Genomic DNA, 57,671 nt, shown 5'->3' with positions numbered 1-57,671 from the left:
ACGTCAGACGGACCGCATTCGCTAAGACATCGTCCCCTGTATTGACGTACGGAATCAATTTCCCTTCGTCATCAATCAAGAAGACCGTTGCATCCTGTAGACTAAACGTTTCATAGAGCCCATCGAGATCCATCTCGACATAGGGTGTTTTGGAATCATGTAAAATCTCATGAATCGAAAGCTTTCGCAACGTCTCAAACGATTGATTCGCATCAATCAGTTTCTGGTAATACGACGTCAACGATTTTGTCGTCAACTCTTCACGTGGTCGATAGGAAATCGTTCCTGTCAGCTCCTGATAACTCACATCGTAACGAATGAAACGTTTCGGTGTTTCGACGAGCATCTCAAACGAGGCGTTCCTGAGATTCCCGCCCCGATCGAACATCAACTGACTTTGTTCCATCCGCAGCCCCTCTTCACCGACACGTCGTTCGATTTGAGAAAGGAAATTGTCGAATGAGTCATCCGTGATCGTCACGCGACCAATCTGTTGTGTCTCTTCCCGCAACATCCCACCATCAAACGGACCGAGAAATAGTTGGAACAGGAAGAATAAGAACCCAAAGAGTGCCATATACCGTTTATAACGCGAGTTCTTTTTCGGATGCAGGACAATCAGGAAAATGATGATGCCGAGCGGTAACTGAATATCATAGACTGGAAATGACACGGCCCCGAGACACGCATAAAAAACGAACTTCATGTACAAGTATTTTTCTTTTTCCGTCCGACGTTCGAGCAAAAAACCTAATCCGCTAGCAGCCAGTAAAAAGAGTGCCCATAGAATGAGAAAGTCCATCTTCTATCCTTTGACCGGGACGACCCGGTGATCAAACATAAGATGGCTGTTCGCGAATACTTCTCGTGCCTCTTGTTCCAGTACTTCTTCTTGATCGACATAACGAGCGGATACGTGCGTCAATAGAAGCTTTTTCGCCTGTGCCGTTTCTGCAATGACAGCTGCCTGTCGAGCGGTCGAGTGACCGAAGCGTCCCGCATGTTCGACTTCTCGATCGGCAAACGTTGCTTCATGGACTAATACATCGACGTCTCGCGCCAGTTCGACCGAGGCCGCGCACGGCATCGTATCACCAAGAACAGCTAGCTTAACACCCGGTTTTGGTGACTCTAAAAAGTCGGACGACGTATAGACTGTTCCTTCGAATTCAAAGGTTTCTTCCAGTGTGATTCGGCGATAGAGCGGACCGGATGGCACTCCAAGTGCCTTCAGTGCATCAACACGCAAGGCACCTCTTTCCTCAGGACCTTCGAGTCGATACCCGAACGCTAAGAAACGATGCTCAAGCGACCGCGCCGTCACGCGAAATCCGTCCTGTTCATAGGTTTGACCGTCTTCGACTTCAACGATCCGGAGTGGATAACGTAGATATGTTCCTGTGATGCGTAATGTCGCGTCCATCCATTCTTTGATCCCGGTCGGTCCATAGATCGTTAGCGGTGTCGTTCCTTCTAGCGCTGCTCTTGTGCTAATGAAGCCTGGTAAACCAAAGATATGATCCCCGTGTAAATGGGTAATGAAGATCGCGTTGACTTTTCGTGGTTTGATCGGGCTGTGTAAGATTTGATGTTGCGTCGCTTCTCCACAATCGAACAACCATGTCATTTTGGGGTGTAACAAGGCAATCGATGTGACGTTTCGTTGTTTCGACGGCATACCGGCTCCTGTCCCTAAAAAATAAAATTCCATCTTTTTCCCCTTTTCGTAAAATTAGCATTTTTTATACACAAAATACACCTTTCTTCTGTTGAAGCATGGTAAACTGTACCTATTCAGATTTGGAAGGTGGTTTTTTCCATGACTAAGATTGAACGGACCTATGCCCGAATCGTCCGGGAAGCCCGCAAACTGAACGAGAGTTATCGGCAAAAATACGGAAAGTCGATTCAAATCGATGAAATCGCTTCGACCTTATTATGTACAGAAGAACTCGTTCTAGAGTCTATGGAATATGTTGATCGTCCTCAAGTAGTTTAATCGTACAATGATAAAGAGTGTACCGCAATGTTGCGGTACACTCTTTTTTGTGTTTCATCAGCTTATTTGTTCGTGATGTAATCAACTAGCGTCACGCAAAGTTCCGCTGTTTTGACGAGTTCTTCGATTGGCATCTTCTCATTCGTCGTGTGGATATCTTCATATCCGACAGCCAAGTTGACCGTTGGGATACCAAAACCAGCAATGACGTTGGCATCTGATCCGCCACCAGAATGTAAGAGGCGTGGCGTGCGTCCGAGTTGTGTGATCGCTGCTTTCGCGACTTCGACGACTTGATCTCCATCCTCGAACTTGAAGCCCGGGTACATGACTTTGACTTCGACTTCAGCACGACCACCAAGCTCTGCTGCTGCTTCTTCGAACGCCGCTTTCATCTTCTCTGTCTGTGCCTCCATCTTCGGAGCGACGAGTGACCGTGCTTCCGCGAAGATTTCTACATAATCACAAACGATGTTCGTTGATGGACCACCACCGCTGAACCGTCCGATGTTCGCTGTCGTCTCTTCATCAATCCGACCGAGCGGCATTTTCGCGATTGCTTTTGACGCAATCGTAATCGCCGAGACACCTTTTTCCGGTGCGACACCAGCGTGAGCTGTTTTCCCGAAAATCTTCGCATTGACTTTTGCTTGCGTTGGAGCAGCTGTAATGATGTCTCCGACTTTTCCATCTGAATCGAGTGCAAAACCGTAATCGGCATCGATTTTTGATGGGTCAAGAACCATCGCACCGACAAGTCCAGATTCTTCACCGACTGTGATGACGAACTGAATTTTCCCGTGAGGTTGTTTCGTTTCATTCAATACATGCACGAGTTCGATCAGAGATGCGAGACCTGTTTTATCATCTGCCCCAAGAATCGTTGTGCCGTCCGTCTTGACGTAACCGTCCTCGATGATTGGTTTAATGCCTTGCCCCGGAAATACCGTGTCCATATGGGAAGTGAAATAAATTTTGTCGACCCCTTCTTTTGTTGCTGGAAGTGTGACGATCAAGTTATTTCCTTTATGTTCGGTCTTAGACGAAGCGTCATCCTCAAACACATCACATCCGAGATCCTCGAACGTTTTTTTCAAGTGAGCACAAATCCGTGCCTCCTCTTTTGATTCCGAATCAATCTGGACAAGTTCTAAAAACGTATCTAATACGCGTTGTTCATTGACCATGACAAAACCCTCCTCCTAATATGTTTCAATCCATTAGCGCTTTTTTAGTATACCATCCCCATCGTCATTTGCACTTCTGAAAGGTTGTTTGTACAATGGCATTAATCAGTTGATGTAAGAGAGGAGTAGTGGATATGGCAAAACCATCGAAACAACAACGCATCATTAAATGGACAACAATCGGGATTTTAGCAATCTTCCTGATCGGTACGTTCGCTTCGACGATGTTTTATTTCTTTTGATTAACGTAGCGTTGTTTTAAACGTAAATATTGCTCCGCTTCTTGTAGCATGTGCAGTAAGGCAGAGCGGACCTCGAATTCCTCCCGCGTGACGGGTAAGGCAGAGGCACGAAAACGTGTCAATAATGCCTCTAGTTCTGAAATGTACACCATTGCGTCGGCTTCAGGTCGGACATTGTCACCAATCGTCCGAAAGAAGTCGGCGACTTTTTTTCCTTCTTCGACGACGAGGACGAGTTCCTCGGCATGATGGACGATACCGCGTAGTAACTCGAATTGTTGTTCGCGCATCCGGAAGTAGGCATAATCTTCATCATCGTTCCGACGACCGATCGCGTTTCCCATTCGTTTTAAGGCGGCATCCTTCCCTTCACGTAACAGACGTTCTGTCTCGTCAAGCGTCAACGCATGATGATTGACCCGCCCTGTCTCGATCGCAGCGGCGACTTCGAAGAATAAGGCGGCGATTCGTTGGTCGATCTTTTCTCGCCGGTCGTCAATCAATAAATCAAGACTTGGCATGTACATGTTGACAAGTAATCCGACACCAACACCAATGCCAAGCAATAAGGATTCGTTCAATAAGATGTGCGCGTTAAGCTGACGTTCCGTATACAAATGGGTCAAAATGACGACACTCGTGATGAAACCGTCCTGAAGTCGGAGGCGTTGCACGGATGGAAGGAATAAAATGAAATAGATCAATAACGTCACCGGACGATAGCCGATGACTTCGAATAGAATAAATCCGAGCACGATGGCAAGTAATGATGCCATGATGCGCTCGTAAGAAGACCGGAACGTCTTCTTTCGTGTCGACTGGATGCTCAAGATGGCGATGATGGCAGCGAAGACGTAATAGTCGAGCTTGAGTTGTTCTGCGATCCACATCGCGAGCGCAGCAGCGACCGCTGTCTTCAGCGTACGATAACCGATTTGCAACAGGTTCACCCCCTTTTGTTTTTCTTTGTTAGACTACCTACGTTGGACAGGAATGTCCATTGCTTTTTAAAGGACGTGATTTACTTTGACGACACGCACTATCCGCCCCGGTCGTCCCGTGCGCCGGACCGGTTCGATAAAAGGATTACTTTTTTTCTTCCTCATCGGAGTTCTCTTGTTCTTTTGGCTCCGCGAGGAACCGAAGACTGTCTTAACCCCACCAGCGCCTTATACGGCTGAGCGCTATGAAAAAGGCAAAATCAACGAGCAAGACTTCCAGACGTTCGCCGAAGCGAAGCAGTACGCGGGACAGCGTGGTGCTGTCAAGCGTTCATCGGACGACCGCTACGTCTACCTCGGTGGACCAGGTACTGGGATCGTCGATGATCGTGGTATTCTATCGATTCATCGTGATCCTGAGTTAAAGAAACGGCTCACGTACGTCGCTTCCGGCACACGTGTCCAGTTGCTTGAGTTCGGTGAACAGACAAGTCGTGTCAGCATCGCCGGCGTGACGGGTCATGTCCCAACGGACCGCTTACGTCCGTTCCCGGCAGAACGAGTCTCGAATGCATCGTATTATCAGACGAAAGGAGATCGTCTCCTTCACTACATCGTCGCGGACAGCGGACTTGGTGGACTGATCGTTGCCGGTGAAGCGACGAAAACGACGCCTCGGACGACAAAATATGTTGAATCGAAGACATTAACACGTGATTTGACGAAGCCGACGCGCCTCAGTGCCAAACAACTCGATGCGTTCATCAAGGAGCAAGCACCGGACAGCCCCTTGATCGGTAAAGGAAAAGTCTTTAAGTCCGTTGAAAAGAAATACCGTGTCAACGCGGCCTATCTACTCGCACACGCCATCCACGAATCCGATTATGGACGGTCGGAGATTGCCCGCGAGAAAAATAACTTGTTCGGCGTCAATGCGACCGATTCCGCGCCGGGAGAAGATGCGACAGTCTATAAATCCTTGACGGACTCGATTCAGCAGACCGGTCGTTTCATTGCAAAGGATTATCTCGATCGGGACGGTCGCTATTACCGTGGCGCGTACCTCGGAAACAAACAAAAAGGGATGAACGTCTTTTACGCGTCAGACCCCTTCTGGAGTGAAAAAATCGCTGGTATCATGGTGAAAATGAACGCTTTCTAAATCCGAGATATGATACACTATAGGGCGAGACAACAATCATTGAGGAGTGAACACGTCATGGAAAAAGTTTTAGTATTTGGTCACAAGAATCCTGATACCGATACGATCACATCGGCAATCGCTTATGCAGAATTAAAGAAAGCACTCGGTGTCAATGCCGAAGCCATCCGCCTTGGTGAAATGAATGATGAAACGTTATTCGCACTCGATACGTTCAAAGTGACAGCACCACGTCTAGTGACAGAAGTCGCAACGGAAGCATCACACGTCATTTTAGTCGACCACAACGAACGTCAGCAAAGTGCGAACGATATCGATGCTGTGACTGTCACAGAAGTCATCGACCATCACCGAATCGCAAACTTTGAGACATCAGATCCTGTTTACTATCGGGCTGAACCGGTCGGCTGTACAGCAACGATCCTGAACAAGCTCTACAAAGAGCATGGTGTTGCAATCAAACCAGAAATCGCTGGTTTGATGCTGTCCGCAATCATTTCCGACTCGCTTCTGTTCAAATCACCGACTTGCACGGAGCAAGATATCATCGCAGCGCGTGAACTCGCAGAAATCGCTGGTGTCGATGCGAACGTCTACGGTCTTGAGATGCTCAAAGCTGGAGCTGATCTCTCGAAGAAATCGGTCCCTGAATTGATCTCACTTGATGCAAAAGAATTCACGATGGGAACACTCAAAGTCGAAATCGCTCAAGTCAACACGGTCGATACAGCAGAAGTCTTGCTTCGCCAAGAAGAACTCGAAACAGCAATCAACGAAGTCATCCTTGCAAAAGGTCTTGATCTATTCGTCTTCATCGTCACGGACATCTTGACGAACAACTCAGTCGGACTCGTCCTCGGGAAAGAAGCGAACCTCGTTGAACGTGCTTACGGTCTTGAAGCGACGAACAACCTTGTTTACCTCGAAGGTGTCGTTTCACGTAAGAAACAAGTCGTTCCTGTCTTAACAGATACAGCTCTTGCAACACAATAAGTTCAAAAAAGAAGGAGTTCGCTCCTTCTTTTTTGAATAAAGAATATGAATGGCTGTTCATTCATTACATAAAGGAGGAATCTATATGACACAAACGATCATGGTGACGGGTGGAACAAACGGAATGGGGAAAGCGATGGCGCTCGCCTTAAAGGAAGCCGGCTGGAACGTCGTCGTTACAGGACGCGACGCGGAACGCTTGCAACTGATGGATGAAGCATTGGATCAGATTCAAGGCGAACATCTGACGATTCAGATGGATGTCCGTGACGCAGACGCTTGTCTGGCTGCTGTCAATCAAGCACGCGAACGGTTCGGTCGTCTCGAAGCATTGATCAACAATGCTGCCGGGAACTTCATCTGTCCGACCGACGAGTTATCACCGAACGGCTGGAAAACGGTCATCGATATCGTCCTCAACGGGACATTCAACTGCTGTCACGCTCTGGTCAAAGGATGGCAGGAAGATCAAGTCGTTGGCGGACAAATCGTCAACATCGTTGCATCTTATGCGTGGCAAGCCGGCGCTGGTGTCGCTCCGAGCGCTGCTGCGAAAGCCGGTGTCCTGAACTTGACGCGAACGCTTGCCGTCGAGTGGGGTTATAAATATCAAGCCCGTGTCAACGCAATCAGTCCGGGACCGATTGAACGGACAGGTGGTGCTGATAAACTTGCTTTATCACCGGAACACGCGGAACGAATTCGTCGCAACGTCCCGCTCGGTCGATTCGGGACACCGGAAGAGATCGCAATACTTGCAACGTGGATGGTGTCAGATCAAGCCCGCTACTTGAACGGAGAATGTATCGCTCTTGACGGTGGTCATTGGTTAAATAAACAACCTTTCTAATGATTGAGATGGAATGACTCAAGAAGTCAGTCTCCACAAAGATAAGAATGACGCGTTTCACGTCACTCCTACAGGATCTTGTGTCTCGCCTGAGAAAAAGGCGTGAAAAGACGCGTCATTCTTTTTTGAGTCAGTCCCTTGCATGCGTCTCGAACTATTTTTCTTTCTTTTCGCTATGTTTATGAATTATCTAGAACAGGTAGAAAGGACAAGAAGGAGGCGATCGTATGTGGGAAGCGTTCGGTTGGGGAGCGTTAGCAGGTGGTGCCGTCGTCATCGGTGCCCTGTTTGGATTGTACTTACCCTTAAAACAACGACTGATCGGCTATATCATGTCGTTTGGGACCGGCATCTTGATTGGAGCAGCGACGTTTGAGTTACTCGATGAAGCATTAAAGAAGTCAACGACACTCGTTGTCGCGATTTCCTTCATCGTCGGAGCACTCGTCTTTACAGGATTCGACCTATTCGTTTCGTCACGCGGTGCGAGTAAACGAAAACGCTCATCTGGTGGGAACGAAGGCACGGGAACGGCGATTTTCTTCGGGACGATCCTTGATGCGATCCCTGAATCAATCATGATCGGTACCAGTCTGTTATCCGGAAATGTCAGCGCGGCACTCGTCGCGGCCATTTTCGTCAGTAACATTCCGGAAGGTTTATCGAGTACGACCGGTTTGCGAAAAGATGGCTTCTCGAAGAATAAAGTATTGCTGATGTGGGGAGTCGTCTGGTTGATTTCCGCTCTCGCTTCTCTCGCTGGCTACACGATTCTTGCAGAACTCCCGGACATGCAGTTTGCCATGATTGGTGGCTTCGCAAGCGGTGGGATCATCGCGATGCTCGCTTCGACGATGATGCCGGAAGCTCACGAGGAAGGTGGTGCGATCGTTGGTCTGTTCGCAGCACTTGGGTTGATTACAGCAATTATCCTCAGTTAATAACAAAAACAATGCGCATTTTCCGTAAGCTTAGTCGGAAACGCGCATTGTTTTTTAGTCATTTCGAAAATCGGTCTTCAGCTGTCTGTCGTACCGTCCCACTCTTGCTTGAACCGAGCAACAAACTCTTCCATATAGCGATGCCGCTCCTCTGCTAAATGAAGTGCTGCTTTCGTATTCATTAAATCTTTTAGTCGGAATAACTTTTCTTCAAAATGATTCAGGGCACTCGTCTCTCCCGTTCGGTCACCGGGCTCTCGTGGTGCTAGTCCAGGCACATGCATCGGCTCTCCGAACCGACCAGCGAACTGAAACGTTCGTGCAATTCCAATTGCACCAATCGCGTCGAGACGATCAGCATCCTGGACGATTTTCCCTTCGATTGTCCGCATTGGAGGGCGTGTCCCGTCTTTATAGGACAAGCTCGTGATGATGGCTAGAATCTGTTCCTGTTCTTCTTCCGTCACCTTTCCTTGCAAGAAGGTCGCGACCTTCTCTGCCGTTCCCCCGAGTTTGCTATCTGCTACGTCATGAAGTAAGGCAGATAGTTCGATGATTTTGACGTTTCCGCCTTCTTGTTTGGCAATATGTAACGCTAAACGACGAACCCGTTCGATATGGGCATAATCATGACCTGAAAAGTCCGTCGCGTGAAACGACCGGACGAAGATTTCTGTTTCTTGAATCATTGTCGATTCCTCCATTCTGGTTCGAGTAATCCATAAAGTAACATGTCATGCCGCTCTCCGTCTCGTCGTAAAAAGGCACGGTATCTTCCTTCCTGTACGAATCCAAGGCGTTCGTACAGCTTAACCGCACGTGTATCATACTCAAAGACCGTCAATTGAATCCGGTACAGGTTCAGCTCTAAGAAGGCGTATTCGAGGATTGTCTGTAGCGCATCCGTCGCATACCTTTGCCCTTCACAATCCGGATCGATTTCGATCATCAGCCATGCCGTTCCGTGTGTAAATAGAATATCTTCCAGTGCAACGACGCCAATCATCCGTTCATCTTCAAAATTGCGAATGGCAAAACGGAATGTTTCCGGTGCATCTGTCGCCATCATCTGTTCGACCTTGTCCATCGATAAATGGCGGTATGGCGTCGCACTAAAATGACGGGCAAACGTTACATCGTCAAGTAGACGTTGCATCACTTCGGTATCTTCCCGTTGAAAACGCGTCAGCCGGATGTGGTGACCTTCCAGTAGTTTTTTCAATTTTATCCCCCTCTATACTAAAAAACCGAAAAACGCTAACCCTTTTCAGAGTTAGCGTACTGTGATCATAAAACTTTTTCGAGGAATTTTTTCGCCCGGTCCGTCTTCGGATTGTCGAAAAGTTCAATCGGTGAACCTTCTTCCATCAAAATTCCTTCATCGAGGAACAGGACACGATCCGCAACTTCTTTCGCGAAGCCCATCTCGTGTGTGACGATGACCATCGTCATCCCACTCTCAGCCAGCTGCTTCATGACGTCAAGAACTTCGTTGACCATCTCCGGGTCAAGAGCGGACGTCGGTTCATCAAACAGCATGACGTTCGGTTCCATCGCAAGCGCACGGGCGATCGCGACCCGTTGTTTTTGCCCACCTGACAACTGGTTCGGATAATTATCGCGTTTTTCCGCTAGACCGACACGCTCAAGTAACGTCTCCGCCCGTTTAACTGCCTCATCCTTTGAGATACCAAGGACGTTAATCGGTGCGTACGTCAAGTTATCGAGAACGGACTTATGCGGGAACAAGTTGAACTGTTGGAACACCATCCCGATGTTCTGACGTGCTTTTGAGATATTTGCTTTTGGTTTCGTCAATTCGAAACCATCGACGATGATTGTTCCACTCGTTGGTTGCTCCAGTAAGTTGATACACCGCAGAAATGTTGATTTACCGGATCCCGACGGTCCGATGACAGCGACGACTTCACCGCGTGTAACCGTCGTCGAGATACCTTTTAATACTTCTAATTTTCCGAACTGCTTATGCAAATCGGTGACTTGGATCATAGGTTCCATCTGATTACCCACTCTTTCTCATAGCTTTTTCGACTTGTTGGCCTATCAAGCTCAATCCCATGACGAGAACAAAATATACGAATCCGGCAAACAATAACGGTTCGAAATAAATCGCCTTTTCTCCTCCGACGATTTGCGCACGACGCATGACATCAAGCACACCGACCGTCGAGACGAGTGCTGATTCCTTCGTCAACGTGATCAATTCGTTCATGATCGCAGGAAGGATATTTTTAAAGGCTTGCGGTAAAATGATCGAACGGAGTTGTTTGAAATACGAAATACCGAGCGCATCCGCCGCTTCCCACTGTCCACGATCAACAGCTTGAATCCCTGCCCGGATGATTTCCGAGATATACGCTCCGGAGTTTAGGGAGAAGGCAATGATTGCCGATTGATATCCTGTTGTGACATACCCTGTCAGTTGCGGTAATCCGAAGTGGACGATCGCCAGTTGCAAGATCAGTGGTGTTCCCCGGAAGATCGCCGTGTAGGCATGACCGATGAAACGGAGAACCCGGCTCTTCGTGATTTTCAGTGCCGCGACGACGATTCCGATCAGCATCCCGGCAATGGCCGCCACGATGACGACTTGGAACAGGACCGGAATCCCCTCGAGAATATATGGAATTGAATCTTGAATCTTTGTAAAGTCTATCATAATCAATCTCCTAACGTCGCACAAAAGGGATGAGGTTACCCCCACCCCCATGCACTTGACTTATTTTGCTTCTTTTTGGAACCATTCTTCTGCCAATTTATCGATTTCACCACTGTCGATCATCTTCTTCAACTCTTTGTTGAAATCGTCACGCATCTTGTCCCCTTTTTTGAAGGCGATCGCTGAACCAGCTGGACCATCTTCTTCAATCTGGTACGTTTTCAGGGATGCATCTTGATCCATGTATTTGACGGCAACTGCATCCTCGATGATGAGGGCATCAATCCGACCTGTATTTAATTCTTGAATGATTTCTGGGATTTTGTTTAAAGGAACCGCTTCGCTGTCTTTAAAGCGATCTTTTGCGAGTCCCTCTTGGATGGAACCAAGCTGGACACCGATTTTTTTGCCTTTGAGTTCGTCTTCCGAACTAATGGCTTTATCTTTCGTCATGACTAAGTTTTTTGATTCGAAGTAGATATCCGTGAAGTCAGCGTTTTTCTTCCGCTCTTCTGTTGGTGTCATGCCCGCCATGACGAAGTCGACACGACCTGAGCTGAGGGCACCAAGTAAGCTACCGAACTCCATGTCTTCGATTTTTAAGTCATACCCGAGATTTTTCGTGACTTCTTTGGCGATCGCAACGTCGAATCCGACGATGTCCTCTCCTTTTTTCGTATCGATGTATTCAAATGGGAAGTAATCCGCTGACGTTCCCATCGTCAATACTTTATCACTTTTACTTGATCCACCTGTTGATTCTTCCGACGCGCCACATGCTGCCATCGTGACTGCCAGAATGCCTGCCATTGCCGTTGCTAATAATTTTTTCATTCGAGTTTTCCCCTTCCAACGCTCAATTGTCAGAACTTTAACAATAGTATGACTTATGTGTATGTCCAATTCAATACCGAAAAGCCTGACCTGTTCTATTGCTTTTAGGATATACGAATATTTATTCACTGTAAAGCATAAATATATAAATTTTTTTAATTTTCTATTCATAAATCATGCATAAATGACTTTTTATACAATTTTGCAAACGCTTTCAATTTAAAAATTTATTATTTTAATCTCATGAATGCGCAAAAAAAAGACCCCTTTATCAGGAGTCTTCTTTGCTTATGCGTAGATTTCAATCAATGATTCAAGTTTCTCGACGACCTCTTCTGCCGTGAACGATTCGATGTCGAACCGCTCAACCATCGAGAGGATGTTTCCGTCTTGCATTAGTGCAAATGATGGAGATGAAGGTGGATAACCTTCGAAGTATTCACGTGCACGGTCTGTCGCTTCGCGATCTTGTCCAGCGAATACCGTGACGAAATGATCGGGCTTGATTCCCTCTTTCCGATTGACGTACGCTGCAGCAGGACGGGCGATCCCGCCAGCACATCCACAAACAGAATTGACAAGGACAAGTGTTAACCCTTCGCGTTTCATTGCTTCATCCACGCTCTCTGGCGTCGTTAATTCTTCAAATCCAGCAGCTTGCGCTTCTTTGCGGGCTGTTTGGACAACATCTTCAAAATACATTTGGAAATCCATCGTATTGCCTCCTTTGATTCGTTCTCCATCTTATTGTACGAGTTTCGGTGAAATCTGTCCAAGTCTGCCGCTTAATTCACTTTCTAAAAATGGACGGGCATGCAACAAATCACGGAACGCGATGTAGCGGTCGATTTTTTCTTCTGTTGGTCGTTTATTTTGTTTATAGGCGCGAATCAAGATGTTCTTCGGTGTGTGCTCGAGGTCGATGAATTCGAGGAGTTGCGCTTCATAACCGACGAGTGTCAATAACTCGGCACGAATCGAATCTGTCGCAAGTGATGCAAATTTTTCTTTAATCAGTCCGTGCTGGAGCATGACATCGAGTGGCGAACAGTCGAGTTGACGGTTCAATTCCTTTTGACAACACGGTACGCTCAGGATGACTGATGCATTCCAGTCGACAGCTCGCGCGAGTGCGACATCGGTTGCGACATCACAAGCATGGAGTGTCACCATCAGGTCGACTTCCGTCTCCCCTGTGTAATCATGAACGTCCCCGACGCGGAATGTTAGATCGGTATAATCCAGATCACGCGCAATTTGTGTACATTCTTCGATGACTTCTTTCTTTAAATCAAGACCTGTCACTTCGAGGTCAAATCCTTTGACGACTTTTAGATAATGATAGAGAGCGAACGTCAAATACGATTTTCCGCAACCGAAGTCTAGGATCCGAAGTTTTTTTCCTTTTGGCAAGGCAGCAATGCTATCCTCGACGAATTCAAGGAAGCGATTGATTTGTTTAAACTTATCGTACTTTTGCTTTTTGACCTGTCCCGCTTCCGTCATGACGCCGAGGCGAATCAGAAACGGAACCGGCACACCGTCTTCTAATAGATAGGTTTTTTTCGGTCATGCGACAAGAGAGCTTTCATCGGTTCCTTTTTGGATGTCTTGAGCGCGACTTTCATCTTTTTCGAGAGCTGGAACTGCCATTCTTCTTCTTCAAAACGGAATAAGAATTGGCGGAATTCCGTGAACCAGTCATCGAGTCGCCCGACGAAATCGTCCATTAAAATATTTTCATGCTTCATAACGCGTTCAAATTGAAACTCAACCTGCATCATCACCGTATCTCTTAATAGAATCGGTTTTACCTTGATTCGTCGGAGATCATTTGATTTTTGACGCGGATTACTTATCGTTGCATGGATCAGTGTTCCTTGCGTGATTTGCGAGGCAAGGCTCGCTTTTAATTCATGTAGTTCCACTAGTCGTCCCGTCCTTTTCTGATGTTCTTTCGAAACTGTAGCAAATTCGTACCTGTTCGACAAGTTTACACGCTTCATCATTCGCACATAATCAAAAGGAGGAATTCATCATGTTCAAAAAAATTCTCTCACAAATCGGAATCGGTGCCGCAACGGTCGACACACGGTTGACGGATGATCGCTGTGAACCAGGCGGTCAAATCCACGGTGTCGTCCATATCAAGGGCGGAAACGTCGATCAAGAAATTGACCGGATTTATCTTGAATTCAACACGCAGTACAAACAAGAAGTCAATGATAGCACGACATTTACGACCTTCACGCTCGACCGGTTTGCTTTAAATGAAGCAAAGTTCACGATCGAAGCGGGTGTCGAGCGGGAAATTCCCTTTACACTACGCGTGCCACTGAATACGCCACTCTCGGTCAGCCAATCGAAATCGTGGATCGAGACGGGTCTCGACATCGCTCAAGCCGTCGATCCATCGGACCGTGACGCCGTCATCGTCGAAGCAAACCGTTACCAAGCAACAGTCTTAGATGCCATGGAGTCACTTGGCTTCCGATTGAAAAAAGCCGACACGGAAAAATTACCTGGACGATTCCGGAAAGATTTACCGATTGCTCAGGAGCTTGAGTATTCAGCTCGCAATACACACTACGCTCATAAACTGGATGAGATCGAAATCATCATGCTTCAAGACGGATCTGGGATTGATTTAATCGTCCAAGTCGACCGTCGTGCGCACAGTCTCGGATCATTATTCAGTGAAATGGCTGGTGCGGATGAGTCGATGATCAAATTGCGTCTGTCCAATAGTGAATTGCAAGATCAATCGATTGTCGAACGTCAGCTGACAAACATCGTGGAACGCTATAGCTAATCAATCGATCGAATTTACTTGAAAGTGATTCCTCTTCAGGGGAATCACTTTTTTATTTAATTTTATTTCAATTTGAAATCGTTTACATATAAAATATTGTTTTAAAATAATCCCCTTGCTATACTGTCCGTATTGAAAAGAATTCCAGTCACGGTTTGACTAAAGGAGTACATACATCATGAAAAAAATCGGACAGTTCACGTTAACAGCAGGACTCGCAGCAGTACTTGTCTCAAGTAGTTTGCCTGTCATGGCAGAGGCAGGGTCTTCAGCCGATCGGATCAGTCAAAAAATCGACACGATGACACTCGAACAAAAAATCGGACAAATGATCATGCCCGACTTCCGGCAGTGGAATGGTAGCAATCATACATCGCTTGCCCCAGAAGTCGCGAACATCATCGACCGCTATGATTTAGGTGGCGTCACCTTGTTTGCTGAGAACGTCAGCGAAACCGAACAGACGACGAAACTCGTTCATGATCTGCAAGAAGTCGTCAAACAAGACGACAGTAACGATATTCCGCTCTTCGTCACGATCGACCAAGAAGGGGGCATCGTCACTCGGCTCGGAACAGGGACGAACTTACCTGGCAACATGGCGTTGGGAGCGACCCGCAGCAGTACATATGCGAGTGATGCCGGTCACATCATCGGTTCCGAACTGCGTGCGCTCGGCATCAATGTCAACTTCGGTCCGGATCTCGATGTCAACAGCAACCCTGGAAATCCCGTTATCGGTGTCCGCTCGTTCTCGAGTGATCCGGAGCTCGTCGGTACACTCGGTTCCGCTTTGATGAAGGGAATTCAGGATGAAGGCGTTGCGGCGACCGCCAAGCACTTCCCGGGTCACGGCGATACGGCAACTGATTCCCATTATGGCTTACCGGTCGTTGACCGCTCCCTGCAGGAGCTAGAACAAGTCGAGCTCGTTCCATTCAAACGAGCTATCGCTGAAGACATCGATATGATCATGACGGGACATATCGGAATGCCACAAATCGAACCTGAAGTCGTCACATCGAAAAACGGTACCTTCCCTTTACCTGCTACGTTGTCGGATGACGTCATCACAGGTGTGCTACGCGAAAAACTCGGTTACGATGGCATCGTCATTACGGACGCACTGAACATGCAGGCGATCGTCGATAACTTCACGGAATCAGAAGCCGTCTTAAAGACGTTTGACGCCGGTGTCGACATCGCGCTCATGCCGACGATTCTTCGTTCCGAACAAGATGTCGAAAAGCTCGACCAGATTTTCAAGGACGTGATTGCGGCGGTCAAAGACGGTCGCCTTTCAGAGGAACGGATCGATCAGTCGGTTGAACGGATTCTGACACTAAAGGCAGAGCGCGGAATATGGAACGGTACGACCAATACGACATCCCTAGCTGAAAAAATCGCACAAGCGAATCAAATCGTCGGTAGTCCCGAGCATAAAGCAAAAGAACGTACGATGACGGAAGCCGCCGTCACACTCGTGAAAAATGATCAGCGGACATTACCATTCAAACCGAAAAAGAATGCCAACGTCCTTGTGATCGCCCCTGCGGCGGATCAAACGGACAGCATGAAAAAGACGATTGCTTCCCTACCGAAGAATCGGAACTGGCATGTGACGACAGCGAATTACTCGGCTACTACGCTACCACTTGAACAAAATCCAACCCTCCGAGCGCAACTCGATGCAGCGGACTATATCATTGTCGGCTCAAACGTCAATACGAGTGCTAAACTACTGCCTACCGCACCAGAACAAGCGATTCCGGCTTCAATCTTCCGCTATGCGAAACAAACGGATACACCATCCGTCCTACTCAGTCTCCGTAACCCATACGATGTCGCCGTTCAACCAGATGCACCGGCGCACGTCCTCGTATATGGCTTCAAAGGCGACCCAAACGGTCCAGACTCCGAAGCAGGCAATCTGAAATCAGCGGGACCGAACCTGCCGGCAGGTATCCGAGCGATCTTCGGAACGTTCAAACCGCAAGGCACTTTACCCGTTGATGTACCGGTCTTTCAGAACGGTATCTTTACCGATCAACTGCATCTTAAATTCGGTGACGGCTTTAAAAACTGGAAGAAATGATGACGTGATACACCAAAAGACCGAAGCTCCTTAAAGGATGCCTCGGTCTTTTAATGATTGATACGGATATTCAGCTTCTTCTTTCGCACGCTGGTAGACGCGGTATAACCAATAAGTCAGTAGTGCATAGACGACGATGACAAGAACAGCAGAAATATAGCTCCCCATGCTATACGCTACCTTAAAGTTACGCGTCGAAGCGGATATACCGGACAACACGATTAGTATCGGAATGATATATCCAATAAATCTTACTTTGATTTTACCAAGCATTCGTTGTACAGCATATGCCGCACTGATCACAAGTGCGATCACGATGATTTCCATTCCAATCCCTACTTTCACTAGATGGTATTCCTAATTCTACCATTTAGCAATTCAAGAAGATACCGTCCGTGCTGGAATCGTTTCGTAAACCGACGTGAACGTCTCTTCCGTCCATCCCATATGCCAGAAAAGTAACTCATAGTAACAACTCGTCACGAAATGACGTTTCATCCGCTCGCGTTCCGTCGGACTCGCTTGCTCCGACAGCGCATCAAGCCGTGCAATCTGTTCAAGGACGACCTTTTCAAACCATTCCGAGCTATACGTGTCGATCCATTGCTGATAGATTTTTTCTTCCGGAGTATACGTCAGTAATTGTTGCCCGACTTCGTAATACAACCAGTAACATGGCAAAATGGCAGCAATCGTCTCACCGAGTGTCCCTTCGCTTGCATGATGCATGTGCGAGACGTACGCATATGCTGTCGGTGCCGGTTCGAATGCTTCAAGGTCTGCTTCCGTAATACCGAGCGGCTCAAAAAATGATTGATGTAAGCTCAACTCTGCCTCGTAAGTCGAAGTCGCATGCTCGGCAAGTGTTGCGATCGTTGCAAATTCGTCCGCTTTTGACGCTGCTCTCGCCTGTATCTTCGCAAAGTGTTTTAAGTAGTAGGCATCTTGCATGACGTAATGCCGAAATTTCGAGAGCGGTAACGTCCCCTCTCCGATTCCTTGAACGAATGGGTGCGTAAAACTACTATCCCAATACGCTTGCGCCGCTTGTTTGATTTCTTGTGTGAATGTCATGATCTCATCCTCCTCGTTTGGTATGAAACGAAAAAAACACCACCCCGAAACACACGGGCATGGCGCAAGAAGAACAAGACTTGACGCCACTTCCCTCCGTAAGTACGAACTTAATCAGGTTCAAAGGGTCCGAACGTCTTCGTTCGTCTCAGTCAGCCTACTGACTCCCCTAGTGGTCATTATTCGATTCCCATCCACTATAGCATGCTGAAAACGGAAGTCAAGTTGTCCTTTTTTCGCTATACTATGGAGTGTCAGAAGACGGATACCGTCTCCATCTGCAGACCGATTCCGAACAGACATCGTTACCGTACACTAAATTTAGTACCTGATACTATAATTCATTCTGTTACTTACAATTGGAGGATTTCATTATGCATACACCAACAAAAATCATGGCATCAGCCGTTATCGCTTCTGCTTTATTACTCCCAACAGCCGCATCCGCCGAACAAGTCGTCGATCAGACGATCGTCACACTCGGGGAGTCGCTCGGCGCAAAAGATAAAGCATGGGTGCTTTCACGTCTCAATGCACCGGAAGGGATCACACCGATCATCGCAACTTCTGCTGACGAGGAAAAATATCTCGGGAAAAACATCCCACAGTCGCAAAAAGGCGGCAACATGTATTCGTCGGCTAAAATCGAACTGACGGAAAAAGGAGATGGACTCTCCGTCTCAACGGAGAACATCACGTGGGTGACGAAGGATATGTATCTCAACGCTCTCGTCACGGCTGGGATCAAAGATGCCGATATTACGATTACTTCCCCTTACAAGGTCACCGGGACATCGGCACTGACAGGAATCATGAAGGCGTACGATCAAACTTCTGCCGAGACCGGAATTAAGTTAAGTGACGAACGCAAGGATCTAGCACAGCAAGAATTATCGGTCACATCAGACGTCGGGAAAACCGTCGGAACGGATAAGGTCGCTGACTTGATGAATGAGATCAAGGCTGAGATCGCCAATCAAAAACCAGAAACCAAAGTCGAGATCGAAAATTTGATCGTCCAAGTCATTCAAAACAACAATATCCAGTTGTCTGACACACAAATGGACCGGCTGACGAATCTGTTCAATCAAATGGAGCAAGCGAACATCAACTGGGGACAAATCGAGAGTGGATTGAAAAATGCGGGGCAAGACATCCACGCGTTCGCAACATCAGAAGAGACGAAAGGATTCTTCGCTAAACTATTCGATGGGTTAAGTGACTTCTTCAGTTCGATCGCTGGCGTGTTCAAATAATTCAGACTTCCGTAACTGAAAAAATAGTAGTAGACTAGATGTATCTGAAACGAAAGGTGGTGTGAAAAGATGGACTTTGCCGCGTGCAAACACTGGTTAATGGAACAATTGTATCTGTTGCGCGCGATTTTTCATGGAATGGCGTTCTAAGGCACCCGTCTGTCCTTTTTTAGAACTTCATGAATGAAAAATACAGCAAAGCGCATCTTTCACACGTTAGGGAGAGTGCTATTTGCGCTCTCCTTTTTTGATGCGCGCGAAAGGAACAATTGATGATGATTTGCGACATTCAACACCTGACTAAACAATTCGGAGGCGAGACGATCTTAGCGGACGTTTCCCTCTTCTTAAACGAACACGACCGCGTCGGTCTGATTGGACGAAACGGGAGTGGCAAAACGACATTACTCCGCTTGCTTGCTCGCCTCGAGCAACCGGACGGTGGTGTCATCTATCAAAAAAGCGGTTTGACGATCGGCTACTTGGAACAACTTCCTGTTTATAGTGAGACGATGACCGGACTCGACGTCCTTTGGACAGCGTTTGCAGACATTCTCGCGATTCGTTCTCGAATGCAACAGTTGGAGCAGATGATGGCGACAGCACCAGATGATCTCGATGCACTACTCGTGCGATATGCGGAAGCGACGAATGCGTTCGAACAAAAGGATGGCTACCTGCTCGACTCGAAGATTGAGCGCATGGTGAACGGATTACACTTACGTCCGTTACTCACGCGTCCTTTCCACCAGTTGAGCGGTGGTGAACAGACGAAGATTTGTCTCGGTCGCATGTTACTCATGGAACCAAATCTGCTCATTCTTGACGAACCGACGAATCATCTCGATTTAGCTGCCGTGGAATGGCTTGAGCAGTTCTTGCGGGACTACACAGGGACCATCCTGCTCGTCTCTCACGACCGGGTCTTCTTGGACGCCGTCGTCACTTCGATCGTTGAGCTCGAAGATGGTGAACTGACAGCCTATATAGGGAACTACAGCGCGTTCGTCGTCGAGAGAGAACGCCGTCTGCTCGAGCAGTTCCATGCGTATCAAGAGCAACAGAAAAAAATCAAAAAAATGAAGGAAGCGATTCGTCGTCTTCGGCAATGGGCAAACGAAGCGTCTCCACCGAGTGAGAAATTATTCCGTAAAGCGAAATCAATGGAGCGGGCACTCGAGCGGATCGAGCGGATTAAACGACCACAACTCGAAGCCAAAACCGCTGATGTCTCCTTCTCCTCCACCGATCACACGAGCCAAGTCGTCTTTCGCGCTGAAGAGCTCTCGTTTGCTTATGGAACCCGTCCTATTTTTGATGGCGTCTCGTTCGAAGTCATGGCACAGGATCGTATCGCGATCGTCGGAACGAATGGGAGCGGGAAATCGACGTTGCTCTCACTGTTGCTTGACGAATTATCACCGGACGCGGGCACACTCACGCGTGGACCATCAAATCATGTCGGTTACTTGTCCCAGCATGCCCATTTCGAGGAGGACGCGCGGTTAATCGACTGGTTTAGACAACGAATTGCCGTTCCGGAAGCAGAGGCACGCCATATCCTTGCCCGGTTCCTATTCTTTGGACCGACTGTCTTCCGGTCCATTTTGTCACTGAGCGGAGGCGAACGTGTGCGATTGCAACTCGCCGTCCTCGTCCATTCGTCGATCAATGTCTTAATTCTCGACGAGCCGACGAACCATCTCGATATTGAATCCAGAGAGACGCTTGAAGAAGCACTCGAGAATTTTTCTGGTACATTGATTGCCGTCTCACACGACCGCTATTTCTTGAATCGTCTTTTCTCGCAGATCCTGTGGCTCGAAAATGGTCTGACACGCTATCATGGTTCGTATACGTACGCCCAACAGAAGCGTACCGAGTTCGCTACGGCTTCCTCACTCCACGTACCCCCTCGAAAACCAAAGCGCTTGTCGCAACACGAGCTGGAAGTGCAGATTGAGCGACTTGAACGGAAATTAGCAAAACGTGAAAAACCAACTGATACCGTTTCTAAAAGCATCCAACAGCAACTCGATGACCTATACGAACAGTTGCTACAATATGGATGATTTAGCTTTCCTTGACTGTCACTCTCGATACCGAGAGCGACAGTTTTTTCGTTCACCTACAAAGTTTTTAACTCCTAACATTTAGCTAACTTTATTAAGTTTTAAAATTTTATTTTAATTTGTTGTTGATTGTTATCTGAAAATTCGTATAATTTAGCGTATAGCTTTTATTATTCTTTGGGAGGAATACACCATCATGAACGCCATTCAGCAAGTTATTCAAGGAAGTGTCGATTACGCCAATAACATTTTATGGTCGTATGTACTAATTGCCGTATTGATCGGCGGCGGGATCTACTTCACGATCCGAACTGGCTTCATCCAATTCACTTACTTAAAAGAGATGTTCCGCGTCACGCTCGATAAAAGTGAACAAACAACAGACGATAAAGGGGAAAGCATCACTTCTCTCCAGTCGTTCTTTATCGGTGCTGCGACACGGATTGGTACGGGTAACCTTGCCGGTGTCACCATTGCCGTCACACTCGGCGGACCAGGTGCCGTCTTCTGGATGTGGATGGTCGCTCTCTTAGGGGGCGCGACGGCTCTCATCGAAAGTACACTGGCTCAAGTCTATAAAGTACGCGATACGAAATCGAACGCGTACCGTGGTGGTCCTGCCTACTACATCGAAAAAGGCTTGAAGAACCGAGCTCTCGGAATCGTCTTTGCAATCTTGATTGCTGTGACGTTTGGTCTTATCTTCAACTCCGTTCAATCAAACACGATTGCCGCTGCCTTTGACAATGCGTTCGGTATCAACACAGCTGTCGTCGGTGCTGCACTCGTCGTCTTGACTGGACTCGTCATCTTTGGTGGTGTCCACCGTGTCGCGAAATTCTCTGCGATCATCGTTCCTATCATGGCAGGTCTCTACTTGATTGCTGCTCTTTATGTCGTCGTCACGAACCTGTCGGAACTTCCTGGTGTATTCGCAATGATCTTCAAAAGCGCCTTCGGAATCGAGCAAGCATTCGGTGGCTCGGTCGGTGCTGCGATCTCACTCGGTGTCAAACGTGGATTGTTCTCAAACGAAGCCGGGATGGGGTCTGCTCCGAACGCTGCTGCTGCTGCTGAAGTTTCGCACCCAGCAAAACAAGGTTTCTTGCAAACACTCGGCGTATTCCTTGATACATTGATCGTCTGTACAGCGACAGCAACGATCATTCTCCTCAGTGATAGTTACGCTGCTGGAAATGGCGAAGGAATCGGTATGTTACAAAACGCACTCTCTGAGGAATTCGGTGCGATTGCGCCACCATTCATCGCACTCAGCGTCTTCTTATTTGCTTTTAGTTCGATCGTTGGTAGCTACTACTACGGCGAAACGAACATCGAGTTCATCAAACAAAGTCCTGCAGCCGTCTTCGGTTTCCGGATTGCGACAATGGGCTTCGTCTTCATCGGATCCGTTCTTAGCCTCGGTATGGTATGGAGCTTTGCCGATCTCTTCATGGCAGGCATGACATTGATCAATATGACAGCGATTCTCCTCTTGAGCGGCATCGCCCTCAAAGTCATCAAAGATTATCAGGAACAACGGAAACAGGGACTCGATCCTGTCTTCTCAGCAAAAGCACTCGGGATCGAAAATACGGAGTGTTGGGATGTCGAAGAAGAAGCACGTCCTGCGGCTGGTGAAGTGCCTCCATCACAATAAATCACTTCTGAGTTCGAACTTTAGCACCGAGTAAGCCATACGCCTACTCGGTGTTTTTATTTGTCAAAAAGAATTTGGATTATGTTTTCATCGGACAGGGAAAAAGTCAACAGATTGTCCTGAAGGAGGAATTCATCTTGTCTCAAGTCATGCTCATCATCAACCCGTCTTCCGGTAAAGAACTCGGAAAAAAACACGCAACGCTTGCCGAAGAAACACTTGCTACTCGTTTTGAAACCGTCGACGTTCGGTTCACGGAAAAAGAACACGATGCGACGGAATTTGCACGTCATGCTGCCCAGTCTAATTACGACGCCGTCATCGCCATGGGAGGTGACGGAACGGTCAATGAAGTCATCACCGGAATCGCAGAACAACCACATCGCCCAACACTCGGGATCGTCCCACTCGGAACGGTCAATGACTTATCGCGCGCCCTACACATCCCAACGGATCCGGAAGAGGCGATTCAGATCTTAGCTGATGCCCCTACCCGACCGCTCGATATCGGTAAATATGATGACCATTACTTCATGAACGTCATCGCTGTTGGTCTGATTGCGGAAGCCGTCGAGGAAGTCAGTGTCGAACAAAAAACGTCACTCGGATCGGTTGCCTATTTCATAGAAGGTCTGAAAGCCTTTAAGGATCATAGCCCGTATCCGATCGAAATCGATTCCGCTGAAAAACAATTCGATGGGGAGGCACATTTGTTAATCATCGCTTTGACGAATTCAGTTGGCGGATTCGAATCGTTTGCGGAAGACGCAAAAGTCGATGATGGACTGTTGCACGGTTTCATCATTACGAAGCTCGGATTTTTTGATGCGCTTCAAGCATTACCTAAACTCATCACAGGTGGGTTATCAAAGGCCGATCAAATCGAACACTTCACGACGACACGTGTTGAAATTCGCTCGAAAGAGGAATTGCCGATCAATGCCGATGGAGATACAGCAGGTCACGTTCCCGTGACTGTCGAAGTACTCCCGCAACATTTGACTGTGTTTTCACCCTCTTCTGCTGAATAACAGTATAGGTTCATAGAAAAAAGAACTGACTCTCCGTCAGTTCTTTTTTACTTATTAATCCATTACAATATATGTTAACAAAGCGTAATTTTGAAACATATTTGAAATATTTTCGTGTTATTGACGATGCTATAATCATCTCAGGCGAAAAATCATTCTTTAAAATAAATAATTATACATAAAATCTTACAATTTTGTAATGATCAGTTCTGGCGCTTCAGATTTTTAAGGAGGAAATACACTCAATGAAACGTTTACTTACAACAATGACAATGACAGCTTTGGTAGTTTCAGGTTTTGCTACAACGAGTACTTCGAAAGTCGAGGCCGCAACAACATATAAAGTAAAGGTCATGGCAGACGGACTTCGTGTTCGTACAGGTCCATCAACGGCTTATAAAATCGTCGGTATCGTCAATACAGGACAGACATTCAATTATCTCGGTGTTTCCGGTTCATGGACAAAAATTTCTTACGGTGGCGCATCACGCTATGTTTCTTCTACATATGTTAAAAAATACAGTACGACGACTTCAACAAAAGCAACGACTGGTTTCTCTCGTCCAGCGAGTGGCCCGATCACACAAGGATATGGTGCTGCAAGTGGCGTTTACGGTTACACGTTCCACAACGGTATCGATATCGGTGCTCCAGCAGGTACACCTGTCTATGCATCAGCCGCTGGTAAAGTCATCACGTCTCGTTATTACGGCGCGTATGGCAATCATGTCATGATGACACATACTGTTAACGGCATCCAATATACGACGGTGTATGCACACTTGAACAGTCGCTCTGTCGCAGTCGGACAAACGATTGCAAAAGGATCGAAAATCGGTACGATTGGTGCAACAGGTAACGCGTTCGGTGCGCATCTTCACTTCGAAATGCATCGCGGTCCTTACGTCTACAGCGGAACATCTGCTGCAAACAGCGTTAATCCACTCAATTACTTCAACTAAGCTTGATTCACCGGACTTCTCCCCATGAGAAGTCCGGTTTTGTGTTTCAGATGAAATCTCCTGACAGGAGTGGTACGGTATGATTATGAGTCTAATCCACAACGGAGGCGAAACCCATGAAACGAACGATCCCTCTTCTTTTATCAGCGACGTTTGGTGTGGCGTTACTTGCCGGATGTCAAGATCAACCGACACCAGAAGAACGTCTTGATGCCTACATCAAACTTTGGGAAAAACAAGATTACGATAAGATGTATACGTACGCGAGTACGGCTACTAAAAAAGAATATGGTAAAAAAGAATTCATCGACCGGACAAAACAATTGTCGAAAACGCTTGATATCAAAAAGTTATCCATCGAACGGAAGAAAGCGAAGGAAGCAACGGATGAAGAAAAAGCGTCTCTTCCCGTGCGGATCTCTTTCGATACGGTTGCAGGAGCCGTTGCTTATGATAAACAAGTTCCGTTAACATTCGAGAAACAAGGAGAAACAGAAAACTGGTTCATTGACTGGGACTCTTCGTTTGTTCTAAAAGACTTTAAGAAAGAAGACAAGGTTCAGTTACAAACCGTTGAAGGGAAACGCGGTGATTTACTCGACGCGAACGATAAACCGCTCGCGACCTCCGGTAAAGGGTATGCTGTCGGCGCAACTGCAGGACAACTTAAAGATGTCGCACAAGTTGCCGAATTGCTCGACCGCCCGACCTCATCGGTTGAAGATTCCTTAAAAGCAAGTTGGGTTAAGGATGGACAATTCGTTCCGCTCAAAACACTGACCGATGAAACAACGGTATCGAAATTGCGTGACATTGCAGGGATCAGCGTCAAAGAGACGGAAGTCCGAACATATCCACTCGGAAAGGCCGCTTCACACTTGATCGGTTATATCGGTTCGGCGACAGCAGACGAGATTAAAGAATCAAAAAATAAAATCCAAGCTGGCGAACAGATCGGGAAACGGGGTCTCGAACAAGTCCTTGATGATCGCTTACGCGGTAAAGCCGGAGCTTCGATCATTCTACAAAAGAAAGACGGATCAAGCGTCACCGTCGCTGAAACAAAACCGACGGATGGTGAGGATATCCCGTTGACGATTGATGCTACGCTCCAGAAAAAAACATATGACACGATGAAAGAGGCTCCAGGAACGGCATCGGCAATCGATCCGCGGACTGGTGAGACGCGTGTCTTACTCAGCTCCCCAGGCTTTGATCCTTCTGAGTTCATGTCAGGGATCTCGCAAGCGCGACTCGATGAACTGACGCAGGATCCGGATCAACCGTTGTTGAACCGATTCACGAGTGCCTTCGCACCCGGTTCGACTCAAAAGCCTCTGACGGCCGCGGTTGGCTTAAAGAGTGGAACACTTGACCCGGAAAAAGCCTATACGATCAATGGACTGAAAAATAAGATCGATGGTTTTAACGTCACACGGATTCACGAAACGCCAGCACCCGTTAATCTGCACAATGCGCTCGTTTATTCCGATAACATCTACTTCGCCCGTTCCACACTCGAACAGGTTGGAACGAAGGCGTTCACGTCTGGACTTGAAGCGCTCGGTTACGGTGAGAAGTTACCGTTCACGTATCCGCTACGCGCTTCTCAAATCTCAAACGACGGGACGATTGCTTCAGATGGACAACTGATGGATACGTCGTATGGACAAGGACAGATGCTGACAAACATTCTCCACCTAGCGTCGATGTATGAAATTTTCCTAACTGACGGAACGATTTATCGTCCGACCCTTTTACAAGAGGAAAAAACGAAGCAAGTCTTCAAAAAAGATCTGCTGGATGCGAATGACGCGAAGATGATTCGCGATGATCTCTATGACGTCGTCCATAACGGCTACACACTCCCGGCTGACATCAAGGAAGTCGATGTTGCCGGTAAGACCGGCACGGCAGAATTGAAAAAGGCAGGCGAAACCGATGGAAAAGAGAACGGCTTCTTCGTCGGTTACGACAACGACAAAAAAGATCTTCTCGTTGCCATCATGATTGAATCGGTCGAAAAAGAAGATCGTGGCAGTCCGTATGTATCGGGTCTCGTCGCCGAAGTACTCAAACAAAATCGATGATCGGAGTGATTGCTTGATGATCCGCACGAGCCGTACTTCAGACCTCTCTGTCCTGCTTTCCTTGACGGCAGATACGTTCGAGCATCATAAGCGGTTATCACCACATTTTCATCCAGATGTTTTGACGCCTTATACGCTAGAGTCCTTAGGACAAATGCTCGATTCAGAACAACACCTCTGTCTGACGTCGCTCGACGGAGACGACATCACCGGTTACTTGTTCGGTAAATGGACGGCACCAGCACCTGACCGGTTCAAGCCCGTTCGGATCCTGAACGTCACCGACGTTGGTGTCACCTTTTCCCATCGTTCTTCGGGAACCGGTCGCCAGTTGATGCAGGCGGCGGAAGAACTAGCACTCGAGCGAAAGGTCGATGCGGTTCGCTTGAATGTCTGGGCGGTCAACGATCGTGCCGCAACGTTTTATGAGGAACTCGGATTCGAACCGCTGTATACCAACTTGCAGAAGTCGCTCGTTCAACAGTGACATCTATACGAAAAAGGGACTGACTTAAAAAGAATGACGCGTCTTTTCACGCCCTTTCCTCAGGCGAGACACAAGACTCGCTTTCCTGCTTCATTCAAGCAGAAATGCGGGCTTGTTCGTCTCTCAAGCGCATAAATGCGCTTTTTCCTGTAGGAGTGGCGTGTGACGCGTCATTTTTTTACGAGAAAAGGGTGGCAGATTATCATTCTGCCACCCTTTTCTTTATAGAGACTGACTTTTGAGTCAGCTCTTTTTTATTAATGTGACGGCGTCGCCGCAAGACGCGCTGCCATCAACTGTTGAATCGTTTCTCGATCATTCTGATGGAGTAAGTCGACGATCTTACTACCGACGATGACACCCGAGACTGGGTGACTCAATTGTTTGACATGTTCCGGTGTACTGATCCCGAATCCAGCAAGGACCGGTACTGGACTGTTTGCTGCGACGTTCGCTAAGTGGTCTTCGAGCGCCGTATCAAACGTCGTCTGTCCGCCTGTCGTTCCGTTGACCGTGACCGCATAGAGGAAGCCTTCACTTTTATCGGCAATCTTTTGGATCCGCTCCATCGGACTCGTCAAGGAGACGAGTTGAACGAGCGCGATGTCCGATTTGTCTTCTTGTTCGAAAAACTGTTCGCTCTGCTCAAGCGGCAAATCAGGAATGATCAGTCCGTCGACCCCGACTTCGCGGCATGTCGCTAGAAACGCTGTTAATCCGTAGCGGAAAATCGGATTCAGGTACGTCATCAAAACGACCGGAACATCGACGGTCTGACGGGCAACGCGAACTGCCTCAAGGACATCCTTCAGTCCGACGTTCGCTTCTAGCGCCCGGAGTCCCGCTTCTTGAATGACCGGACCGTCAGCGACGGGATCCGAAAACGGGACACCAACTTCAATCGCTGTCGCGCCGGATTCAGCGAGAAACGAAAGGATTTCCGGGAGTTGATCAATTCCTCCATCTCCGCCCATCACGTACGGGATGAAGGCTTTCTCCCCTTTGCTCGTAACGTTACGAATGGCTGTTTCTAATCGCATCATGCTTCCCCCTTTAGTGCGTTTCTGACAGTGACGACGTCTTTGTCGCCGCGTCCTGATAGACAGATGACGAGAATCTCTTCTTTGTCCATCTCTGCCGCGAGTTGAGTCGCGTAGGCAATGGCGTGTGCCGATTCGAGTGCCGGGATGATTCCCTCCTTACGGCTCAACAACTGAAGTGCTTCGAGAGCTTGTTCATCGGTCACCGCTTCATACTGAACACGACCGATATCTTTTAGCAGACTATGCTCCGGACCGACACCCGGATAATCGAGTCCAGCTGAGATTGAGTGCGCTTCTTGTACTTGACCATGTGCATCCTGTAAGAGATACATCATCGAGCCGTGCAAGACACCGACCTCTCCTTTTGTCATCGTCGCTGCGTGTTTCTCTGTGTCGATTCCGCTACCCGCTGCTTCGATTCCGTATAATTTTACATCTGTATCATCGATGAACGGATGGAACATGCCGATCGCGTTACTACCGCCGCCGACACAAGCGACGATCGCCTCCGGCAGACGTCCCTCTTTTTCGATGATTTGGCGTCGTGTCTCTTTTCCGATGACCGCTTGGAAATCACGGACGAGTTGCGGGAATGGGTGTGGTCCGAGAACAGAACCCATCAAGTAGTGCGTGTCCTCGACATGTTTGACCCAGTAACGAAGTGCTTCATTGACGGCATCTTTAAGTGTCCGACTCCCTTGGGTGACCGGGATGACGGTTGCTCCGAGTAACTCCATCCGGAAGACGTTCAACTCTTGACGACGGACGTCCTCTTCGCCCATGAAGATGACACATTCGAGGTCGAGTAAAGCACAGACCGTCGCTGTCGCGACGCCGTGTTGTCCTGCCCCTGTCTCAGCAACGATTTTCCGTTTCCCCATCCGTTCAGCCAGTAACGCTTGACCGATCGTATTGTTGATTTTATGGGCACCGGTATGGTTCAAGTCTTCTCGTTTTAAATAGATCTTTGCGCCACCAATCGTTTGCGTCAAATGTTCGGCAAAATAAAGTGGTGTTTCACGTCCGACGTATTCTTTCAGCAATTCGTCCATCCGTGCTTGAAACGCTGGATCCTCTTTTACGGTTGCGTATGCTTCTTCGAGTTCGATCACCGCGTGCATCAATGTTTCCGGGATGTAGCGTCCTCCGTATTTACCATATTGTCCGAGTGTATCCGGTTGTGCGTAGCTCATGCTTCTCTCTCCTTTACGGCATCAGCGAATGCCTGCATTTTGATGGAATCTTTCCGTCCATCCGTCTCGATGCCACTTGAGACATCGACGGCGAACGGTTGATATCGTTTGATTGCTTCTCCTACGTTGTCAGCTGTCAAGCCACCGGCAATGAACAGTGGACGTTCTGCTTGAATATCTCGTGACCAGTCGAATGTCTCGCCACTTCCAGCAACCGGTGCGTCGACGAGTAAATAATCCGTCTGTTGTTCTACTTTTGCGATATCCGTCACCGGAATCGCTTGAATGGTCGGAACCGGTATCTTGCCGTCCGGGATCGTCCCATGAATTTGAACGAGATCCAGTTCGACCTGTTCGACCGCATCAATCACCTGTTGATAGGTCGGGGAGACGAAGACACCGACGACCTGGACTGTACTTGGAATATCGCGTCTAAGACGTGCTGCCTCTTCCAGCGTGACCTGTCGTTTACTTTTAGCAAAGACGAAGCCGATGTAGTCCGCTAAGCGAACTGCTGCTTCGACATGTTCTCTTTCCCGGAGACCACAGAACTTAATCCGTGTCATACGCGCACGCCACTCACTTCTCGGATGAAGACTTGTGGATCGTCTGCCCGCATCAATGTCTCGCCGACGAGAATTCCGTCTGCACCGGCAGCATGTAATCGCTGTGCTTCCTCGACCGTCTTGATGCCACTCTCACTGATGTACCGGACGTCCGGTTGTTTCTGTTCGAGTAATCCGACCGATGTCTGTAAATCGACTTCGAACTTTTTCAAGTTGCGGTTGTTGATGCCGATGATTTGCGCACCGATCGCCTCTGCTCGGCGTAATTCCTCTTCGTCATGGACTTCGACTAAAACCTCAAGTCCTTCCGCGTAAGCATACGCATACAAGTCAGCAAGCGTCTCTTGTTCGAGAGCGGCGACGATCAAGAGAATCAACCGTGCTCCATGTGCTTTTGCGCGGTCAATCTGAATCCGGTCGATCATGAAATCCTTACAAAGCACCGGGATGTCGACTGCTGCAGCGACTGCCGCTAAATCATCCATCGATCCTTTGAAGTACGTCTCGTCCGTCAAGACGGAGATGACGGTCGCCCCACTCGCTTCATATTGTTTCGCTTGAGCGACGACGTCGACGTCAAGTGCGATTGCCCCTTTTGATGGCGACGCTCGTTTGATTTCCGCGATGACGGATAACTCCGCTCCCGATAGTCGTTGCTTAATCGACGGCTTCAATGCCTCCCGGTCGATCCGTTCGACACCAGTTAATTTCAATTGTAGGACTTCTGTCCGTTTCGTTTCGATGATGCGATCTAAGATATTCATCCGATTGCTTCCTCCCGAGTCATTTGTCGTAATTGATTCAATCGTTCCATCGCTCGTCCTGAGTCGATGCTATCTGCTGCTAAAGCGATTCCTTCTTGAATCGTCTTCGCACGGTTCGCTGCAAAGAGGGCAATTCCAGCATTGAGTAGGACCGTGTCACGATAAGCACCATGCTCACCACCAAGGACTTGCAGTAAAATGGCCGCATTTTCTTGTGCACTACCTCCGCGAATCGCTTCAAGCGGTGCGGTCTTCAGTCCGACTTCCTCCGGATGAAGACTGAAGCGAATCAGCTCGCCTGCGTCGAGTAAGACGAGTTGGTTCGTTCCGGCAAGGGACGCTTCATCCATTCCGTTCGCACCGTGCAAGACGATTGCCCGCTTCCGACCGAGTCGATGTAAAGTCAATGCCATCGTCTCCAGCATATCCTCGCGGTAAATTCCTAATAGTTGTGTCTTGAGCGGAACTGGGTTCGTCAATGGACCGATCAAGTTAAAGATTGTCGGAATCCGCAAATCGCGTCGGACCTTCATGATTTGCTTGACACGTGGATGCATCCGTTGCGCAAACAAGAAGGCGATTCCGTTTGACTCGAGCTGTTCTGCTAAACGTTCCGGTGTCGTATCGAGCGAAACCCCAAGTGCTTCGAGCACATCAGCGCTGCCCGTTTTACTCGAGACACTCCGGTTCCCGTGTTTTGCGACTTTCATACCAGCACCTGCTAGAACGAAGGCCGCTGTCGTACTGATGTTGAACGATTGTGAGCCATCGCCTCCTGTACCGCAGTTATCCATGAACTCACCCGTGACCGGAATGTCGAGGGCGACCTCGCGCATGATCGAAGCGAGACCAGCTAATTCTTCTGCAGTCTCCCCTTTTGCTTTCAATGCAACGAGAAAAGCGGCAATTTCGCTATCGGTAACGTCTTCCGCAAACAGTTCGCGTGCTGCTTGTTGCATCTCTTCATATCGTAAATGTTTCGCTTCTGCTAATTTCAATAACGTCTCTTTCATCGTTTGTCACTCCTTCGTCAATTCAATGAATCGTTTAATCATCTGCTGTCCTTGTGGTGTTCCGACGGATTCGGGATGGAACTGGATTCCGAAGGTCGGATGCGTCCGGTGTTCGAGCGCCATGATCGTCCGGTCATCCGTTTCTGCCGTGATGACGAGCTCCGTCGGTAAGTCGTTTCGAGCGACGATCAGCGAATGATAGCGCATGACCTCTAACGTTTCCGTCATTTCGGCGAAGAGTTGTCCCGATTGTCGAATCATCGATGTCTTCCCGTGCATGATGACCGGTGCTTCGACGACGCTTCCTCCGAATGCTTCGCCGATTGCCTGATGTCCGAGACAGACACCGAGAATCGGTACTTGACCCGATAATTGACGAATCAGATCGATGCAGATGCCAGCGTCAGCCGGGCGACCGGGACCGGGTGAGAGGATGATGCCGTCCGGCTTCATCTCGCGGAGTCCTTCTATGCTGACCGCATCGTTTCGAATGACGTGGACGTCCGTATAAACGGATGCGTATTGGTATAGGTTATAGGTAAAGGAATCATAGTTATCAATCAGGACGATCATTTCCAAACCTCCAGTAGTGATTTCGCTTTGTGTAACGTCTCCTGGTACTCGAGGCGTGGAATCGAGTCGTAGACGATGCCAGCACCTGCTTGAACAGAGGCGACACCATCTTTGATCACCATCGTCCGGATGGCGAGGGCAAAATCCATATTCCCCCGAACATCGAAATAGCCGACAGCCCCGGCATATACTTCTCGTTTCACCTGTTCGTACTGGTCAATCAACTGCATCGCTCGGATTTTCGGAGCTCCCGTGACCGTCCCAGCTGGTAGACAAGAGACGAGTGCGTCTGCTCCGGTCTTTCCGTCTGCTAACGTCCCTTCAACGACGGAGACGAGGTGCATGACGTTCTTGAAGCGCTCGATTTGCATGAATCGCGTCACCTCGACGGTACCGATCTGACAAATCCGACCGAGGTCGTTGCGTCCGAGATCGACAAGCATCCTGTGCTCGGCGCGTTCCTTCTCATCGTGAAGCAACTCCTCTGCCAGCCGTTCGTCCTCCTCTTTCGTCTTCCCCCGGCGGCGTGTGCCGGCAATCGGATTCGTCGTCACGCGATTCCCTTTGACTTGGACCAAACTTTCCGGGGAGGCACCGAGTACGATTGCTTCCCCTAAGTCGATATAGAAAAGATAAGGGCTTGGATTGTCCTTGCGGAGCTTCCGATAAAACTGGAACGGGTCACCTGAGAACGTCGCATCGAGGCGCTGTGAGAGTACGAGCTGGAAGACGTCGCCTTGGTGGATATGCCTCTTCGCTTGTTCGACGAGTCCTTCAAACGTCTCTTGATCCATCAATGGTTCGTAGACGACATCTCGGAGTGGACGCTCGATATCCGTTCGCTCTCGCGGTTGCTCAAGTTGTACTTTCCGCTCTGCTAGACGTTGACGTAATTCATCACGATCGGTGATGCCACCGAGCGACGTCTGAATCAAATGAACACGATGTTCGAGATGATCGAACAGGATGATTTGGTCGTATACGGCGAGTAGCGCGTCCGGTAGTTGTCTCGTTCGCTCTGGAATATCACCAAGCGTTTCATAGGCGCGCATCATGTCGTAACCGACATATCCGATCCCACCCGCTAAAAACGGAAGGTCTTCTTCAACGCCATCCCGGAGGATCATCTGTTGCATCAGTCGTACTGGATCACCCGTTTCCTGCGTCAATCGACCTGTCGTCAACTGTTCCCGCGTCACGGTCCGTCCATCTGCGCGAATCATCTCCACCGGATCAACACCGATGATCGAATACCGTCCTTGATCCGTATGCGCAGAACTTTCAAGCAAACATTTCTGTGTTCCGCTCAGTTGTTGAAAAATCATGATCGGCGTCATCTCGTCGCCGTTTAGTTCAAGTTGTTCGATGATAAGTGTGTCTGTCTGAACCATCCCTGTTCGCCTCCTGGAATATAAAAAAGTCCCCCACACAGCGTATGCTGCATGGAGGACGATGATCTCGCGGTGCCACCTCTCGATTGGAACGGTTCGACCGTTCCCACTCTGTCTGATGCGTCTAAATAAGAGACATCATAGCCTACGATAACGGGGGCATCCGTCGCGACCTACTTCTTCGTTCAGCCACGCTCTCATGAGACCATTCACGAAACCTCGGCGTACGGAAGTCGCACCATTCTTCCGCTCTCTGAAACGCCGATGTTGTCTCGCTACTTAACTCACTCTACGATTTGTTCGATTCGATTGTATACGAAAAGGGTCTTCTCGCCCATTCATGTAGAACATGAAGGACGGGAAGACCCGCGGTACCACCTTCGTTGACGATGCTGACACCGTCCCCTTTGAAACGAACCGGACCATTGTCCTGATTCGTCGACCCCGATAACGGGAGGAACCCGTCAGAGCCTACTACCCACTGAAGGGATTCGGTCTGAAGCTCAGAAGGCCATTCGCTTGTTACCCGATACTGATTCGCACCACCCATCAGCTCTCTTGAATCGTTTCACAAGTTACTTCTCTTCGTCTTTGCTATCGTGTGTTGAATTGATTCTTATATTACGATGCTTCTTCTTCCCTGTCAACTGGAAAATCTCAGTATAAGGAAAGTTGGTTCGGATCGATCGATTCGAGTGCTTGTTTGACGGTTTGCAGGAACTGTCCGGCCACTAGTCCGTCGAGTACTCGATGGTCGATCGACATACAGAGGTTGACCATGTCGCGTGCTGCGAACATGCCGTTCACCCAAACTGGACGCTTGACGATCGATTCAACAGATAGAATCGCAGCTTGCGGGAAGTTGAGGATCGGTGCCGATTGGATCGAACCAAACGATCCTGTATTGTTGACCGTAAACGTCCCGCCTTGCATCTCTGCAGACGACAACGTGCCTGCTTGTGCGCGTTTCCCGAAGTCATCAATCGCGCGTGCGATTCCCTTGATGCTTAGTTCATCCGCATTCTTGACGACTGGTACGAACAGAGCGTCCTGCGTCGCGACGGCAAGTGATAGGTTGATCGCTTTCTTTTGAATGATCTTATCTCCCGCCCATGTCGAGTTCATGATCGGATGTTTCTTCAATCCTTCGACCGTCGCCTTCATGAAGAACGGCAAGAACGTTAGTTTGACCCCTTCTTGTTTGAAGAACGCATCTTTATGACGATTACGTGCTTCGACCAAGTTCGTGACATCCACTTCGATCATCAACCAGGCATGTGGCGCTTCGTGTTTCGCACGAACCATGTTCGAAGCGATTGCTTGACGCACACCGGCAGTCGGAATCTCGATGTCGCCCGTTTCCGTCGGTTGTGGTGTACTGACCGGACGTTTCGGTGCGGATGGTGCTTCTGTTGGAGGCGCTACCGGATTCGCTTGCGCTTCCGGTTTTGGTTCAGTTGCTTGTGGTGTCGGAATAGAGCCAGACTCGATCAGTTTCAAGAGATCTTTCCGGGTAATCCGTCCGCCGGCTCCTGTCCCCGTCACTTGTTCGAGATCAATGCCGTGTTCACTCGATAGTTTCAAGACAGCTGGTGAATAACGTTTTTTCATCGATGTATCAGCCGTCGTCGTCTCTTCGACAGCAGGTACTTCTTGTTCTGTTGCAGCGACTTCTGTTGATCCGCCGCTGACTTGCATCGTGACGATCGCGTCACCGACTTGCAACGTATCACCTTCTTCAGCAAGCAGTTTTTCAATCACACCATCAAACGAAGATGGGACTTCTGCTGTTACCTTATCGGTAATGACTTCTGCAATCGGATCATATTTTTTGACAGTATCGCCCGGTTTGACGAGCCACATCGAAATCGTCCCTTCAGTGACGCTTTCCCCGAGTTGTGGCATCGTAAGTGTTTCAGTCTTCATCGGTCAGTTCCCCCTTAGTATGCGTGTAACGTCCGGATTTTATCTTCAATCTTCTCACTTGAGATGTTGAAGAACTTCTCCATCGTCGGAGCGTATGGCATCGCTGGTACGTCTGGACCACAGAGACGCTCGATTGGTGCATCGAGATCGAACAATGCTTCTTCTGCAATGATCGCCGACACTTCGCTCATGACGCTACCTTCTTTATTATCTTCCGTGACGAGCAAGACTTTCCCCGTCTTTTTCGCTGCTTCGACGACGGCTTCACGGTCGATCGGATAGACGGTCCGCAAGTCAAGGATGTGAACATCGATCCCGTCTTTTTCAAGGCGTGTCGCCGCCTCGAGTGCCATATGGACACATAGTCCGTAAGTGATGATCGTCACGTCTTCGCCCTCACGCTTGACGTCTGCTTTACCGATTTCAACCGTATAATCGCCTTCAGGGACATCCCCCTTCAACAGACGATAGCCCCGTTTATGTTCGAAGAACAAGACTGGGTCATTCGAACGAATCGCTGCCTTTAGCAATCCTTTCGCATCGTATGGATTCGATGGGATGACGATTTTCAAACCTGGCGTCGAGTTGAACATCGCCTCGACCGACTGAGAATGATAAAGTGCCCCGTGAATACCGCCGCCAAACGGTGCGCGGATGACAATCGGACATGTCCAGTCGTTGTTCGAACGATACCTAATCTTCGCCGCTTCACTAACGATTTGGTTGACTGCTGGCATGATGAAGTCAGCAAATTGCATTTCAGCAATCGGGCGCATGCCGTACATCGCAGCTCCTATTCCGACACCGGCAATCGCACTTTCAGCGAGCGGTGCATCGATGACACGTTCTTCTCCGAATTGTTCGAGCAATCCTTGTGTCGCCCGGAAGACACCACCACGGACACCGACATCTTCGCCGAGGATGAAGACGGACTCGTCGCGTTCCATCTCTTCTTTGATTGCACTGTTGATCGCTTCGATTAAACTTAACGTCGTCATTTCGTTTCCTCCTCGTCGTACACATAACGTAATGCATTTTCTGGCGCGTCGTAAGCCGCTGCTTCCGCATAAGCTGTTGCTTCGTCGACTTCTTTTTCCATCGTTTGTTCGATTGCGGTCGCTGATTCTTCCGTCAGGACACCCATTTCGATCAGACGCGCACGGAAGAGTTTGATCCCGTCACGTGCTTTTAAGGCATCGAGTTCTTCAGCAGAACGGTATGATTTATCGTCATCATCCGATGAGTGTGGTACGAGGCGTTCGACTTCAACTTCGATCAAGGTCGGACCTTCTCCCCGTAATCCGCGTTCGCGCGCTTCCTTGACGACTTTGAAGACAGCAAGTGGATCAATACCGTCCACTGTATAGCCAGGCATTCCGTAACCGATCGCCCGGTCAGCAACGTGTTTCGCAGATAACTGTTTCGAGAGTGGTGTCGAGATGGCGTATTTGTTGTTTTCACAGAACAAGATGACAGGAAGCTTGTGAATTCCGGCAAAGTTTGCCCCTTCGCAGAAGTCTCCCTGGTTTGAAGATCCCTCTCCGAACGAGACGTACGCGACGAGTGGCTCCTTACGCATCTTCGCAGCTAGTGCGATCCCGACAGCATGTGGTACTTGTGTCGTGACCGGACTTGAACCTGTGACGATGTTCAAGGCACGTGAACCATAGTGTCCTGGCATTTGGCGACCACCTGAGTTCGGATCTTCTGCCTTTGCGAATGCCGACAGCATGATATCGCGTGATGTTTGACCAAAGTGCAAGACGACGCCTAAATCACGATAATACGGCAAAATGTAGTCCGTTCCTTTTTCAAGGGCGAACGCCGCACCGACTTGAGCAGCTTCTTGTCCTTGACATGAGACGAGGAAAGGAATTTTACCAGCTCGGTTCAATTTCCACATCCGTTCGTCAATCTTCCGCGCACGGACCATCGTTTCGAACATGTGAATCGCGTCCTGTTCCGTTAATCCGAGTTCTACTAATTCTTTGAATTCTATTTTTTCCATCCGTAATTCCTCCTTAGGCGTGAACCGCAAGTCCGTCGACTGCAAGTGCTGCTTCTCCGAATGCTTCTGACAAGGCTGGGTGCGGATGCACGAGCTGTCCGACTTCCCATGCCGTTGCATTGAGTACGAGCGCTAATCCACCTTCACTGATCAGTTCCGTTGCTTTTGGTCCGACGATGTGGACGCCGACGAGATCATCCGTTTTCGCATCCGAGACGAGCTTGATGAAGCCTGCTGCCTCTCCTTCGATCCGCGCTTTTCCTAATCCGTTGAACGAGAAGCTCCCTACCTTGACGTCCATTCCGGCACGTTTTGCTTCGTCTTCCGTCAAACCGACCGATGCCGCTTCCGGTACGCTGTAAATACAACGAGGTACGAACGCATATTCAAGTGGTGTCGTCGTTCCGTTTACGATCGCTTCGACCGCTTTGACACCTTCTGCTGACGCGACGTGCGCTAGTTGTAAGCGACCGATGACGTCCCCGATCGCATAGATATGTTGATCCTTCGTCCGGAAATGGTCATCTACTTGGATGAAGCCATTTTCGACGACGATATTCGTGTTTTCGATTCCGATGCCTTCGACGTTTGCCATTCGACCGATCGCGACAAGTAACTTATCCGCTTCAAGCGTCGTCTGTTCTCCGTTACGGTCGATTGCGATCGAAACACCGTCTTCCGACATCCGGAACGTATCGCTTTGTGCAGCTGCACCCGTATGAATCTTGACGCCACGCTTTTTCAGTTGACGAGCGACTTCACGGCTGACTGCCGCATCTTCCGTCGGTAAGATCCGGTCGCTGAATTCGACGACCGTTACTGCGACGTCAAAATCCGTCAACATCGATGCCCATTCGACACCGATGACGCCACCGCCGATGATGACAATCGATTTTGGCAAATCTGCCATATCGAGTGCATCATCCGAACTGAGGACATACTCTGAATCAAAAGCAAGTCCATTCAATGGACGTGGACGCGACCCTGTCGCGACGATCAATTGACGTGGAAGAATCAACTCGCCTTCGCCTTCTTCCGGCTCGACGCTGATCGTACCCGGCATCGGTGAAAAGATACTTGGTCCAAGAATCGAACCCCGACCGTGAAAGACTTCAATCTTTCCTTTTTTCATCAGATGCTGAATGCCTGCCTCTAATCCATCTACGATCTCTTGTTTGCGTTGCTTGACCTGTTCGAATCGTAAAAACGATTCCGGTACGTCCACGCCATATGTAGCAGCGTGTTTGACCGTCTGATAGACTGCTGCTGATTTCAAAAAGGCTTTAGATGGGATGCAGCCACGATGTAAGCATGTCCCGCCTAATTTTCCTTGTTCCACGATTGCTACCGACTTCCCGGCTTGTGCCGCACGGATCGCGGCGACATATCCACCGGGTCCACCACCTAGGACAACGACGTCGAATTCTCTAGCCATGTTGGTTCGCCTCCATATTCCTTAACTTCTTCTTCCCCACGTAAGACACGCAACACTCCTTCTGCGAGCGCCTGCAACTCATCTTCACCAGGACTACGTACGACTTGACCGAGGTGGGCGATACGTTCTTCGATCGCACGCGTCAACCGATCACTATAGGCAAGTCCGCCTGTGAGAATGATCGCGTCGATCTGACCGAACAAGACAGCACTTTGACCAGCGATCTCTTTTGCAATCCGGTACGCCATCGCGTCATATAACAATGCCGCTTTTTCGTCGCCCTCTTCAATCCGCCGCTCAATCTCGATCGCGTCAAACGTTCCCAAGTGCGCGACAAGTCCGCCTGACCCAACGACCAGACGCTTCATCTCTTCAAGTTTATACTTGGTACTATAACATAGTTCTACTAGTTGACCAACAGGTAGCGATCCGCTACGTTCTGGCGAAAACGGTCCTTCTCCATCGAGTCCATTGTTGACGTCGATAACACGCCCCTCTTGATGCGCACCGACCGTAATCCCGCCGCCCATGTGTGCGATGATCAGACGCAGTTCCTCATACGGACGTCCGATTTCCTTCGCGTACCGTTTCGCGACAGCTTTTTGATTCAAGGCATGAAAAATACTCTTTCGTTCAAGTTCAGGTAAGCCTGTAATCCGCGCAATCGGCTCGAGCTCGTCAACGACGACCGGATCAACGATGAATGATGGGATGTCGAGTGTCCGAGCAATCTCATCTGCAAGAAGTCCACCGAGGTTTGAGGCATGGACGCCAAAAATACCGCTGAGTAAGTCTTCTCGCATTTCCCGATTGACTGCGTACGTACCGCTGACGAGCGGTCGGAGTAACCCTCCGCGCCCAACGACAGCAGTAAGCGCTTTCAAATCAATCTGCTCTTCAGCTAATACTTCGAGTAACACATGACGACGCATCTCCAGCTGTGCTGGAAGCGGTCCTCCGACCGCTTCCGCTGGATGGCGTAACGTCTTCGTGAACACCTGGTTCGCTGCTTCGAAGATACCGATCTTCGTCGACGTCGAACCAGGATTGATCGTTAAAATACGTTCGCTCATGGATATCCTCCTCTGATCAGCCGCGTGATCCTAGAATGTTTTTATCACGACGTAGGAACTGACTACGGGCACTACGCATCGTCGCGATACGCTCTTCTGCCATTTTTTCAGCCGCCCGGTACGTTGGTAGGTGGTCGCGTTTTGCGATTTCAAATACTTTCGTGACTGCATCGTAGACGAGTTCGACTTTTTTCATGGCACGGTCACGGTTGTATCCGTCGAGTTCGTCAGCAACATTGATGACACCGCCGGCATTGATGACGAAGTCTGGTACGTATAAAATGTCGCGTTCTTCGAGCATGTCACCGTGACGGTCTTCTTTGAGTTGGTTATTTGCCGCACCGGCGATGATCTTAACTTTCAATTGTGGAATCGTCTCGTCGTTTAATGTCGCACCGAGGGCACATGGAGCGAAGATATCTGCTTCGACACTGTAGATGTCTTCTGGTGCGACGATCAGTGCACCGAATGCTTCTTCTGCACGTTGAAGTGCTTCTTGGTTGATGTCCGTGACGATCAGTTTCGCCCCTTCTTCATGCAAATGACGGCATAGATTGAAGGCAACGTTACCGACACCTTGGATCGCAATCGTTTTTCCACCAAGTGAATCTGTTCCGTACACTTCTTTTGCCGCTGCTTTCATCCCACGGTAGACACCGTATGCTGTAACTGGTGACGGGTTACCACTTGATCCGAATGCTGGGCTGACACCAGTGACGAAATCTGTCTCCATATGGATGTAATCCATGTCTGCAACCGTCGTATTAACATCTTCTGCTGTGATGTAACGACCATTCAGTGACTGGACGTAACGTCCGAATGCCCGGAAGAGTGCTTCTGACTTTTGTGTCTTCGCATCTCCGATGATGACAGCTTTACCACCACCGAGGTTCAAACCAGCAGCTGCGTTCTTATACGTCATCCCTTTTGATAAACGGAGCGCATCAATCAATGCTTCTTCGTCTGATGCATAGTTCCACATACGAAGTCCACCGAGTGCCGGTCCGAGTGTCGTGTCATGAATCGCGATGATCGCTTTTAATCCCGATACTTTATCGTGGCAAAAAACGACTTGTTCGTAATCTTCCATCTCCATTGTTTCAAAGATGCTGAAGCGTGATTCTACGTTTGTTTCGACCATTTTAAGTTCCTCCTCAGATTGTTTGTTTTACTTTTTTCGTCTGTTGAGCATTTAAAAGCGCAAAGGCTAGTGAGTACATTTTTGCTTCTGCTGTATCGGCACGGCTTGTCAATACGACCGGAGCCCGTGCCCCGACGAGAATCGCCGCAACCGAAGCATGTGCGAAATACATGAGTGATTTGTAGATGACGTTCCCGACTTCGATTTGCGGAACGACGAGTAAATCCGCCTGACCTGCTACGTCTCCCGTTAACCCTTTTTGCTGGGCAGCGACGAGATTCACGGCATTGTCAAGCGCGAGTGGTCCGTCTACAAGGCAATCCTTGATTTGACCACGTCGGTTCATCTGTGTTAAAAGTGCGGCATCAATCGTCGCCTGCATCGTCGGATTGACGACTTCGACGGCTGCTAAGACTGCGACTTTCGGTAAGCCGTATCCGAGAGCACGTAAGGCGGAGACACCGTTTTCGATGATCTTCACCTTGTCTTCGAGTGACGGTTGGATATGAATCGCTGCGTCGGTTAATCCAATCGCTGATTCACGCCCTGGTACTTCGAACAACGCGACATGCGACAGGACATTTCCTGAACGCAGACCTGTTTCTTTGTTTAAGACGGCTTTCATGAACGTTGCTGTTGGAACAAGTCCTTTCATCAAGACGCTCGCATCCCCTTTGCGAACGGCATGAGCAGCACGTTCTGCCGCTTCTTGTGATGTAGAGGTATGGGTAATCACGAATTGTGACTCCCGTAATGCCCGTTTTTGAATCATCTGCTGAATCCGTGTCGCATCCCCGAACAAATGAAAACGCGCTAAATCGTTCTCAATTGCTAATGCGACAGCATCCATCACTTCTTCGTCATCCGCAGCTGCAATCGCAACGACGGAATCTTCGAGTCGAGCTGCCTGCTCGACCATTTCACTGAATCTCACCGTATTCCCCCCTCACCTGTCATACATAAATAGTAATAGCAATTTTCGTGCCAATTCAAAAGAGACGGTAGGATAAGCAAGAACGTCTTTAATTTTGCACGCTTTTGCATTTTTTGCAATATATTGCACGCAAAAATTTGCGCTTTACGAATAGATGTTAAATCGTTCCACTTTGTAATAAAGTGCCCGGAGAGAAATTCCGAGTTGTTTCGCCGCTTCTGTTTTGTTGCCATTAAAGGCAGTAAGCGCTTCCCGAATTAACCGTTCTTCGACGTGGGACATCTCGTCTGATAAATGTTTGATTTCCTTTTTCTGTCTTGTCGCAACTTTTGTTGTTTGTGGCACGACAAGCTGAAGATGACCTTTTCGTAAGACCGTTTCTGTTTTATCTGTAAAAATCAACGCGCGACCGATGACATTTTCAAGCTCGCGGACATTTCCTTTCCACGGTTGCTTCTTCATTGCTTCGAGTACATCATCCGATATCCGTCCGACCGATCGCCCATAACTTTGATTCAATTTACGGAGTAAGTGTAAGGTCAATGGCGCGATATCATCCGGACGCTCACGTAGTGCCGGTATGTGAATCGGTAAACGATTAATCCGGTAGTAGAGATCTTCTCGGAACTCATTCATGATGATCTTCTGCTCCAGATTCGCATTCGTCGCCGCGATGATCCGGACATCGACCGGAATGGCCTTCGTACCACCGACGCGAACGACTTCATTTTCCTGTAACACCCGTAACAGTTTGGCTTGGACGTCGAGTGGCAGTTCGCCGATCTCATCTAAGAACAGCGAACCCCCGTGTGCTTCTTCGAAGTATCCACGCTTACCACCACGTCGCGCTCCTGAGAACGCGCCTTCCTCGTACCCGAATAGTTCACTTTCGAGTAACGTCGGTGCGATTGCCGCACAATTGACGCGGACGAATTGTTCATATTTACGTTCGCTCGCTGCATGGATCGCATGCGCGAACAGTTCCTTGCCGGTTCCGGATTCACCGCGAATCAAGACATTGACTGGCATCGTTGCCGCAAGTTTCGCTTGATCGACGACGAAGCGCATCGCTTCACTCTCGGCGATGATATCATCGAATGTATATTTGGCTTCGAGCGTCCGGATTTTTTGTCGCGCTGCCTTCAATTCTTTGGCGAGTGCCTTCATTTCCGAGATATCCCGAATGACCCCAACGGAACCACGGACTTGTCCATCGACAATGACGGGTGCCGCGTTGACGATGATATCGCGTTGATCTTGCCCAATCTTCATGCGAACATCTCGAACGTTCTCGCCCGTATTCAAGACTTTCAAATGAACGGATTCCTGCATTCCGATATCGGCACTTGCCGGTTTTCCGACGACGTCTCGCTCCGTGAAACCGGTCATGCGCGTATAGGCTGGATTGATCAGCATCGTCTGTCCGTCTTGATCGGCGACGGAGATTGCTTCGCTCGTACAATGAATGATCGCTTCGAGCATTTTCTCTTTTTCAGTCAATCGCTCGAGCAACACTCTGACGAATTCCCCCGGTAAGACCGCCGCTCCCGGAAAATCATGAATCAATTGCTCAAGTACGCCATTTTCTCCTGTAGCGTCAATGATGAAATCGACATCCGCCCCTTCGAAAGCTGACCAGCTCGTTTCGATCCGAATGTCCGCACGCCGTGCAAGCGCCACCCCAGGCGCATCCATGTTTGGATCGACAAGACCAATGACCGTTAATAATGGTGAACGTTGAAACGCATGCAGGACTTCTGTTCCCCCTTGACCAGCCCCGACGACGAGTAGATGATGCATATGAATTCCCCCTTTGAAACTGCTTACATTTCTATCGTACTCGGAATAAAATAGGGAAGCAAACCCGATTCGCAGAACGATCGATTTTTTGATACAATACGCTTGGAAAGGAGTGGCGTCCTATGCGTATCATTGGTTTGCTCTCATTATTAATCCCCGGCATCATCGGCGCGATTGGTATTAAGCTCATGCGTGATAGTGTTTTTCTAATTGCACAAGTGCCGTTTAAATACTTAGGCGATGCGGCTTACGTATATGTATTGCAAGGTCTCGTTGGTTTGATTCTTGCGATGGGTGGCATTGGATTTGTCGCAGGATATGTTTTTTATCGCGATCGAAAACGTGGAAAAGTCTCCGACCGCTATCAAAAAAAATGAACACAGAAAAAGGTCCCCATCTCTTGAACTCATTTCAAGCGCGGGACCTTTTACTCATATAAAATTGGTTTCACTTACGGATGAACTCCTCTCATAGTTAGAACTATTCGTGTACTCCAAAACCTTAGGTGTTCCTCTTAATGAAGAGGTAGAAAGAAATCAGATCTGGCTATCGGGCTAACGATAGAATGGTGTTTCAGTTCCATCATCTGACTGTACTCGGGACCTAGGTGGAGCATAATGTCATCCGCTTGAAGCAGTCAAACATTCGGTTGCTAACAATCACTGCTAGACAACACTCCTTTTCACGAACTGTACTTTTCATTTTAGACGATCCGTTACCTTCCACTTTTCCCTAGCTTCGAAATCATGGAAGCTCCCATTCATTCGAGATTTCTCATCTAGAATGAACAAGATACCTTGGTACGACTTCTACCAAGAGAATGTCGTCCGGCATTCTTGAGCCATTTACAGTTGGCGTTCTGAGATGATGTTCGTCAACAGGATTTCCGGAGTCCTTATCGACTCGACGTTCATCTGACGTCTTGCCAAATCATTTGGTACCTTTATTATAACAAACATTTCAGTTTATGCAATATTTATTTGCAAGCGCTTTTATATATTTTTAGCTTTACGGTATGCTATAAGCAGATCGTAATCGAGAGGAGACCTTTCATGCGAAAAATCATCGTATTCGAACATCTATCGTTAGACGGTGTCATTCAAGCACCGAGCGGAAAGAATGAGGATGTGAGCAACGACTTCGAACAAGGGGGATGGACTGCTCCATTTCAACATCCTGAGATTGGTCAGGTCATCCGTGAATGGATGCAAGAGGATTGCTCCCTGTTACTCGGTCGCAAGACATACGAGCAATGGTCGAGTTACTGGCCACTCCACCCAGATATCTGGCCAGTTGCTGATCATGCCATGAAGTATGTTGCTACGCGTCATACACCACCTATTCTTTGGCAGCCGACGACTTATTTGAATCAACCAACTTCTGAACTAACACGCTTGAAACAACAGGACGGACCACCACTTCACGTCTGGGGGAGTAGTCAACTCGTTCATACGCTTTATCAAGCCGATCTGATCGATGAACTTCGATTGATCCTCTATCCCGTCATCATTGGTTCTGGTAAACGTCTATTTCCCGACAACGGAATGACGCCCATCACTTGGAATGTCACGAAACGACACACGTTTGATAACGGCGTATTGATCGCTTGCTATGAACGGGATAGGAACTAAAAACACACCGTCTATCATTCAGACGGTGTGTTTCCTTTAACCAGATTGTTCTTGATTCATATGACTCGAAACATACGAGATGAATTCTGAGTTCTTCGGACTTTTCTCTTGTTCGATTCGGCCATTGAAGAGCTCGTGCTGTTGCATCCCTTCGTTCCAGGCGGACTTGATGGCGTGACGCATCGCTCGTTCGACACGAGAAGCCGTCGTTTGGTGTTTCTTCGCGATCGTCGGATAGAGTTCCTTTGTGATCAATCCGAGTAAATCTTCCCGTTCAAGCACCATTAAGACAGCGTCCTTCAAATACGTGAAGCCTTTAATATGCGGAGCAATCCCCACTTCTCGAAGTGTCGTACCGACTTTTAAATCAATCGTTTCGACGATCGGTGCTTGTCCTTGATTCGTCACGAGACGAATTTTTTGAACGAGCTGATCCATGCTGAACGGTTTAAGTAAGAAGTACGATGCTCCGAGGGTGACCGCCTGTTGCGAGACCTCGTCTTTACCGAAGGCACTCTGGGCTAACCTAAAATTTTGAGACAATATAAAACACCTTCGGAGTGGTACACTTTTAAAAAGTACTAACATCGGAGGTGTTTTTGCATGGGCAAAAACGTATATTCAAGTGAAGTAAAATGGGCAGTAGTCAAAGAAAAGCTGAGTGGTAAGTTAACGACGAGAGAAATCATGGAGAAGTACGGAATCAAAAATGAATCTCAAATCAAAACATGGATGAGATGGTATCGCTCTAACGAACATTATCGATTTGATCAGCCAATCGGTAAACAATATACCTATGGACATGGTCCAGATTCTGCGAGTGAGGATGACAAGAGAGAACGACAAATGTCACATCTGAAGATGGAAAATGAGATCTTAAAAAAGTACATGGAAATCGAAAGAGAGTTGAGAAAGAAGTAGTCATAAAAATTGTAGAGTTTCTTCGGAGAAAGTATACAATCACCGCCATTCTTAGCGCTTTGAATGTACCAAGAGCAAGCTATTACCGTTGGATTAAGGAATCTGTGAAAGCACCTTCGGTGCTCGAAAAAACCGTCATTGAACTAAGTAAACAGACGAAGTATCGGAATGGACATCGAAAAATAAAGGCATTATTACAGCAAATCTATCAGTTAAAAGCCAATCGGAATACCGTACAGAAAATCATGCAAAAACACCATCTCCAATGTCGGATCAAGCCGAAGCGAAGATGGAAGTCTCAAGGTGAGCGCATCATAACGGCACCGGATCTCATCAAGCGCGATTTCACAGCAAGTAAACCGAATCAAAAGTGGGTGACGGATATCACCTATATCCAATACGGCAGCACGACGAAATATCTTTCCACCATCATGGATCTTTTTAATAACGAAATCGTCGCATACAAGTTATACGAGCATCAACAAACGTCTCTTGTGATTGATACGTTGAAGATAGCGCTTGAGAATCGAAACTATCCCGAAGGGGTCATCCTTCATTCGGACCAAGGAAGTGTCTATACGTCATACGCCTTTCAAGAATTCGTTAAAAGGAATCACCTAACAAGCAGCATGTCTCGTAGAGGAAACTGTTGGGACAACGCAGTTATCGAATCGTTCCACTCTAATTTAAAGTCCGAGGAATTCCAGTACGTCAAATTTAATTCACTAAGAGACCATGAGGTCTCTGAACGCGTTACTAATTACTTAAATTACTATAACGAAGAACGAATCCAAGAAAAATTAGGCTACCTGACACCGAAAAAATACGGTGTACAGGCAGCCTAATCAAGGTGTTTTATATGTGTCTCATATTGCTAGGTCAGTCTACTCAACATGATGACAGCAGGGTTCTTCTTTTTCTTCATCAATTCTTCGAGAACACCAAGCCCATCTAAATGAGGCATGATGATGTCGAGGAGCAATACATCCACTTCGTGTTCTTTCATGCGTTCGAGACAACTCTCGCCATTGTAGGCGACGCAAACGACTTCCATGTCTTCTTGCGCAGAGATATGCTGGCGAATCAGTTCGACCATTTCGCGATTATCATCTGCTATCCCGACTTTAATCAATCCTTACACCCCATTTTTAAGCGATTCTTTCATCGTCTTCGCCTGATCCATCAATTCCTCGGCATGGCGTAACGTCAAATCCGTCATATGTGCACCGGAAATCATCCGTCCAAGTTCGTTTCCTCGGTCTGACTGAGACAAGACATTGACCTGTGTCGTCGTACGATCCGTCTCTTCAATCTTCCGAATATAGAGATGTTGATCAGCCATCGAAGCGACTTGCGGTAAGTGCGTAATACAGAGTACTTGTCCGTCTACTGACAAACGATAGATTTTTTCAGCCATCGCTTGTGCGACACGACCCGATACTCCTGTATCGACTTCATCGAAAATGATCGAAGCGACTCCAACCGAGCGCGAGAAGATTGACTTCAATCCGAGCATGATACGAGATAACTCCCCGCCCGATGCGACTTTTCCGAGCGACTTGAATGGCTCTCCCGCATTCGTCATGATGAAGAACTCGACTTGGTCGATCCCGTTCTTGCGTAGCATCGGTGTCTTCCCGTCTTGAAGAAAACGAATTTCAAACCGTGCTTTCTCCATGTAGAGCTCACGCAATTCCAGATGAATCGCTTCGCTTAATTGAACTGCCGCTTTTCGACGCTGTTGCGAGAGTCGACCACCTATATCAAACAATTCGCCTTCGAGCTGTTCGACTTCAGCTTTTAATCGTTCAATCCGTTCATCTCGATTCGTCATCGTATCGAGTTCAACTCGAATCTTCTCCCCATACGCGATGACTTCCTCGATTGTCGCCCCGTATTTTCGTTTCAGCTGTTGAAAGACCGATAGACGTTGTTCGATCTCATCGAGTCGATTGGAATCAAACTCAAGTGTTTCGAGTTGATCTCGAATCGCATATCCGACTTCTTCCAGTCCATAAAAAGCGCTTGCGATCGCGTCACTCTGCTGCGAAAACTGTTCATCGATGCTTGATGCTTGCTGTAATTCACGCATCGCGTCTCCAACAGAGTCGATGCCGCGCATCTCATCATGCAAAGCATCATACGCTGTCTTTAACGATGCATATAACTTCTCGAAATTCGCGAGACGATTTCGTTCGACGAGCAACTCATCTTCCTCATGCGCTCGAAGTTTTGCGCCTTCAATCTCTTCTGTCTGAAACGATAGTAGATCGATCCGTTGAGCGAGTTCTTGCTCACTTTGCGCGAGCGATTGCAGCGCCGTCCGTTTTTCTTCATACGCTTGATAACCGGATTGATAGGCTTGAAGGAGCGGCGCAATCGTCTCTTGCGCGAAGTCATCGAGAATCGCTTGATGATACGTACTGTCCATTAAATGCTGATGTTCATGTTGCCCGTGCATGTCGACGAGGACACGCCCGAACTCACGTAAGATCGTCAGTGTGACCAGCTTATTGTTGACGCGACAGACACTTTTCCCGGTCGCGAACAGATCACGTCGTAAGATGATCAATCCATCTTCGATATCGATACCATACTCTTCTGCAAGACCATAGACGAGATGGTCGTCTTCAATCAGAAACAATCCTTCTAGTTCCGCCCGATCTTCCCCGTATCGAACGAATTCCGCGGATCCACGTCCACCAATCAATAAACCGATCGCGTCGAGAACGATCGATTTACCGGCACCTGTTTCCCCAGTCAAGACGGTCATTCCTTTTTTAAAGTCGATCTGTAGCTCGTCAATGATCGCAAATTGTTTGATCGATAATTCAGCTAGCATCCTGTCAACTCCTTACAGCATTTCTAAAATTCGTTCGGTCACTTCTTTCGCTTGTTCCTCACTTCGTGCGATCAATAGGATCGTATCGTCCCCACACACCGTGCCAAGCAGTTCGTTCCAGCTCAAATGGTCCAGTAAGACGGCGACTGCGTTCGCATTTCCCGGCAGGACATGCATGACAATCAGATTTTGAGCAGAATCAATCGAGATGAAGCTGTCACCGAGCAGACGCCGCAATTTCCTGAGTGGGTTGAAGCGTTGGTCAGCGGGTAAGCTGTATTTATAACGTCCATCATTCAACGGAACCTTAACGAGATGAAGTTCCTTGATATCTCGTGATACCGTTGCCTGTGTCACCTTATATCCTGCATTCCGTAATTCCTCTACCAATTCATCTTGGGTTTCTACTTCCGACTGGGTGATGATCTCCCGAATCTTAATCAACCGTTGCCCCTTTGTCATTCCTGCACCTCACAGTATTCTTCGATGTTACTATTGTAATCCAATAAATCATTAAAAGTCCACGTTTGCCATTTTATTATACGGTTTTCGTCGCTCCGAACAACAATGAGGACGGACCCATGAACCGGATCCGTCCTCGTTTTCATCTGTTCGTTTAAAGACTAGCATGTGCTTGCTTGACTGTCTCTGTCGCATGGACAGATGGATCAAGTCCTGGTTGACCAAGGCGCGCATGCAATAAGAACTCGATGTTCCCCTCTCCACCGGTAATCGGCGAATAGTCGAGCTGTTTCACATAGAACCCTTGTTGAATGAAGAATTCAACCATCTCATCGAGGACGCGGACATGAATCCGTTCATCCCGCACGATGCCTTTTTTACCGATATCATCACGCCCCGCTTCGAATTGCGGTTTGACGAGCGCCATGACATCTCCTCCTTCGACGAGGATCGTCTTCAGAGGTGGAAGCATCAACCGTAACGAGATGAATGAGACATCAATCGTCGCAAACTGTGGCGCAACAGGGAACATATCTGGTGTTGCGTGCCGAAAGTTCGTTTTCTCCATCACCGTCACACGATCATCCGAACGAAGCTTCCAGTCCAGCTGATTGGAACCGACATCAAGCGCATACATATGCGCTGCTCCATTTTGTAAGGAGCAATCGGTAAAGCCACCTGTTGACGATCCAATATCGAGACCTGTTTTACCAGCGACATCGAAATCGAATACTTGAAGTGCCTTTTCCATCTTGAAGCCTCCACGACCGACATAAGGCATCAACTGACCTTTAACATGCAGGTCGATGTCCGACTTGACCTTCTCACCAGCCTTCTCTAATCGTTCCGTTCCGCTAAAGACAAGTCCAGCCATGATCGATCGTTTCGCTTTTTCACGCGTTTCAAACAAACCGCGCTCGACGAGAAGAACGTCGAGGCGGATTTTTTTTACATTTTCCATGAATCGTCACACACTCTGTTTCTTTCCTTGATTGACGAAAGCGCGTATTTCTTCTGCGATTTGTCCAGGTAATAATCCGATTTCTTCAAGTAATTCGTTGACACCGCCGTGCTCGATATACCAATCCGGAATACCGAAGCGTTTGACGCGTGGGGATGCTTCCTGCTCGTTCGCATGCTCAAGGACAGCTGATCCGAATCCACCTTTTAAGACGGCTTCTTCGAGCGTCACGAGTGGAATGCCTTCTGCGTAAAGAGCATTCAGCATCTTCTCATCAAGCGGTTTGATCGTCCGAGCATTGATGACACGAACCGACAGTTCGTCTGCTAGGAGATCCGCGATTTTGAGTGCATCTTGTACTTGTGGTCCGAATGCAAGGATCGCGACGTCCGTTCCTTCGCGTTCGACTTCCCATGTATCGAGCGAAATTTCATGCAATGTCTCGTCCATTGGTACACCGATACCTTCTCCACGTGGGAAACGAACGGCGATTGGTCCTTCATATTTGACGGCTGAATAGAGCAAGTGTTGCAGTTCGTTCTCATCCTTCGCCATGACGATTCGAATGTTCGGTACGTGACGCATGAAAGCGATATCGAAGACCCCTTGATGTGTCTCACCATCTGCACCAACGAGACCTGACCGGTCAATCGTAAACGTCACATCTAGATTTTGACGAGCCACGTCGTGAACAAGCTGATCGTATGCACGTTGGAAGAAGGTCGAGTAGATCGATACGACAGGTTTCATGCCTTGCGTCGCTTGACCAGCTGCGAACGTCACTGCATGTTGTTCTGCAATCCCGACGTCAAACATCCGCTCTGGGAATTCTTTTTCAAAACAATCGAGTTTTGAACCGACGCTCATCGCTGGCGTGATCAACGTCAGCTTTTCATCATCGCGTGCCATCTTTGTTAAAGTATCCGCTACCGTAAAGGAGTAACTAGGTGCTTTTGATTTCCCTTTGATGACTTCGCCAGACTCCATCTTGTACGGTCCAAGACCATGCCATGTGCCGACACCATCGAACTCTGCCGGACGATAGCCTTTCCCTTTTTTCGTGATGACATGAAGCAGGACAGGACCTTCTTCTTTTTTCACGTAATTGAGCTGTTCGATTAAATCATCAAGATCGTGCCCATCGACTGGACCATAATAGTTGAAGCCGAGCTCTTCAAAGAACATGCCAGGAACAAGTGCGCCTTTAACAGCTTCCTTCAACTTCTCGCTTCCTTTTTCAAGACGTCCGCCAATGACCGGAATCTTTTTGATCAACGTTTCAAGCTCGTCTTGGGCAAAACGCACTTTACGCGATGAACGAATTCGTCCAAGCATTTGATGCATCGCCCCAACGTTTGGTGCAATCGACATCTCGTTATCGTTCAAGATGACGATGACGTTTTGTTGTTCTGCTCCAATATGATTCAATGCTTCGAGTGCCATACCACCTGTCAAAGCACCGTCACCAATGATCGCGACTGCACGATCACTCTTACCGCTCAGTTCGTTCGAAACAGCAATCCCCATTGCTGCTGACAAGGACGTCGAGCTGTGTCCTGTCTCCCAGACGTCATGCACACTCTCATTGCGTTTCGGGAACCCACAGAGTCCTTTGTGCTGACGGAGCGTATCAAACTGGCTCGCACGTCCTGTCAAAATCTTATGCACGTATGCTTGGTGCCCGACATCCCAGACGAACTTGTCATTCGGACTGTCGAATTCACGATGCAACGCAAGCGTCAACTCGACGACACCGAGGTTCGGTGCCAAGTGTCCACCTGTCGTCGCTAATTCTTCAATCAAAAAGCGTCGAATATCGCCTGCGAGTACTTCGAGTTCGGAGACCGACATACGCTTTAAAAATGACGGATCCTGTATTTCTGTCAATTTCATACCTTACCGCCTCTTTTCCTTACAATCTTATAGGGTTTGTACCCTACATTGTACTAGAACAATCTATCGAGCGCCATTGTCAGCATAGAAAAAGACGACGCAGATGCGTCGTCCTGCTTAATGGTCGCGCTTGACCACGAAGTCGAGCAGTTCCTTAAGTGTCGTCGCTTCGACTGATAATGCATCAATCGCTTGTTCCGCTGCTTCCACCTGAGCTGTCAGTGCGCGTTTCGCTCCTTCAAGACCCAGTAATTTTGGATACGTTGCTTTTTCGTTCCCTTCGTCGCTACCGACCGGTTTGCCGATTTTTTCAGCATCTCCCGTCACGTCCAAGATGTCATCTTGAATTTGGAATGCGATTCCGAGATGGCGACCGTATTGCTTCAAGTGATCAAGATCGCTCGAGCTGACCGAAGCAAGCAATCCACCCGCTTCGACTGCAAAGACGAGGAGTGCTCCTGTTTTCCGACGGTGAATCGACTCAAGCTCCGCTACGTCATTGATGCCGCCGCGCTCTCCGAGCATATCGTCGAGTTGACCTCCGACCATACCTGTAGCACCTGCTGCTGCTGACAACCGTTCGACAAGAGCAAGCTTCACTTCTGGCGAAGCCGGTGTCTCAAGAAGACAGCTGAAGGCGTTCGTGAGCAAGGCATCTCCTGCTAAAATCGCTGTCGCTTCATCAAAAGCGATATGATTCGTCGGACGCCCTCGACGCAGATCATCATCGTCCATTGCTGGAAGGTCATCATGAATCAGTGAGTATGTATGAATCATCTCGAGTGCCGCAGCAGTCGCGTCACCTTTTGCACGGTCGATCGAAAAAGCATCGAGTACCGCATAAATCAAGGCTGGGCGAATTCGTTTCCCACCCGCATCGAGTGAATACCGCATCGAATCGCGTAAACGATCCGGTGCGTCGAGTCGCTCCATGAACTCTTCCATTTTGTTTTCGACTTGTGTCTTCCACTCATTCAAAGCAATCATTGCGCTCCTCCTTTTTCCCGAAGCGTACCATCTTGCTCCAGGATTTGATCGAGTTTTTTCTCAGCAACGGATAACTTCCCTTGGCAAAGAGCCGTCAGTTTGACGCCTTCTTCATATAGAGCCATCGCTTGTTCAAGAGGAGCTTCGCCCTCTTCGAGTAACGTGACGATTTCTTCTAATCGTTCCAGTGCTTCTTCAAAAGATTGTTCCGTCTCCATTCTTACTCCCCATCCTCTCGTTTAGCACGAATCGTTCCATCATGGAATCGGATATCGAACGAAGACGCTGTCAATGCCTTCGCGGAACGGACGATTTGTCCATCCTGTTCGACATACGTATAGCCGCGCATCAGAACATGCGTCGGACTGACGGAGTCGAGTCGCGCGAGCACATGACGCACCTGTTGTTGCTTCGATTGCAAGAGTCGACGAACGATTTCGAGTCGACGTCGTGATTGTTCAATCGTCGCCCGTTGTTGCACGAAGCGATCCCGCATCGGCACACGCATTAAGCGTGTGTCAAGACGCTCCACCTGTTGCTGGTGTTGCGCTATTACTTGCTTGATCTCCTTTTGGAGTGACATTTCTGCTCGGTCCAATTGTTCCTGCTTCAGTCCGAGTAGGACGCGTGGTGATTTCAGACCGTAGCTCGCCGCAAGCCGTGTCACTTGCTCCTGTTTGCTTTTGAGAAGTTGTGCATAGGTTCGTTCTAAACGACGCTTCACATCCTGCACCCGTCGAGTGAGTGCCTCTGCTTCCGGAGTGACAAGTTCTGCCGCTGCCGTTGGTGTAGCAGCACGAACGTCGGCGACGAAATCACTGATTGTAAAATCCGTTTCGTGACCGACAGCAGAGACGATCGGAATGCGTGATTCAAACACGGCTGTCACGACAGACATCTCATTGAATGCCCACAGCTCCTCAATCGAACCACCACCACGACCAATGATCAACACATCACAGGCAGCATGCTCATTCATCAGCTGAATGGCACGGCTGATTTGTGGTGCCGCATCCGCTCCTTGTACAAGGACCGGGGCGAAGACGATGGCCGCTTGCGGATAACGGCGCCGGAGTGTCGTTGCGATGTCATGAAGCGCCGCTCCTTTTGGAGATGTAATGATTCCGATGCGTTCCGGAAAAGCTGGCAACGGCTGTTTGATTGCTGGATCAAACCAACCACGCTCTTCTAGATCCATCTTCAAGCGTGAGAACGCCTCATACAGCGCTCCTACACCGTCTTCCGTCATCCGTTCGACATAGAGTTGCATCTCTCCAGAAGAGACGTAGACGGATAAGCGTGCCGTAACGACAACACGCATCCCATCGCGAACGTCTGCTTTGACGCGACTCGCATCCCGGGCAAACATGACGGCTTTCATCCGTGATTGCTCATCCTTCAACGTAAAATAAAGGTGACCGGAAGAGTGTCGTTTAAAATTCGACACTTCTCCCACCACCTGGACTTGTTGCAGAAGGGCGTCGCCTTCTAGTTCACGTTTGACATAGTGGACTAAATCGGAAACGTGAAGAGGTTCGCTCATCGCGCAGCCTCAATCGTATTATGCAGTAGCATCGTGATCGTCATCGGACCAACGCCACCCGGAACAGGTGTGATCATCGATGCAACATCTTGTACTGTATCAAACTCGACATCACCGACGAGTTTGCCATCGACACGGTTGACACCAACATCAATGACGACAGCATCCGGTTTCACCATATCCGCAGTAATCAGCTTCGGTACACCGACTGCGACGATCAAGATATCCGCTTGACGCGTCATCGCACCGAGGTCTTTCGTTTTTGAATGACAATAGGAAACGGTAGCCGATTCATTCAAGAACAACATACCAACGGGTTTACCGACGATTTGGCTACGACCGACGACAACGACGTGTTGACCGGCAATCGGTACGTTCATCTCTTTGACAAGATGAAGAATGCCGTTTGGTGTACACGGTAAAAATGTCGGTTCACCAATCATCATTTTCCCGACAGAGACAGGATGAAATCCATCGACGTCCTTTTCAGGAGAAATCGCAAAAATGACTTTGCTCTCATCAATATGGTCAGGCAACGGCAATTGGACGAGAATCCCATGGACACTCGCATCAACATTCAGACGTTCGATCAAGTGAAGAAGCTCTGATTCCGTTGTTTCTGCCCGAAGTCGGATCAACTCCGAATCCATGCCGATTTCCTTCGCCGCCTTTTCTTTACCACGTACATAGGACTGACTAGCAGGATCTTCGCCAATCAGGATGACAGTCAATTGCGGTTGAATCCGCTGTTCTTTCAGACGTGCGACTTCTTCTTTCAGCTTCATACGATATGAATGGGCTACCTGTTTTCCATCGATTACTACTGCCATGATTTGTCCACTCCCCCAAAAAGTTCGATTCACTCTTCTGTCTGTTTGTCTCTATTCGGTTTTACAGGTTTATGAATTTTCTTTGACGACGCCTTGTGCGACTTTACCAAGAACACCGTTGACGATTTTCGTCGCTTCTTCATCTGCGAACGCTTTCGTCAATTCAATCGCTTCGTTGATCGTCACTCGAACAGGAATGTTCGTTTCGAACAATAATTCGTAGACGGCTAAGCGAAGAATAGTCCGCTCGATGTTTCCGAGTCGTTCGAATGACCAGTTGACGAGTGCTTCACGAATGTGCTGATCAATCGTTGCTTTGTTTGTTTCGACGCCATTCACCAATTGCTCGACGAATGTGTCATATTCCTTACCTTCTACCGCGAATTCAATGGCCTCTTGTGCAGTCAGATCCGAAAGCTCCATTTGGAACAAAGATTGGACTGCGAGTTCGCGTGCCATGTGTCGTTTCATCATGATTTTGCGTGCTCCTTTTTTTGTCGTTCTCAATCAGTTAGTTTAGCACATTCCTCTTTTAAAAAACATAGAGAACGCCAAAAAAAAGACGGGAGTTCGTCGCACAAACTCCCGTCCTGATTCAGTTAACGATCGTACCTTTTAGCTCACGCTCTGCGAATTTCGTCGTGAACGTACCACGTCGGAATACCGGGTGACTAAGAACACGTTCGTGGAACGGGATCGTCGTTTTGACACCTTCGATCCAAAATTCAGCCAGTGCACGTTCCATCTTCGCACATGCTTCTTCCCGTGTTTCCGCATGGACGATCAACTTCGCGACCATCGAGTCATAGTAAGGCGGAATCATGTACCCCGGATAGACCGCGCTATCGATACGTACGCCCATTCCGCCTGGTGTCACGTATTGTGTGACACGTCCAGCAGACGGACGGAAATCATGGTCTGGATCCTCGGCATTGATCCGGCATTCGATCGAATGACCGTGGAACTTGATATCCTTTTGTTTGACGGCAAGCGGATGATCAAGCGCCACTTGCAATTGCGCTTGAACGAGGTCGAACCCAGTGATCATTTCCGTTACCGGGTGTTCGACTTGAATGCGCGTATTCATCTCCATGAAGAAGAATTCTTCGGTCTCTTCGACAAAAATGAATTCGATCGTTCCTGCTCCCGTGTACTGAATCGCTTTTGCGGCTTTTGCGGCTTTTACGGCAGCCTCACCCATCTTCAATCGTGTCGCTTCACTGACCGCAGGTGACGGCGCTTCCTCGATCAGTTTTTGCATCCGACGCTGGACGGTACAATCCCGTTCACCAAGGTGAATGACATTCCCGTGTCGGTCAGCGAGGACTTGTACCTCGACATGGCGGAATTCTTCGATGAAGCGTTCTAAATAG

At 48.5% G+C, this 57,671-nt stretch carries 55 protein-coding genes, 2 pseudogenes, 1 riboswitch and 2 other annotated features (2 of these 60 only partly in view); of the genes and pseudogenes, 17 read left to right on the top strand and 40 right to left on the bottom strand.

What is annotated here, in order from left to right; translation table 11 throughout:
* On the bottom strand, positions 1 to 802 hold the 5' portion of the coding sequence (locus tag P401_RS0102910) for a hypothetical protein (RefSeq protein ID WP_029341141.1). 95 nt of this gene lie to the left of the window's left edge; only the first 802 of its 897 coding nucleotides appear in the window; its start codon is at positions 800 to 802; its stop codon lies beyond the left edge, outside the window.
* 3 nt (positions 803 to 805) lie between these two features.
* On the bottom strand, positions 806 to 1,711 hold the full coding sequence (gene rnz / locus P401_RS0102905; protein ID WP_029341140.1) for a ribonuclease Z: 906 nt from the start codon (positions 1,709 to 1,711) through the stop codon (positions 806 to 808).
* Between the two features lie 108 nt (positions 1,712 to 1,819).
* On the opposite strand from rnz, the gene P401_RS0102900 reads away from it, so the two are divergent.
* Positions 1,820 to 1,999 carry a hypothetical protein gene (locus P401_RS0102900; RefSeq protein ID WP_023467629.1) on the top strand — a complete coding sequence of 60 codons (180 nt, stop codon included), beginning with the start codon at positions 1,820 to 1,822 and terminating at the stop codon, positions 1,997 to 1,999.
* Between the two features lie 62 nt (positions 2,000 to 2,061).
* Here the strand turns inward: P401_RS0102900 and P401_RS0102895 are convergent, their stop codons facing one another.
* Together P401_RS0102895 and P401_RS0102885 are read right to left on the bottom strand one after the other, a co-directional pair.
* The gene (locus P401_RS0102895; protein ID WP_029341139.1) at positions 2,062 to 3,186 is read right to left on the bottom strand and encodes a M20/M25/M40 family metallo-hydrolase; all 1,125 of its coding nucleotides are present in this window, start codon (positions 3,184 to 3,186) and stop codon (positions 2,062 to 2,064) included.
* 229 nt (positions 3,187 to 3,415) lie between these two features.
* A complete protein-coding gene (locus P401_RS0102885) occupies positions 3,416 to 4,378 on the bottom strand; it encodes an aromatic acid exporter family protein (RefSeq protein WP_235147627.1) in 963 nt (320 codons plus the stop codon).
* A 76-nt stretch (positions 4,379 to 4,454) separates the two neighbouring features.
* Here P401_RS0102885 and P401_RS0102880 point away from each other — a divergent pair, with 76 nt between their 5' ends.
* The 4 genes from P401_RS0102880 to P401_RS0102865 all read left to right on the top strand — a co-directional run bounded on the left by P401_RS0102880 (position 4,455) and on the right by P401_RS0102865 (position 8,315).
* Complete coding sequence (locus tag P401_RS0102880; RefSeq protein WP_029341138.1) at positions 4,455 to 5,531, top strand: N-acetylglucosaminidase; 1,077 nt, start codon at positions 4,455 to 4,457, stop codon at positions 5,529 to 5,531.
* A 57-nt stretch (positions 5,532 to 5,588) separates the two neighbouring features.
* Complete coding sequence (locus P401_RS0102875; protein ID WP_029341137.1) at positions 5,589 to 6,524, top strand: manganese-dependent inorganic pyrophosphatase; 936 nt, start codon at positions 5,589 to 5,591, stop codon at positions 6,522 to 6,524.
* An 85-nt stretch (positions 6,525 to 6,609) separates the two neighbouring features.
* Positions 6,610 to 7,374, top strand: a complete 765-nt coding sequence (gene fadH, locus P401_RS0102870; RefSeq protein ID WP_029341136.1) for a 2,4-dienoyl-CoA reductase — start codon at positions 6,610 to 6,612, stop codon at positions 7,372 to 7,374.
* A gap of 227 nt (positions 7,375 to 7,601) precedes the next feature.
* Positions 7,602 to 8,315, top strand: a complete 714-nt coding sequence (locus P401_RS0102865) for a ZIP family metal transporter (protein WP_029341135.1) — start codon at positions 7,602 to 7,604, stop codon at positions 8,313 to 8,315.
* 77 nt (positions 8,316 to 8,392) lie between these two features.
* On the opposite strand, the gene P401_RS0102860 is transcribed toward P401_RS0102865, so the two are convergent.
* The 7 genes and pseudogenes from P401_RS0102860 to P401_RS17465 form a co-directional block, all read right to left on the bottom strand.
* Positions 8,393 to 9,019: an HD domain-containing protein gene (locus P401_RS0102860; protein WP_029341134.1), complete on the bottom strand. Its 627-nt coding sequence runs from the start codon at positions 9,017 to 9,019 to the stop codon at positions 8,393 to 8,395.
* Positions 9,001 to 9,537, bottom strand: coding sequence for a GNAT family N-acetyltransferase (locus P401_RS0102855; RefSeq protein ID WP_029341133.1), 537 nt, complete (start codon positions 9,535 to 9,537; stop codon positions 9,001 to 9,003). The genes P401_RS0102860 and P401_RS0102855 overlap by 19 nt, the downstream gene beginning before the upstream one ends.
* A gap of 65 nt (positions 9,538 to 9,602) precedes the next feature.
* Positions 9,603 to 10,325: an amino acid ABC transporter ATP-binding protein gene (locus tag P401_RS0102850; RefSeq protein WP_029341132.1), complete on the bottom strand. Its 723-nt coding sequence runs from the start codon at positions 10,323 to 10,325 to the stop codon at positions 9,603 to 9,605.
* Between the two features lie 13 nt (positions 10,326 to 10,338).
* Positions 10,339 to 10,998, bottom strand: a complete 660-nt coding sequence (locus P401_RS0102845) for an amino acid ABC transporter permease (protein ID WP_029341131.1) — start codon at positions 10,996 to 10,998, stop codon at positions 10,339 to 10,341.
* 57 nt (positions 10,999 to 11,055) lie between these two features.
* On the bottom strand, positions 11,056 to 11,829 hold the full coding sequence (locus P401_RS0102840) for a transporter substrate-binding domain-containing protein (protein ID WP_029341130.1): 774 nt from the start codon (positions 11,827 to 11,829) through the stop codon (positions 11,056 to 11,058).
* Positions 11,830 to 12,117: 288 nt separating this feature from the next.
* On the bottom strand, positions 12,118 to 12,543 hold the full coding sequence (locus P401_RS0102835; RefSeq protein ID WP_023467616.1) for a BrxA/BrxB family bacilliredoxin: 426 nt from the start codon (positions 12,541 to 12,543) through the stop codon (positions 12,118 to 12,120).
* A 30-nt stretch (positions 12,544 to 12,573) separates the two neighbouring features.
* Positions 12,574 to 13,757: pseudogene (locus P401_RS17465) on the bottom strand (class I SAM-dependent methyltransferase).
* A 110-nt stretch (positions 13,758 to 13,867) separates the two neighbouring features.
* Between P401_RS17465 and P401_RS0102825 the strand changes: the two are divergent.
* Positions 13,868 to 14,641 (top strand): sporulation protein, encoded by a 774-nt coding sequence (locus P401_RS0102825; protein ID WP_029341129.1) that lies wholly within the window; start codon positions 13,868 to 13,870, stop codon positions 14,639 to 14,641.
* A 178-nt stretch (positions 14,642 to 14,819) separates the two neighbouring features.
* Positions 14,820 to 16,736 (top strand): glycoside hydrolase family 3 protein, encoded by a 1,917-nt coding sequence (locus tag P401_RS0102820; protein ID WP_029341128.1) that lies wholly within the window; start codon positions 14,820 to 14,822, stop codon positions 16,734 to 16,736.
* Between the two features lie 30 nt (positions 16,737 to 16,766).
* Here the strand turns inward: P401_RS0102820 and P401_RS0102815 are convergent, their stop codons facing one another.
* Positions 16,767 to 17,063, bottom strand: a complete 297-nt coding sequence (locus tag P401_RS0102815; RefSeq protein ID WP_152548166.1) for a hypothetical protein — start codon at positions 17,061 to 17,063, stop codon at positions 16,767 to 16,769.
* Positions 17,064 to 17,114: 51 nt separating this feature from the next.
* Complete coding sequence (gene tenA / locus P401_RS0102810) at positions 17,115 to 17,810, bottom strand: thiaminase II (protein ID WP_034785925.1); 696 nt, start codon at positions 17,808 to 17,810, stop codon at positions 17,115 to 17,117.
* Positions 17,811 to 17,884: 74 nt separating this feature from the next.
* A riboswitch (TPP riboswitch) is annotated at positions 17,885 to 17,991 on the bottom strand.
* 193 nt (positions 17,992 to 18,184) lie between these two features.
* Between tenA and P401_RS0102805 the strand changes: the two genes are divergently transcribed.
* The 7 genes from P401_RS0102805 (at position 18,185) to P401_RS18000 (ending at position 27,368) form a co-directional block, all read left to right on the top strand.
* A complete protein-coding gene (locus P401_RS0102805; protein WP_029341125.1) occupies positions 18,185 to 19,066 on the top strand; it encodes a DUF1002 domain-containing protein in 882 nt (293 codons plus the stop codon).
* A 272-nt stretch (positions 19,067 to 19,338) separates the two neighbouring features.
* Positions 19,339 to 21,138, top strand: coding sequence for a ribosomal protection-like ABC-F family protein (gene abc-f / locus P401_RS0102800; protein ID WP_029341124.1), 1,800 nt, complete (start codon positions 19,339 to 19,341; stop codon positions 21,136 to 21,138).
* 196 nt (positions 21,139 to 21,334) lie between these two features.
* Complete coding sequence (locus P401_RS0102795; protein ID WP_029341123.1) at positions 21,335 to 22,798, top strand: alanine/glycine:cation symporter family protein; 1,464 nt, start codon at positions 21,335 to 21,337, stop codon at positions 22,796 to 22,798.
* Positions 22,799 to 22,935: 137 nt separating this feature from the next.
* Positions 22,936 to 23,829, top strand: coding sequence for a diacylglycerol/lipid kinase family protein (locus tag P401_RS0102790; protein WP_029341122.1), 894 nt, complete (start codon positions 22,936 to 22,938; stop codon positions 23,827 to 23,829).
* 245 nt (positions 23,830 to 24,074) lie between these two features.
* Entirely contained in the window at positions 24,075 to 24,791 is a 717-nt protein-coding gene (locus tag P401_RS0102785) for a peptidoglycan DD-metalloendopeptidase family protein (protein ID WP_029341121.1), read from the top strand.
* A gap of 116 nt (positions 24,792 to 24,907) precedes the next feature.
* Positions 24,908 to 26,881 carry a penicillin-binding transpeptidase domain-containing protein gene (locus P401_RS0102780; protein WP_029341120.1) on the top strand — a complete coding sequence of 658 codons (1,974 nt, stop codon included), beginning with the start codon at positions 24,908 to 24,910 and terminating at the stop codon, positions 26,879 to 26,881.
* 16 nt (positions 26,882 to 26,897) lie between these two features.
* The gene (locus P401_RS18000) at positions 26,898 to 27,368 is read left to right on the top strand and encodes a GNAT family N-acetyltransferase (protein WP_029341119.1); all 471 of its coding nucleotides are present in this window, start codon (positions 26,898 to 26,900) and stop codon (positions 27,366 to 27,368) included.
* A 257-nt stretch (positions 27,369 to 27,625) separates the two neighbouring features.
* Here P401_RS18000 and trpA read toward each other — a convergent pair whose 3' ends face one another.
* The 15 genes from trpA to P401_RS0102690 all read right to left on the bottom strand — a co-directional run bounded on the left by trpA (position 27,626) and on the right by P401_RS0102690 (position 44,228).
* The gene (gene trpA, locus P401_RS0102770) at positions 27,626 to 28,408 is read right to left on the bottom strand and encodes a tryptophan synthase subunit alpha (protein ID WP_029341118.1); all 783 of its coding nucleotides are present in this window, start codon (positions 28,406 to 28,408) and stop codon (positions 27,626 to 27,628) included.
* A complete protein-coding gene (trpB, locus tag P401_RS0102765; RefSeq protein ID WP_023467602.1) occupies positions 28,408 to 29,604 on the bottom strand; it encodes a tryptophan synthase subunit beta in 1,197 nt (398 codons plus the stop codon). Before trpB ends, trpA begins: the two co-directional genes overlap by 1 nt.
* Positions 29,601 to 30,170 (bottom strand): phosphoribosylanthranilate isomerase, encoded by a 570-nt coding sequence (locus P401_RS0102760; protein ID WP_029341117.1) that lies wholly within the window; start codon positions 30,168 to 30,170, stop codon positions 29,601 to 29,603. Before P401_RS0102760 ends, trpB begins: the two co-directional genes overlap by 4 nt.
* On the bottom strand, positions 30,167 to 30,934 hold the full coding sequence (gene trpC, locus P401_RS0102755) for an indole-3-glycerol phosphate synthase TrpC (protein ID WP_029341116.1): 768 nt from the start codon (positions 30,932 to 30,934) through the stop codon (positions 30,167 to 30,169). The genes P401_RS0102760 and trpC overlap by 4 nt, the downstream gene beginning before the upstream one ends.
* Complete coding sequence (gene trpD / locus P401_RS0102750; protein ID WP_029341115.1) at positions 30,931 to 31,947, bottom strand: anthranilate phosphoribosyltransferase; 1,017 nt, start codon at positions 31,945 to 31,947, stop codon at positions 30,931 to 30,933. Before trpD ends, trpC begins: the two co-directional genes overlap by 4 nt.
* Before the next feature lie 6 nt (positions 31,948 to 31,953).
* The gene (locus tag P401_RS0102745) at positions 31,954 to 32,520 is read right to left on the bottom strand and encodes an anthranilate synthase component II (RefSeq protein ID WP_029341114.1); all 567 of its coding nucleotides are present in this window, start codon (positions 32,518 to 32,520) and stop codon (positions 31,954 to 31,956) included.
* On the bottom strand, positions 32,517 to 33,911 hold the full coding sequence (gene trpE / locus P401_RS0102740; RefSeq protein WP_029341113.1) for an anthranilate synthase component I: 1,395 nt from the start codon (positions 33,909 to 33,911) through the stop codon (positions 32,517 to 32,519). The genes P401_RS0102745 and trpE overlap by 4 nt, the downstream gene beginning before the upstream one ends.
* A 51-nt stretch (positions 33,912 to 33,962) precedes the next feature.
* Positions 33,963 to 34,212 (bottom strand) — a binding site (T-box leader).
* 48 nt (positions 34,213 to 34,260) lie between these two features.
* Positions 34,261 to 34,512 (bottom strand) — a binding site (T-box leader).
* A gap of 56 nt (positions 34,513 to 34,568) precedes the next feature.
* A complete protein-coding gene (locus P401_RS0102730) occupies positions 34,569 to 35,837 on the bottom strand; it encodes a dihydrolipoamide acetyltransferase family protein (protein WP_029341111.1) in 1,269 nt (422 codons plus the stop codon).
* 14 nt (positions 35,838 to 35,851) lie between these two features.
* Positions 35,852 to 36,835: an alpha-ketoacid dehydrogenase subunit beta gene (locus P401_RS0102725; RefSeq protein WP_023467596.1), complete on the bottom strand. Its 984-nt coding sequence runs from the start codon at positions 36,833 to 36,835 to the stop codon at positions 35,852 to 35,854.
* On the bottom strand, positions 36,832 to 37,845 hold the full coding sequence (locus P401_RS0102720) for a thiamine pyrophosphate-dependent dehydrogenase E1 component subunit alpha (protein ID WP_029341110.1): 1,014 nt from the start codon (positions 37,843 to 37,845) through the stop codon (positions 36,832 to 36,834). The genes P401_RS0102725 and P401_RS0102720 overlap by 4 nt, the downstream gene beginning before the upstream one ends.
* 13 nt (positions 37,846 to 37,858) lie before the next feature.
* On the bottom strand, positions 37,859 to 39,280 hold the full coding sequence (lpdA, locus tag P401_RS0102715; RefSeq protein ID WP_029341109.1) for a dihydrolipoyl dehydrogenase: 1,422 nt from the start codon (positions 39,278 to 39,280) through the stop codon (positions 37,859 to 37,861).
* On the bottom strand, positions 39,250 to 40,353 hold the full coding sequence (gene buk, locus P401_RS0102710; protein WP_029343376.1) for a butyrate kinase: 1,104 nt from the start codon (positions 40,351 to 40,353) through the stop codon (positions 39,250 to 39,252). Before buk ends, lpdA begins: the two co-directional genes overlap by 31 nt.
* 16 nt (positions 40,354 to 40,369) lie before the next feature.
* Complete coding sequence (locus P401_RS0102700) at positions 40,370 to 41,494, bottom strand: Leu/Phe/Val dehydrogenase (RefSeq protein WP_023467593.1); 1,125 nt, start codon at positions 41,492 to 41,494, stop codon at positions 40,370 to 40,372.
* A gap of 13 nt (positions 41,495 to 41,507) precedes the next feature.
* A complete protein-coding gene (gene yqiS / locus P401_RS0102695) occupies positions 41,508 to 42,428 on the bottom strand; it encodes a phosphate butyryltransferase (protein WP_029341108.1) in 921 nt (306 codons plus the stop codon).
* A gap of 144 nt (positions 42,429 to 42,572) precedes the next feature.
* A complete protein-coding gene (locus P401_RS0102690; protein ID WP_029341107.1) occupies positions 42,573 to 44,228 on the bottom strand; it encodes a sigma-54-dependent Fis family transcriptional regulator in 1,656 nt (551 codons plus the stop codon).
* Between the two features lie 122 nt (positions 44,229 to 44,350).
* Between P401_RS0102690 and P401_RS0102685 the strand changes: the two genes are divergently transcribed.
* Positions 44,351 to 44,605, top strand: coding sequence for a DUF2627 family protein (locus P401_RS0102685; RefSeq protein ID WP_023467590.1), 255 nt, complete (start codon positions 44,351 to 44,353; stop codon positions 44,603 to 44,605).
* A gap of 675 nt (positions 44,606 to 45,280) precedes the next feature.
* Positions 45,281 to 45,859: a dihydrofolate reductase family protein gene (locus tag P401_RS0102680; protein WP_029341106.1), complete on the top strand. Its 579-nt coding sequence runs from the start codon at positions 45,281 to 45,283 to the stop codon at positions 45,857 to 45,859.
* Positions 45,860 to 45,895: 36 nt separating this feature from the next.
* Here P401_RS0102680 and P401_RS0102675 read toward each other — a convergent pair whose 3' ends face one another.
* Positions 45,896 to 46,402 (bottom strand): sporulation initiation factor Spo0A C-terminal domain-containing protein, encoded by a 507-nt coding sequence (locus tag P401_RS0102675; RefSeq protein WP_236627061.1) that lies wholly within the window; start codon positions 46,400 to 46,402, stop codon positions 45,896 to 45,898.
* A 60-nt stretch (positions 46,403 to 46,462) separates the two neighbouring features.
* Here P401_RS0102675 and P401_RS0102665 point away from each other — a divergent pair.
* Positions 46,463 to 47,625 (top strand): IS3 family transposase gene (locus tag P401_RS0102665; RefSeq protein ID WP_152548164.1). Its coding sequence is split into 2 segments (ribosomal slippage): positions 46,463 to 46,739 and positions 46,739 to 47,625, totalling 1,164 coding nucleotides; the frame shifts between segments, so codons are not numbered across the junction.
* A gap of 41 nt (positions 47,626 to 47,666) precedes the next feature.
* Here P401_RS0102665 and P401_RS0102660 read toward each other — a convergent pair.
* The 11 genes and pseudogenes from P401_RS0102660 to accC all read right to left on the bottom strand — a co-directional run.
* Positions 47,667 to 47,912 (bottom strand): annotated as a pseudogene (locus tag P401_RS0102660) (response regulator); the annotation flags it as partial.
* A 3-nt stretch (positions 47,913 to 47,915) separates the two neighbouring features.
* Positions 47,916 to 49,622, bottom strand: a complete 1,707-nt coding sequence (gene recN, locus P401_RS0102655) for a DNA repair protein RecN (protein WP_029341101.1) — start codon at positions 49,620 to 49,622, stop codon at positions 47,916 to 47,918.
* A 12-nt stretch (positions 49,623 to 49,634) separates the two neighbouring features.
* The gene (gene ahrC, locus P401_RS0102650; protein WP_029341100.1) at positions 49,635 to 50,084 is read right to left on the bottom strand and encodes a transcriptional regulator AhrC/ArgR; all 450 of its coding nucleotides are present in this window, start codon (positions 50,082 to 50,084) and stop codon (positions 49,635 to 49,637) included.
* Between the two features lie 154 nt (positions 50,085 to 50,238).
* Complete coding sequence (locus tag P401_RS0102645) at positions 50,239 to 51,045, bottom strand: TlyA family RNA methyltransferase (protein ID WP_029341099.1); 807 nt, start codon at positions 51,043 to 51,045, stop codon at positions 50,239 to 50,241.
* A gap of 6 nt (positions 51,046 to 51,051) precedes the next feature.
* Positions 51,052 to 52,938, bottom strand: coding sequence for a 1-deoxy-D-xylulose-5-phosphate synthase (gene dxs / locus P401_RS0102640; protein WP_029341098.1), 1,887 nt, complete (start codon positions 52,936 to 52,938; stop codon positions 51,052 to 51,054).
* A 117-nt stretch (positions 52,939 to 53,055) separates the two neighbouring features.
* The gene (locus P401_RS0102635) at positions 53,056 to 53,925 is read right to left on the bottom strand and encodes a polyprenyl synthetase family protein (RefSeq protein WP_029341097.1); all 870 of its coding nucleotides are present in this window, start codon (positions 53,923 to 53,925) and stop codon (positions 53,056 to 53,058) included.
* Positions 53,922 to 54,143, bottom strand: a complete 222-nt coding sequence (gene xseB, locus P401_RS0102630; RefSeq protein WP_023467583.1) for an exodeoxyribonuclease VII small subunit — start codon at positions 54,141 to 54,143, stop codon at positions 53,922 to 53,924. Before xseB ends, P401_RS0102635 begins: the two co-directional genes overlap by 4 nt.
* Before the next feature lie 2 nt (positions 54,144 to 54,145).
* The gene (xseA, locus tag P401_RS0102625) at positions 54,146 to 55,468 is read right to left on the bottom strand and encodes an exodeoxyribonuclease VII large subunit (protein ID WP_029341096.1); all 1,323 of its coding nucleotides are present in this window, start codon (positions 55,466 to 55,468) and stop codon (positions 54,146 to 54,148) included.
* Positions 55,465 to 56,298, bottom strand: a complete 834-nt coding sequence (gene folD, locus P401_RS0102620; RefSeq protein WP_081834682.1) for a bifunctional methylenetetrahydrofolate dehydrogenase/methenyltetrahydrofolate cyclohydrolase FolD — start codon at positions 56,296 to 56,298, stop codon at positions 55,465 to 55,467. The genes xseA and folD overlap by 4 nt, the downstream gene beginning before the upstream one ends.
* A 69-nt stretch (positions 56,299 to 56,367) precedes the next feature.
* A complete protein-coding gene (gene nusB, locus P401_RS0102615; protein ID WP_023467580.1) occupies positions 56,368 to 56,772 on the bottom strand; it encodes a transcription antitermination factor NusB in 405 nt (134 codons plus the stop codon).
* A gap of 121 nt (positions 56,773 to 56,893) precedes the next feature.
* Positions 56,894 to 57,671, bottom strand: partial view of an acetyl-CoA carboxylase biotin carboxylase subunit gene (accC, locus tag P401_RS0102610; RefSeq protein WP_029341093.1) — the 3' portion only. The gene runs 584 nt beyond the window's last position; only the last 778 of its 1,362 coding nucleotides appear in the window; its start codon lies beyond the right edge, outside the window; its stop codon occupies positions 56,894 to 56,896.

Origin of the sequence: Exiguobacterium acetylicum DSM 20416 (assembly GCF_000702605.1) — a bacterium.
Classification (GTDB): domain Bacteria; phylum Bacillota; class Bacilli; order Exiguobacteriales; family Exiguobacteriaceae; genus Exiguobacterium_A; species Exiguobacterium_A acetylicum.
The sequence above is the reverse complement of the archived record's forward strand: the minus strand, read 5'-3'. Positions and strand labels throughout refer to the sequence as shown.

Coding starts and splice junctions, on each gene's coding strand:
- P401_RS0102805 (WP_029341125.1), top strand. CDS start 18,185: ATGCATACACCAACAAAAATCATGGCATCAGCCGTTATCGCTTCTGCT.
- dxs (WP_029341098.1), bottom strand. CDS start 52,938: ATGAAATTGACAGAAATACAGGATCCGTCATTTTTAAAGCGTATGTCG.
- P401_RS0102875 (WP_029341137.1), top strand. CDS start 5,589: ATGGAAAAAGTTTTAGTATTTGGTCACAAGAATCCTGATACCGATACG.
- P401_RS0102840 (WP_029341130.1), bottom strand. CDS start 11,829: ATGAAAAAATTATTAGCAACGGCAATGGCAGGCATTCTGGCAGTCACG.
- trpB (WP_023467602.1), bottom strand. CDS start 29,604: ATGAGCTACGCACAACCGGATACACTCGGACAATATGGTAAATACGGA.
- P401_RS0102820 (WP_029341128.1), top strand. CDS start 14,820: ATGAAAAAAATCGGACAGTTCACGTTAACAGCAGGACTCGCAGCAGTA.
- P401_RS0102760 (WP_029341117.1), bottom strand. CDS start 30,170: ATGACACGGATTAAGTTCTGTGGTCTCCGGGAAAGAGAACATGTCGAA.
- P401_RS0102785 (WP_029341121.1), top strand. CDS start 24,075: ATGAAACGTTTACTTACAACAATGACAATGACAGCTTTGGTAGTTTCA.
- P401_RS0102730 (WP_029341111.1), bottom strand. CDS start 35,837: ATGAAGACTGAAACACTTACGATGCCACAACTCGGGGAAAGCGTCACT.
- P401_RS0102720 (WP_029341110.1), bottom strand. CDS start 37,845: ATGGAAAAAATAGAATTCAAAGAATTAGTAGAACTCGGATTAACGGAA.
- trpC (WP_029341116.1), bottom strand. CDS start 30,934: ATGAATATCTTAGATCGCATCATCGAAACGAAACGGACAGAAGTCCTA.
- ahrC (WP_029341100.1), bottom strand. CDS start 50,084: ATGACAAAGGGGCAACGGTTGATTAAGATTCGGGAGATCATCACCCAG.
- xseB (WP_023467583.1), bottom strand. CDS start 54,143: ATGGAGACGGAACAATCTTTTGAAGAAGCACTGGAACGATTAGAAGAA.
- P401_RS18000 (WP_029341119.1), top strand. CDS start 26,898: ATGATCCGCACGAGCCGTACTTCAGACCTCTCTGTCCTGCTTTCCTTG.
- fadH (WP_029341136.1), top strand. CDS start 6,610: ATGACACAAACGATCATGGTGACGGGTGGAACAAACGGAATGGGGAAA.
- buk (WP_029343376.1), bottom strand. CDS start 40,353: ATGAGCGAACGTATTTTAACGATCAATCCTGGTTCGACGTCGACGAAG.
- tenA (WP_034785925.1), bottom strand. CDS start 17,810: ATGACATTCACACAAGAAATCAAACAAGCGGCGCAAGCGTATTGGGAT.
- P401_RS0102835 (WP_023467616.1), bottom strand. CDS start 12,543: ATGGATTTCCAAATGTATTTTGAAGATGTTGTCCAAACAGCCCGCAAA.
- P401_RS0102645 (WP_029341099.1), bottom strand. CDS start 51,045: ATGGAAAATGTAAAAAAAATCCGCCTCGACGTTCTTCTCGTCGAGCGC.
- P401_RS0102815 (WP_152548166.1), bottom strand. CDS start 17,063: ATGGAAATCATCGTGATCGCACTTGTGATCAGTGCGGCATATGCTGTA.
- P401_RS0102795 (WP_029341123.1), top strand. CDS start 21,335: ATGAACGCCATTCAGCAAGTTATTCAAGGAAGTGTCGATTACGCCAAT.
- P401_RS0102685 (WP_023467590.1), top strand. CDS start 44,351: ATGCGTATCATTGGTTTGCTCTCATTATTAATCCCCGGCATCATCGGC.
- P401_RS0102635 (WP_029341097.1), bottom strand. CDS start 53,925: ATGATTGCTTTGAATGAGTGGAAGACACAAGTCGAAAACAAAATGGAA.
- P401_RS0102865 (WP_029341135.1), top strand. CDS start 7,602: ATGTGGGAAGCGTTCGGTTGGGGAGCGTTAGCAGGTGGTGCCGTCGTC.
- trpE (WP_029341113.1), bottom strand. CDS start 33,911: ATGGTTCAGACAGACACACTTATCATCGAACAACTTGAACTAAACGGC.
- P401_RS0102690 (WP_029341107.1), bottom strand. CDS start 44,228: ATGCATCATCTACTCGTCGTCGGGGCTGGTCAAGGGGGAACAGAAGTC.
- P401_RS0102825 (WP_029341129.1), top strand. CDS start 13,868: ATGTTCAAAAAAATTCTCTCACAAATCGGAATCGGTGCCGCAACGGTC.
- rnz (WP_029341140.1), bottom strand. CDS start 1,711: ATGGAATTTTATTTTTTAGGGACAGGAGCCGGTATGCCGTCGAAACAA.
- trpA (WP_029341118.1), bottom strand. CDS start 28,408: ATGCGATTAGAAACAGCCATTCGTAACGTTACGAGCAAAGGGGAGAAA.
- lpdA (WP_029341109.1), bottom strand. CDS start 39,280: ATGGCTAGAGAATTCGACGTCGTTGTCCTAGGTGGTGGACCCGGTGGA.
- P401_RS0102700 (WP_023467593.1), bottom strand. CDS start 41,494: ATGGTCGAAACAAACGTAGAATCACGCTTCAGCATCTTTGAAACAATG.
- xseA (WP_029341096.1), bottom strand. CDS start 55,468: ATGAGCGAACCTCTTCACGTTTCCGATTTAGTCCACTATGTCAAACGT.
- trpD (WP_029341115.1), bottom strand. CDS start 31,947: ATGAAAGAGACGTTATTGAAATTAGCAGAAGCGAAACATTTACGATAT.
- folD (WP_081834682.1), bottom strand. CDS start 56,298: ATGGCAGTAGTAATCGATGGAAAACAGGTAGCCCATTCATATCGTATG.
- P401_RS0102680 (WP_029341106.1), top strand. CDS start 45,281: ATGCGAAAAATCATCGTATTCGAACATCTATCGTTAGACGGTGTCATT.
- recN (WP_029341101.1), bottom strand. CDS start 49,622: ATGCTAGCTGAATTATCGATCAAACAATTTGCGATCATTGACGAGCTA.
- nusB (WP_023467580.1), bottom strand. CDS start 56,772: ATGATGAAACGACACATGGCACGCGAACTCGCAGTCCAATCTTTGTTC.
- P401_RS0102725 (WP_023467596.1), bottom strand. CDS start 36,835: ATGACGACGTTAAGTTTAATCGAAGCGATCAACAGTGCAATCAAAGAA.
- P401_RS0102780 (WP_029341120.1), top strand. CDS start 24,908: ATGAAACGAACGATCCCTCTTCTTTTATCAGCGACGTTTGGTGTGGCG.
- P401_RS0102745 (WP_029341114.1), bottom strand. CDS start 32,520: ATGATCGTCCTGATTGATAACTATGATTCCTTTACCTATAACCTATAC.
- P401_RS0102860 (WP_029341134.1), bottom strand. CDS start 9,019: ATGGAGGAATCGACAATGATTCAAGAAACAGAAATCTTCGTCCGGTCG.
- P401_RS0102900 (WP_023467629.1), top strand. CDS start 1,820: ATGACTAAGATTGAACGGACCTATGCCCGAATCGTCCGGGAAGCCCGC.
- P401_RS0102850 (WP_029341132.1), bottom strand. CDS start 10,325: ATGATCCAAGTCACCGATTTGCATAAGCAGTTCGGAAAATTAGAAGTA.
- abc-f (WP_029341124.1), top strand. CDS start 19,339: ATGATGATTTGCGACATTCAACACCTGACTAAACAATTCGGAGGCGAG.
- P401_RS0102895 (WP_029341139.1), bottom strand. CDS start 3,186: ATGGTCAATGAACAACGCGTATTAGATACGTTTTTAGAACTTGTCCAG.